The sequence below is a fragment of the Streptomyces sp. NPDC048603 genome, from assembly GCF_043199475.1.
GTDB lineage: Bacteria > Actinomycetota > Actinomycetes > Streptomycetales > Streptomycetaceae > Streptomyces.
Genome location: NZ_JBICVY010000020.1, coordinates 57,672 through 111,158, shown reverse-complemented (window position 1 = coordinate 111,158; position 53,487 = coordinate 57,672). Strand labels below are relative to the sequence as shown.

Genomic DNA, 53,487 nt, shown 5'->3' with positions numbered 1-53,487 from the left:
TCCTGGGTGTTGCCCTTCTGCGGGGTGGCGATCTTCTTGCCCTTGAGGTCGTCCAGGGTCTTGATCTTGTCCGGGTTCACCACCAGCTTGACGCCACCGGAGGCGGATCCGGAGATGATCCGCAGGTTCTTGCCCTTGGACTTGACGTAGGCGTTGATGGACGGCGAGGGGCCGATGAAGCCGATGTCGAGGGAGCCGCCGTTGAGGGCCTCGATCTCGGACGGGCCGGCGTTGAACGCCTGCGGCTTGATCTTGGTGCCGCCGAGCTCCTTCGCGATCAGGCCCTCCTGGAGGCCGACCAGGGCGGTGGCGTGCGTGAGGTTCGGGAAGTAGCCGATCCGGACCTCGGAGGCGGACAGCTTCTTGCCGTCGGCCGCCACGTTGGCCTTGTCCGAGGACTCGTCCTTCTTGGCGTCGGAGCCGTAGCCGCAGGCGGTGAGCAGCAGGGGAAGGGCCGCGGTGACGGCGAGGGCGCGCAGGGGGGTGAGCGGTCTGGCGGGAGACACGGAAGTGTCCTTTCGCGGGATGGTGTTGAGAGAGGTTGAGAGAGGTTGAGAGAGGGTGGGAGAGCGGGGGAGCGGTACGGAGAAGAACGACGCGAGGCCGTCGGCACACTGCCCCCGCTTCCCGTCATCGGCGGCGGGATCGCGGTCGCAGGCCGGGGAAGGGCCGGGTTCCGGCCGCCCGGCGACGGACGTCGAGCCCTGGCACCGGACGGCCACGCCCAGAGGCAGACGCTCGGCGAGGCCGGCCGAAGGGCCGGCCGGCGGAGGCCGGAGTGGACCGGCGCCTGTCACGCACGACGCGTGGCAGCGGGGACCGGCGGAGGTGTGTCAGCCGAGCTGACAGCGACAGATGGCGCTGGACGTACGGACCAGGTCGATGTGGCGGCGGCAGGTCAGAGGCAGCGTCCGGCCCACGTGGTGCGGTGTTCGCACGGCCACCTCCCTGAATCCGAGTTTTCCTACCTGGTTGGTAGGCATCTTGGCAGAGGCGGGCACCGGCCCCAAGAGGGTGACCGTATCGTGGACGTTCATGTCCCGCTATGCGAGAACATGCAGGTGGGAGCCAGGGTCAGGGATTGGTCCAGGCCGCGGGGGTGTCGGCCAGCGCCGATACGTCGGCGGGCAGGTCCGACGACGCGACGTCGGCGAGCGTCACGCGATCGAGGATCTCGCGCACATTGGCGCGCAGCGCGATCCAGACGGGGAGCAGCGACTCGGCGGGGCCGGTGTAGGACAGGTCCGGTGGGCGGACTCCGCGCACCGAGACGAGCGGTCCCTCCACGACACGGATGACATCCGCGATGGTGATGGACCAGGCGGGCTTGGCCAGCCGGTAGCCGCCGTTGCCGCCTCGCTGGCTGAGCACGAGACCGCCCCGGCGCATGTCGTTCAGGATGCCCTCGAGGAACTTGTGCGGGATGCCCTGGGCGTCGGCGATGGCTTCCGCCTTCACCGGCCCGTCATCCTGTGACGCGGCGAGCTGCAGTGCGGCACGTACCGCGTAGTCCGCCCTGGCTGAGATCCGCATACGGACATTATCTTGCACGGCTGCCGCCGGTGTCGGTCACGGGTGGCAGCCGGCGGCCGGGCACGCGCTCGTGCCCGGCCGCCGGCGGGCTCAGGCGCGGATCCGGGTCCCCTGCGTGCGGTGCCCGGCGTCAGCGGAAGGCCGCCGCCACCGCGCGGTGGGAGCCGTTGAGGTAGTGCCGGCCGATGGAGCGCAGGCGGTGCGCGACCGGGTGTTGGGCTGTCAGTACTCGGGCGTTGCGCCAGAAGCGGTCCAGACCGGGGGCGTCGGCGAGCTCCAGAACACGGGCGGTGATGTGCAGGGCGGCCTTCGACGTCACGGCTTCGGCCGTGGCGACCAGGGCGGTGACGTCCGCGGGTTCGTCGTCACCGAGCTGCGCACCCGCGCCGAGGGCCTGCGCCATCACCTCGGTCGCACGGTCGACCACGACGGTGGCCGTCTGTGCGGCAGCGGCGAGTTCCCCGTACGTGAGCAGCAGGTCCGGGTCCTCGCCGGGCAGCCGGTACGCGCGGCCGCCCCTGCTGAGGTCGCGCGCCTCGGTGAGGGCGGCCTCTGCGATGCCGAGGCCTACGTGACACAGGGCCAGCCGCAGCGCCGGATCGGCCAGCGCCGTGAAGGGTGCGGTCGACTCCATGTCGTGCGGCCGGCGCCCCAGCACCTGCCCCGGCGTGACCGTGACCCGGTCGAGGACGACCTCGCCCGCACCGGCGACGCGCTGCCCGAGGCGGTCGTGGGCGGGTTCGACGGTCACGCCCCGCGCACCGGGCGGGATCCGCACGACCAGGACGTCACCGGTCGCGGCGCAGAAGGCGTCCACCACGATCTGGTCGGCCGCGGCCACCGCCGTGTCCACGGACCGGCGCCCGTTCAGCACGTAGCCGGCGGTGCGCGGCCTCAGGGTGAGGCCGGGGCCACCGGTCTCGTCCTCGGCTCCCGGCGCGTGGACCGCGCCGGTCCACAGCCACTGCTCGCGCACCGACTCCTCTTCGAGGGCCGTCGCCTGATGGTGACTCGCGTAGAAGCGTCCGCTCCAGGCGTGTACGTAGTGGCGGGCGAGCAGGTCCCCGACCGAGCTGTCCGCCGTGGCGATCTCCCGTATGACAGCACACCCGGTACGCCAGTCCGCCCCGCGGCCGGGTCCGGGCGGGGTGAGTGCGGCCGGCAGCCCGGCCTCACGGAGCCGGGCCGTCTCGTCGACCGGCGGCTTTCCCGCCTGATCGCGGACGATGGCGTCCGCGGCGAGGTCCTCCGCCACGTCACGGGCGGTACGCAGCAGCGCGCGGTGCCGCTCGTCCGCGGACCGGTGGCCGGCGGGGCTCGATGTCGTCGGCACCGGCGTCACCGACAGGCCCGGGTGCCGCTGTGTGGTGCGGGGGCTGGGCGGACAGCGGTTCCATGGGCGATGGCGGTGGCGATGGCGTTGGCGGTGGTCATGTCAGCTACTCCGGAACGTTGTCGTGTGGTGGCGGAAGGCTTCCGCGAACCGAGCACTCTGCGGGCAACGGCTGCCTTCGGGGCGCAGGGATACCGGTCGTGTCCGCGCCCAGCGAATCCCACTTTTCCTATCGGATTGATAGGAATCCTGCGGGCCGAAGCGGCCTTCCGGCAAGGGCTTGACCGAATGGCGGACAGTGCGATCTTGAAATGGAAGACGGTGGCAGCCGCCTCACCACCTCTCGCGGTCGGCCTCCTGCGCGACGCCCGAGCGGCCCGGCCCCGACGCGTCCTCGCATCACCGCCGGGCCGGCGACGGGCGCACCGCCGTCCTCAGCGGGACGGAACGGTGACGGTCCGGGCGTTCCATCCGGAGACCCGTACGCGCGGGGCGGCCCCGCCCGTCTCTCCCGGCTCGGCCGGCCGGCGGGTGGCGGTCAGCTCCACCGATTCGCCCGGCCACAGCGTGATCTGGTTGTCGCTCCACCGGACCGGCAGCAGGGGCGTCCCGCTCGCGGACACCAGGTCGACGTCGGTGAACAGCGCGGGTGCCCGGGTGGTGCCCGGATGACGGAGGGTCACCGTCGTCGTCGACACCCCGGACCCGCTGACCGTCGTCGTGGCCGTCGCGTCCAGGGAGACCGGGGGCATCGAGTTCAGCCCGGTGAGATCGGCGTAGGCGGTGGTGGGGGTGTGGTACCAGTCGGCGTCGGCGTGTGCGAGGACATCGCTGCGGGCGGAGAGCCAGTAGACGTTGCGGCTCAGTTCCCGGCCGGCACCGTCGGTGAGCAGCAGCCGGGCCAGGTGGGTCGTGTCCCGACCGGCGACCGTGGCGGGGACGGTCAGCGAGGTCGTCGTGACCCCGCCGCCCTCGACGCTCACACCGCTCACCGTGCGGTCGTACGTCTGCGTCCCGTCCGGGTTGAAAAGGGTGAGCCGGGCGTTGAGCCCGGAGACGTCCGTCGTCCGGTTGTTCACGACGCTGACGGCCCGGTTGTCGTAGCCGTACTGCACGTGCAGGGGCTCGTTGGCCTTCTTCGCGCCGAAGTAGGCCCCGTTCTGGTCCAGGTACCGGTCGATGAGCTGCCAGTGCAGCGAGGTCCAGCCGCTGTTGAGCATCCAGTAGATGACACCCGTCGCGGGCGCTTCGGTGTCCTTGGCGTTGCGGGAGTACGCCTCGAACTGCGCCCGTACGTTCTCGTACTGGGCCAGCTGTGCCTTCCGCAGGTAGTCGCCGAGGTCCGCCGGGCTTCCGTAGCGGCCGGCGAGCGCGGCGTTGTACAGGGCGAGCGTCGAGAAGGTCCGTGAGGGTGAGCGGTGGTACTGGGGAGCGGACGGCTCCTTCCAGAGGGTCTCCAGCTCGGCCGGGGTCAGCATCCGGCGCAGCGTGTCCAGGGTGGGGATGCTCGGACCGGCACTGGTCTCGGAGTTGAAGCCGGAGGCCCCGCCGGCACGCTTGTCGTACCAGTAGGCGGGCGGTACCCAGTCGTAGGGACCGGTCATCTTCATCCCGGACCGACCGGTGACGGGTGCCGACGCCCCGGAAGCCGAAGGGACCACGGGCACGTCCCAGTCGGCGGCCTTCAGCGCTGCGAGGTATTCCGACTCGATCTCCGCGTCCGGCGCGGCGTCGCTCCCGATGAGGAACGAGACCACACTGGGGTGGTGGCGCAGCCGGGCCGCTTCCGCGGCCATCGAGGCCCGGGCGACGGCATGGTCGGCATCGTCCCACTCCTCCCCGGATCCATCGGGGTTGAAGTCGCCTTCCCACTTGTTGCAGCACTCCCAGCCGGCAAGCACGAGGATTCCGTAGCGGTCCGTGAGGTCGAAGAACTCGTCGGGCTCCAGGTGCCCTTCCAGGCGCAGCGTGTTCAGCCCCAGGTCGCGTACGTACGCCAGGCGGTCCTCGGTGTACGTGCGGTCCCAGCGCAGGAACGCGTCGGGGGACCAGCCCGCGCCCTTGAGCAGCAGCGGGCGGCCGTTGATCCGGTACTGCCGCGCGCCGTCGGCGTCGATCGGTGCGCGCACCTCACGGATCCCGAAGGCCGAGCGGACGGTGTCGGAGGCGGTCCCGTTCACCGTCACCGTCAGGTCGAGGTCGTACAACGGCTGCCCGCCCATCCCGGCCGGCCACCACACGCGCGGCGACCGCAGGCGGAGCCCGGGGTGGTCGGCGGCCGAGAAGACGACGGTCCTGCTCTCCCCTGGGGCCAGTGTCACCTGCCGGGTGAGGGCGGCGGGTCCTGCCGCGCCCGCGACCACCGCGGTGACGGTGTCCGACGAGTCGTTGCGCAGGAGGGCCTTGACCGTCAGGTCGGCGGTGTCCATCGAGGGCATGGCCAGTGCGGTGACGACGTGGGCGTCGCGCAGGACCACCGGCCCGCTCCGGCGGACGACGACGTCGCGGACGATGCCCATGTTCCGGTCCGGCGGCGGCTGCAGCCAGTCGAGCCAGCCCGTGGTGAGGTGCTTCTTCGGATCGTTGGGCCGGATCCGGAAGGCGACCGTGTTGGTGCCGGGACCGACCAGAGCGGTGACGTCGAGCTCGTGCCGGGTGTAGGCCCCCGCGACGGTGTCCGCCGTGGCGACCCGGCGGCCGTTGACGTAGACGTCCGCGGCGGAGATCACCCCGCTGAAGTCCAGGTACGTACGCGCTTCCGGGCCGGTGACCGAGAAGTCGGCCCGGTACCACCACGGGACCTCGAAGTCGGCGGCGGGGATCAGCTTCTGGTTCGTGGAGTGGAAGGGGTCGGGGTGGACTCCGGCCGACAGCAGGGCGGCAAGGACGGTGGAGCGTGGACCGGCCCGGTACCAGCCCGTTGTCGCGTAACCCGGCCTGGACACCTCTTCCGGCGGGTCCTCGACCAGCGCCGTCGACTGGATCATGAACCCGCCCAGGGCCGTACCGGAGCCGGGACCGCCCGCGGCCACGATCGGCGCCTGCGGGCCGAGCGCCGCCCGCGCGGTGGAACCGGCCGGGGCGAGGGCGGCGGCCAGGACGAACAGCGGTACGAGGAGCAGGGCGAGGCCTGCCGGACGGCCGGATCGGAACGCGAAGCCGCGGTGGCGGGCCGGCGCCGCCACGTCCTGTCGTTGCCGCATGGTGACAGCATGCGGCCCCAGCACCGCCGGGCAGCGCCTCACATACCGGACATCGCCCGATCGCACCAACCAACGGCCTCGCCGGCCGGTGGGCCCGTGGGCCCGCCGAGTGAAGGGCGCTAACGCTCCGTTTCCGCGCATGCGGAAGCAGCGGCCTGCACGAGGTTCTGCTCCAGTCGTTCGAGCGCGAGCAGCGTCGCGGCGCGCTCCTCATCGGTGAGGCCCGCCGTCGAGAGCTCCTCGAGTCGGCTCCAGACCTGTTCGACCTCCCGGCGCAGAGCCTGGCTGGCAGCCGTCGGCTCGATGAGCGAAGCGCGCTTGTCGGTGGGCGAGGGCCGCCGGCGGACGAATCCGGACTGCTCCAGACGCCGTACGGTGCGGGTCATGGTGGCGGCGTCGGAGTCCAGCAGCCGCACCAGGTCGGCCTGCCGCTGGGGGCCGAGCTCCCACAGGTGCATCATCACCAGCTCCTGACCGGGATGCAGGCCGATGCGCCGCAGGAGCTGTCCGGCGAACATGCGGTGCAGACGGGCCAGGCGGAAGATCGCGTGGCTGACCGGCCCGCCTCCGGCCGCGGCGGGCACCGGGACAGAGCCCGTCCGCGCTCTTCCCGTGGGCTCGCTTCCCGCCTCCACCGCGGATTCCGTCATCGCTCCCTCACTCCCTCACTCCCTCGCTCCTTCACTTTCCTGCTCGATCAGCATGATCCTACCGCGCAGACCCCCAGGGCTTCACGGCCCGGGAGGCGGCGCGTACCCAGCAGGGAGGAATCCCAGCTCAGAGGCCCATCCTCAGCTGCATGTCGCCCGCCGGGAATCAATCCGAAGCAGTTACTTGTTCGGGCAGGTGATTTACTTGTTCGGGCAGGTAACTGCTGCGGTGAGTGCAGCGGAGACCGCCGAGCACCCATCACCACCCATCACCACCCATCACCACCCATCCCGAGGAGAAACGATGACCACTGCATTCGATCCGATCGTCCTGGGCGGCACCCGCCTGGCGAACCGCCTGGCGATGGCACCGATGACCCGCAGCCGCGCCTACGGGCCCGGCGCCGAGCCGACCGAACTGATGGCCACCTACTACGCGCAGCGCGCCAGCGCCGGCCTCATCGTCACGGAAGGCATCCAGCCCTCCCCGGTCGGCCAGGGCTACCCCGACACCCCAGGCCTGCACACCTCCGGCCAGGTGCGGGCGTGGCGGACGGTGACCGACGCCGTGCACCGCGAGGGCGGGGTGATCTTCGCGCAGCTCATGCACACCGGGCGGATCGGACACCCCGTCCTGCTGCCCGACGGTCTGGTGCCGGTGGGCCCGTCGCCGGTGGCCGCCGAGGGCCGGGTCTACACGCACGAGGGGCCGAAGGAGTTCGTGACTCCGAAGGAGCTGAGCGAAGCCGGGATCCGGCAGACGATCGCCGACTTCGCCACCGCCGCACGCAACGCGGTCGAGGCCGGGTTCGACGGCGTGGAGATCCACGGCGCCAACGGCTACCTCATCCACCAGTTCCTCGCGCCCAACACCAACCACCGCAGCGACGCCTGGGGCGGTGACACCAAGGGCCGTATCCGCTTCGCCGTCGAGGTCGTCACCGCCGTGGCCGAGGCGATCGGCAGCCACCGCGTGGGCCTGCGGATCTCGCCCGGAAACCGGTACAACGACATCGCCGAGGACGACCCCCGCGACGTCTACCTCGCCCTGCTGGACCGGCTCGCCGGCCTGGACCTGGCGTACCTGCACCTGATGGAAGGCCCGGACGGCAGCCTCACCGCGCAGCTGCGCGCGGCGTGGCCCGGCACGTTCGTCCTCAACCCGTTCACGTACCCCGATGCCACCGGCGCCGACGCGCTCGAGCTCATCGAGGACGGGAGCGCCGACCTGGTGGCCTACGGCGCACTGTTCCTGGCCAACCCCGACCTGCCCCGGCGCCTCGCCGCCGGCGGTCCGTTCAACACCCCGGACCAGGCGACCTTCTACGGCGGCGACCACCGCGGCTACACCGACTACCCCACCCTCACCGCCCGATAGGGAGTTCCCGATGTCCAAGGCGATCACATTCACCGAGTACGGCGCACCGGAGGTGCTCCGGCTGTCGGAGGTCACCACGCCGGACCCCGGTCCGGGCCAGGTCCGCATCCGGGTGCGGGCCGCCTCCGTGAACCCCCTCGACATGAAGATCCGTTCCGGTCTGATGGCCGGCACCGTCCCCGCCCGCTTTCCCGTGATCCCCGGCCTGGACGCGGCCGGGGTGGTCGACGCCGTCGGCGAGGGAGCCGATGCCGCGGTGGGGGACGAGGTCCTCGGCGCCACCGTGGGCGGCAGCTACGGCGAACAGGCCCTGCTCGAGCGGCCGGTGGCCAAGCCGGAGGCCCTGTCCTGGGAGACCGCCACCTCCCTGGTGACCGTCGGCCGGACCGCGTACCGCGTCCTCGGGGAGCTGGGCGTGCCGGCGGGGCGGACCCTGCTCGTCCACGGCGCCGCCGGCAGCGTGGGCGCCCTCGCGGTGCAGCTCGCCGTGGCCCGCGGCATCACCGTCATCGGAACGGTCGGCGAGCGCGACATCGACCGCACCACCGCGCTCGGAGCCACGGCCGTCCGCTACGGCGACGGGTGGACGGAGCGGGTGAAGGCGGCGGCTCCACACCGAGTCGACTTCGTCTTCGACGCCTCCGGCGCCGGCGTGCTCGCCGACTCCGTCGCCCTGACCGGCGACACCGCACACGTGATCACCATCGCCGACATGTCCGCCGCACAGCATGGTGTCCGCTTCAGCACCGGCGCCGGCGACCGGGCCGGGGACGCCCTGCCGGAACTGGTGCGCCTGGCCGCCGCCGGCAAGCTCACGGTACCGATCTGGCGTACGTACCCCCTGGCGGAGGCGGCACGGGCCCACGCCGACCTGGAAGCCCACCGCAACCACGGCAAGGCGGTCCTCGTGCCCTGACCCCCTGCGCCCGGCCGGCGCCGGGGCGGGTCGCGCAGGAACCGGCGGCCCGCCCCGTCGCGGCCGGGAGTCCGTGCCGTCCGCCCCACCTGACGGCACGGCAGAGCCGACCGGCGCGGGCGAGGCCCGGCGAACGCGAGCTGATTGGCCGACGGTTGGATGCCGTGATAGGACGGTCCGGTCCGATGATCAATTCTTCGAGGGCCCGCGTCTGCACGGCGGTTGCGATTCCGGACCAAACTCAGGCGACTTCCTCCCTGGGCGTCATCGTCGTCGCGTGGACGATCAGGCAGCCGTTGGGCCAGTGGAACCAGCAGGTCCGCAAAGCCCGACGGACCGCCGGACCGCCATCCTGCGACGCCGTCCGACCGTCACGGCCTTCGACACATCCGGAAGGAATCCTGCATGACCGACCCGTCACACCCCGCCGACCCGAGCGCCGCGCCGAACCCCCTGCGCAGCGTGTACCTCCGGCTCGTCGCCGAGGAGTCGATACCCGCGGAAGCACGGGGGCACTACACGTACCTCCGCCCGCTGGCCACCGACCTGCTCGCGGGCATCGCCCTCGACACCCCCGAGAACGTGCGCATCCTCACCGACGACGAGGTCCGTCTCGTTGAGTGGGACGTCCTTGTGACGGCCGCGCGCGCCAACCTGCTCGACGAGCCGGCCGACTACGACACCATCGACCTCCCGGGCGGCGCGGTCCTCCACATCCTCGGCCACCCGGAATCGGTGTTCGCGGCCAGCAAGGCGCTGGTCTTCGACGAGGCGGTGCGTGCCGCCGGAGGCCCCGACCTGCCGGCCGATGGAGTGCTGCTCACCGTCCCGAACAGGCACAACCTCGTCTTCTACCCCCTCACCGACAGTCATGTGGGCGAGGCGGTCAACGCCCTCGCACAGTTCGGGCAGGGCGCCTACGAGGACGGCCCGGGGCGCATCTCGCCCCGCGTGTTCTGGTGGCGCGCCGGCACGTTGACCTCGATCACGTCCGTCGACCCGGAGGCCATGGTCATGAGCATCACCCCGCCGGACGAACTGCTGACGATCATGCGCCGCCTGGCCCTCGCCGGCGGTTGAGGAACGGCCCCGGGGCCGGGGCCGGGGTCGGCAGCATCATCCCGCGGCCGCCCCCGCCCTCCGTCCCCGGCTTCACCGCGCCGAGCCGGGGATGGAGGGCGAGGGAGAGAAGTGGATCTTCTGAGGCCCCTTCCCGTCGCCCGCCCAGTCGAGGAACAAGATCACATCCGTGAAGAGGCGGTAGCGGCCGGGCCAGCGCGAGGAGTAGGAAGCGGGAGTAGTGGACCCGTCCTTCGCCTTGTTGAGACGCTGCGCCAGGTCGGTGCGTCTCGTGACGGCCAGACCGCCCCCGACGATCATCGCCGTCACTTCGGCGTTCGTGCCGCCCGGACGGAAGATGAGCCTCCGGCCGGTGGAGGCTTCCGGCAGGTCCCAGGAAACCGTCGCCCAGTGCCGGACGTCCGCACCGGATCCGGTCACGCAGGCCTTGACGGAGAAATCCCAGTTGTCCGGCCAGGGCCCGCTGTAGGCGGGGTTGTCGACGGTCTTGGACGACACCGTGCACCGCTCCACCGCCTGCGCCGGGCCGGTGCCTGCGGCCCCGGCGATGACGCAGGCCGCCACCAGTACCGCCGAAAACCGCAGGGCAGGGGTCGTCCTGAGCATGAGGTATACCTCCATTGGTCGAGTGACCAGGTCAACGAGACGGCACCAAGAAGGAATCGCGCCGACGGCGCCCGATTCCACCGCCCCCCAAGGCAGAGCCCGGGCCACCACGCTCATCGGCCGAGGAAACGTGACTGCTCATCCCCGCCGTGTCACGGCCCACTCCTGCCGGCCCGCGCGGCATGGGCGGTTACCGTGACCCGCATGACGACTGACGCCACGCCACCCGCGAACCTCGCATCGATGCCCAGGGCCGAGTTCGCCTTCCCCGGCCCGCTGCGCGACCAGCTCGTCGCCGCGATCCTCAACGGTTCCAAGACCTCCACCACAGCACTCCTTGCCGACTACGAGCACGAGGGGGAGCCCCTGCCGGAAGTCGGGAGCCGATCGGTGGTCATCGACTCGGATGACCGTCCGGTCGCGGTCATCGAGATCACCGGTGTGCGTGTCGTCCCGCTGGCGCAGGTGGATCTCGCTCACGTGGTGGACGAGGGGGAGGGGGACACCAGCGTGGCCGAGTGGCGGGCGGGCCACGAGCGGTTCTGGCACAGCGAGGAGATGCGCGCTGCGCTGGAGGACCCCGAATTCACCGTGGACGACACGACGCCGGCGGTTCTGGAACGCTTCCGCCTCATCACCGACCTCCGCCTCGCCGATCAATCATCCGCCTATCGCTCACCACGCGGTTAGAGCGTCCTGGAGGCCGCCGCGAAGCTTCCCGGTCCGCGGCAGGGTGAGGTGCCGCCGGGGCGCCCGGCCGAACGTCTCCAGGGGAGGTCGCGGCGAGGGCCCGGCCCGGGGGCCGGCGACGGTCTGTGCACCACTGACCTGGCACGATGCCCCCATGGAAACCGGCTTCCCGTGGGGGTCCACCCCGACCGTCGATCTCCGTCTGTGGCGTTCCGACGCCATCGTGCTGTTCGACTGGCTGATGAGCACCGACCTGAACACCGTACCGATCACACATCCGGCTCAGAAGCAGGCCCTCGCAGACCTGATGGCACGTCTGGAAGAAGTGGATGTCATCGAGTCCACCGAGGAAGAGATCGCCGCGGCCCAGGAGGAGGTGGCCAAGGACATGGGCTGGTAGTGCACCGAGGTCCCTGGCCCGGCCCGGGCCCGTCGTCCTCGGCCGCACTCCGGCGGTGACCGAGGCGCCCGACTCAGGGCCCACCGGCGACGTCGGCTGCCTGATCAGAGCCTGATGACATGATCGGAGCATGATCAGTGAACCCGGCCGGTCCGGCGCAATGAGGTATGTCCTGTTCGACGTCGACGGCACGCTGATCGATGCCGTGGACAATCAGCGCCTGGTCTGGCGAACGTGGGCAGAGCGATACGGGCTGGACGCCGATGAGGTCTACCGAGTGGCGCTGCGCACGAGGCCGATGGAGACCTTCGCGCAGGTCGCTCCGGACCAGGACCCTCGCAAGTGCCTCGCTGCACTGCACGAGCTGGAGGACGAGGACGTCCGCTCCGGCGTCTATACGGCCTTCCCCGGCGCCTCGGAGCTGTTGAGCACCTTGCAGCCCGGGACCTGGGCGCTGGTGACGTCGAACTATGAACACCGGGTACGGGGACGCTTCGCACGGACGGGACTGCCGGTCCCGGAGGTTCTCGTGGATGCGGCGGCCGTGGAGGAGGGCAAGCCGTCGCCGGTCCCGTACCTGCAGGCAGCCGCGCGGCTCGGTGCCCGGCCGGAGGAATGTCTGGTCATCGAGGACGCCCCCTCCGGGGTGCGCTCCGGGCTGCGTGCCGGAATGACGGTGTGGGGCGTCAACGCCCCCGCAGCCGTGGACGGCGTGCATCGCCACTACGGCACCTTGCACGAGGCGGTCCGCGACATTCTCGACTTCTCCGCCGGACCTCACCCGCACACCGGCTGGAGCGACCGGCCACACTGAAATGACCTTGCCGCGGTTGGAGTGATCACGGCGTCGGAGCCGTCTTGAACAAATCCGTCAACGGTGTGCCCTGGGCGTCCCGCGCGCGGGCGGATCCGTTGGCACGGGCCCCGGCTCCCACGTCGTGCCGAGCGCAACCACCGTCCCGAGGCACGTGGCGAGGTGTTCCCGACACCCTTCCGTCCGCCGGGAGGGTGTCCCCGCACGGGCGGCCGTTTCGGCCGGCGGCCGTGTCGCTGCCGGCGGTGCCGTGACCGACCGGGCCCGGTGCCGCCCTACCGCAGAGCCGCCGCCAGCAGATCGGTGCCCAGCGCCGTCAGATCCGACAGGTTGAGGCTGTAGCGGACGTACCGCCCCTCCCGCCGGGCCGTGAGGAGTCCCGCCTGCCGCAGGAGGGCCACGTGCCGGGACACCTCCGGGGGCGTCAGGTCCCATGCGTGGGCCAGTTCGCCGTTGGTGTGCGGGCCGCGGGCCAGGGTGCGGAGCAGACGCAGCCGGGCCGGGTGGGCGAGGGCCTTCAGCCGCAGGGTGACCGTTTCCAGGGAGACGGGCTCCGACGGGCCGGGCCCGTCCACCGGGTACTGGACCACCGGCTGCCAGCCGGGTGCATGGACCATCGCCAGGTGCGGCCGGCCGAAGACGCTCGGGATGAAGGTGACACCGCCGCCATGGGCGGTCGTCGCCTTGTCCAGCAGCTTGTCCACGAGGATGGCTTCGCCGTCCGCCGCCAGGGTGACCGCGCCGGACACCGAGGCCAGGGCCGCCCCAAGGCCCTGGCGCTTGAGCAGGTCGTTCTTCAGCCGCAGGTCCGTGGCGATCCGGACGGCGACTTCGGCCCAGGCCGTGTCGAAGAAGGCGCCGGCGCAGGCCTCCAGGGTGTCGCGGACACGTGCTCGTACTGCCGCCGGATCCGCGAGGAGCCGCTCCGCGAAGGCTTCCTGGCGCGGGCCCCGGGCCTGGGCCAGATCGAGGGCCAGATCGCGCGTGGCGGCATCGGTGAGGGGCGACGGGGAGGCGAAGTGGATCCGGTTGCCGCACGTGGTGATCAGCGCCGCCGACACGTACCGCTCGTCGTCGATCCCGTCCACGTCGTCCAGTTCCTCCCCGAGGGTCCGACGGGGCCGGGCCGGCAGCATGAAGTCGGCCTGGGACGTGCGCCAGAGGAACTCCGCCTCCCGCAGCCGCTCGGCCAGCCCCGGCCGCAGGCCGGCCCACACATCGGCGGCCCACGCGGCGAACTCCGGATGGTGGTCCGGTTCGGCGAGCACGTGCAGCATCGCGGTCAGCTCGGCCAGCGGGGACGCGGCGAACCGCAGCCCCTCGGACGGCACACCGCCGATGTCGATCCTCAACGTCATCCGCACATCATCCCCACCCCGCCGGACGGCGCCGACGACTGTTGACGATCTCCGTCAACCAACGTGCCCGCCCAGGCTCCCGAACGCACCGTTCACCCATGCCCGTCACGAGCACTCCCCCCGCCCCCACGCCCTCCCCGGCTCCGAAGGTCCGGCCGCGCGCCCTGCTGCGCGCCTCCGGCGGCCCGCGCTACGCCGTCGCCCTGGCCGTCGACGCCCTCGGCACCGGTCTGCTGCGGCCCTTCCTCCTCCTCTACGGAGTCACGGTTCTCGGCCTGTCCGCCACTGCCACCGGCCTCGCCATGACAGCCGGCATCGTCATCGGCCTGGTCTGCATGCCCGCCGTCGGGAGGTGGCTGGACCGGGGTGCCCGCAGCACCGTCGTCGCCGCGTCGATGCTGATCCGCGTGCTGGGCGTGGCCGTACTGGTGGCCACCCCGCCCGGACGCGTCTGGCCGTTCACCGTCGCGGCCCTCCTCCTCGGCATCGGCAACCAGGCATGGCCGGCCGCCCACGCGGCCCTCGTCGCCACCATCGCCCACGGGCGGGAACGCGACACCGCCCTCGCGGCAGGACGCGCCCTGCGCAACGCCGGCCTGGGAGCCGGGGCGCTCCTCGCCATGGCCTGCCTGGCGGGCGGAACCTCCGCCCTGCAGGCGCTGGCGGCGGCCACGGGAGCCGCGTACCTGGTTGCCGCCGCACTGGCTTGGTCGGTCCGCGTACGCGCGGCGCGGCCCGGGGACACGGCGGCCCGCTCCCTCCCATCGGCGGGGCAGGAGGGACCCCCGCCCCGCATGCGCGCCCTCCTGGCCGCCAACGTGGTGTACGTCTTCTGCCTCAACGTCCCGGAGATCGCCCTCCCGTTGGTCCTGCTCACACAACTGCACGCCTCGCCGGTGTGGTCGGCGGCGATCTTCGTGGCCAACACCGTGCTGGTGGTCACGCTCCAGGTACCGGTCACCCTCCTGATGTCCCGCTACGCCCGGCGCACCGCGCTGACCATCGCCGGCGTCGTCCTCGCGGCCTCGTACCTCGGCTTCCTCGCGGTCACGTCCCTCGGCGACGGCGACGGCGACGGGCACGGCTGGGCCGCGGCCGGCGTGGCGGCCGTCTCCGTCGTCTGCACCCTCGGCGAGATCGTCTACGCCGGCAGCGCCACCGCCCTCGTGACGGCCCTCGCCCCGCCCGGGGCCCTGGGACGCACCCTCGCCCGCTTCGAGCTCTCCTCCGGCTTCGGCCTCGCCGTCTCCCCGGCCGCCATCACCGCCCTCGCCCCCCACGGCCCGACAGCCCTCTGGGGCACCCTGGCCGCAGCAACCCTCCTGTCCGCCACAGCCGTCGCCACCGAAGCGGACCCCGCAGCACCGAACGGAACGCCCCCGACCGACTCGCCCGGCGCTGCCCGGGGCCGCTCAGCGGCCGGTCCCGGCAGCCACGACAACATCGCCGAGTGCCACGGCGGATGAGCCAAGGGCTCCAAGCTCCGGTCAGCCGCGGTGCCGGCGGCGCCGTGGAGCTCTCCTGGGGACTCGGCCCGCACGGCGATGCCCCCGGGGCAGACTGCGGGGCGGCCGGGGGCGGCCGTTGGCAGCTTCCTCGCCGGAAGGGCGGTCTCACACCTCGGAGGGCGTACCGCTGCCGTGGCGTTGCCGCTGGCGGTGTTTGCGCATGGACACCTGGGAGCCGCAGCCGGTACTGCAGTACAGCCCTGCCCCGTTGCGGGTGCGGTCGAAGAAGCCGAAATGGCAGGGGGGGTTCCGGCATGCTTTGATGCGCCCCCAGTCGCTGCTCTGCGCGAACGTCGTCACCGCGGCCAGTACGGTTCCGAACACGCGCGGCACCCCCGCCTGCGGCGAGGCCAGCTCGGCACCGCCGGCCGTGACCACCGTCGCCAGCGGGTAGAGCGAACCCACACGCCGCAGGTGCCGCTCGGCACGCAGCAGCGGCTCACCCAGGCTTTCCTCATCGCCCGAGTGCGCGAGCAGCACAATCACCAGGGCATCACGCAGCTCGCGCGCGACCGCGGCGTCGGCGTCGGTCACCACGGTTTCGCCACCGAACTCGTCGCGCTCCGCCAGCCACGCCGCGAACGAGTCCCCGTCCCCGAACAACTCCCGGCGACCCGAACCGTCCGCACGCGTGTTCACGAACGCGAGAACGGTCTCCACCGTCGGCGTGACGGTGCGCGGGCTGGGTTTGGGGGATCCGGCTGCCGTAGTGATCACCCTCCCACAGTACATCAGCGTGAGCGGCGCTAATCCATCTAGTAGGCAACGAACTGATCAATCCAGGTTGACTCGTTGCGAGCTAACGACTTACGGTCGCAACATGAACGGGACATCCAACCACCAGACCCACCTCCGGACATGGCTGATCACCGGCGCGACGTCCGGCATCGGCCGCGAACTGACGCGACAGGCACTGGAGAACGGCGAAACCGTCTCGGCCCTCGCCCGCGACACCTCCTCCCTGGACGAACTGGCGCAAGCGCACGGTGAGCGGCTGCTCTGCCTCCAGGCGGACGTACGCGACGAGCGAGCCGTCCGGGACGCAGTGGACGGCACGCTCGCACGGTTCGGCCGTATCGACGTCGTGGCCAACAACGCGGGATACGGACTGTTCGGAGCCGTCGAGGAGGCCTCCGACACACAGGCCCGTGCCGTGTTCGACACCAATGTCTTCGGAGTGCTCAACGTGCTGCGCGCCACGCTGCCGGTGCTCCGCGCCCAGCGGTCCGGGCACATCCTCCAGGGCTCCTCGGTCTACGGGCAGTCCGCCCATCCCGGCGTGGGTCTGCTGGCCGCCACCAAGTACGCGGTCGAGGGGCTGTCGGACGCGCTCGCGGCCGAGGTCGCACCGCTCGGCATCAAGGTCACGATCATCCAGCCCGGGATGACCGCGACCCCCTTCCTCGCCAACCTCGACGTCGCAGCCGGCCTGGACGACTACGACCAGACCGTCCGCGAGGTCCACAAGGGCATCGGAGAGCTGCCGGCATCCGCCTTCTCCTCCGCGGCGCGGATCGCCGCAGGTATCCGGACCGCAGCCGACAGCCCCAACCCTCCGCTGCGCCTGGCCCTCGGCGCCTCCAGCGCGACGGGCATGCGCCCCGCTCTGGAGGCACGGATCGCGGACCTGGACACCTGGCAGCGCGTGACCGACGCCGTCGACAGGTACTGAGCCACGAATCCCGCCCGGCCGTGACCAGTGGGTCCGGGCCGCTTGGGGTGGAGCGCCCGGTCCCGGGGCCTACATGACGCTCAGAGGCGCCCCTTCCCGCCCCGCGACGGGGCGGGAAGGGGCGCCCCTCACGGGGTGTAGCCGATCCAGTTGTGGGCGACGTTGCCGCCCTGGCAGGTCCACTGGGTGGCCACCGCGTTGTTCTCGATGCTGCCGCCGTAGATGGTGATGCACTTGCCGCTGTTGACGTTGCGCAGGGTGGCTCCGCCGGCGGTCCCGGCCACCTTGGTCCAGCTCTGCGCGGTGCTGCCGTTGCAGGTCCACTCGTTCAGCACGGCGCCGTCGGAGGTGCTGCCGCCGTACACGGTCAGGCACTTCTTGCTGTGGAACTGCCGGATCGTGTCGCCGACCCAGTACCAGCTCTCGGCGGTGTTGTCGTCGCAGGTCCACTGGACGACGTTCGTTCCGTTGTTGAGGCTGCCGCCATAGGGGAGCAGGCACTTGCCGCTGTTGACGTTCCGGAACCGGACGGTGGTGATGGGGGACGGGGTCCGGGCGAAATCGAAGACGAGGCGCTGGGGCAGGGCCTCGCTCGACTGCGCCACTTCGTTCACGCCGCGGAAGCGGTCGGAGGGCGGGTCGTAGTCGAAGTTCTGCGTCATGTCCGGGACGGCCGTCACGACGCTCGGGTATCCGCCGGGCGCGGCCTTGTGGATGCACGCGGACTCGCGGTAGCCGGTTTTGATGGCCGCAGGGCAGATGCCGCTGACGTAGAAGGTGCCCTGGACGTTGACGGCGCCCTGCATGCTCCTGATCGGCGAGAGCCACGCGCCCAGGGCGGGCGCGCCGCTCTTCGGCAGGCCGGTGGCGAGGTCGAACGGCCACCGGACGATCCGGCCGGGCGTGGGGATTTCCTTGTCCATCCACTCCGAGGACAGCAGAGCGCCGTTGGCACGGTCCAGGCTGAGGGAGGTCAGGCATGGCTCGTTGCCCGTCGCCGCCGTGCAACTGCTGCTGGTGACGGCCGTGGACCGGTACGTGTAGGCCACCGGGAGGACGAAGTCGAGGCCCTTGGGCCCAGCCCCGGACACGCGCATGAGGTCCGCGAGGCGGAAGACCTCGAGGTTCTTCCCGCTTCCCACGAGAAGATTGTCCTTGTACCAGACGACGCTGTCGCCGTGCGTGCCCCCGGAGGCCGTCACCGCTCCGTTCGGGGCCAGCGTGGCAAGGAACACGTCGAAGTACCGCGGAGTGGAAAGGCTCCGGTCGACGAACCGTACCTTCGCATAGTTGCCGACGGGCTGCAGGGGGTCCGGGATGGGGTTGTTGCTGGCGTCCCTCTTCTCCGGGCCGTGCCACGAGACAACCTCCCAGCGCTTGCCGCGCCACCAGCCGTCCGTGGTCTCGGTGTGGGGCAGGGCGAACCCCTGGGGGGCCTTGCCGTCCGAGCCGCTGTCGTCGGCGGTGTTGTCCCAGCAGTACCCGTTGGGGGCTGCCCCCGGGTGGATGGGCTCGGGGAAGCACAGGCCGTTCTTGGCGTACGCGCCATCGGTGACGGCCGACAGGTCGGTCCTGGTCAGGGTGGGGTTGGCGGCGTAGCCGGAGGCTATGTCACCGGTGGTGTCGACGCGCAGCTCGAGCTTGAACCCGCTCGCGTCGATGGGCTCGAACCAGGACTGGGCCTGAGCGGTCCCCGTGGCGAGCGTGGTGCCGGTCAGCACCAGCGCGCCCACGACGGCGAGGCGCGCCACGCGGCCGACACCCCGGCGCAGACCGGAAGGGAGTATTCCGAATTTCATGGCGCCGAGAATGTCATGTGCCGATCACCTGTAGATCAGCGGGGTGCACAGCCCTCCCGGACCCCAAAGCGGAGCGGCCCGCGTGCGCTCTATGGAGCCCAGCGGCTCCGGGACAGGGCGACGAGCGGCAAGCGCGCAGGCCGGCCTGCTGCCCCGTCGTACCTTCGGGCGTGTCCATCGTGTGACCGCCATCACGACGGCCGGTGTGTGCCAGGTGGTTTGGCCTGGCCCGGGGGCAAGCGGCCATTTCGGTCGACCGAGCCAGATGCCAGAGCGGGCCCCGAAGGGCTCCAAGTCCGGGTCCTTCGATCACTCCGATGGTCCCTCACTGCTACGCCCCCTTCACCCTGGCCTTGGACAGTTGCTCGATCCGTTCCGGCGTCAGTGTGGTGGCCCGGGGGCGCTGGTTGGCGAGGCGGTCCGGTCCGAAGGCTTGGCCGCAAGCGTGATGTTGACGGTGTGGCAGGGTGGTGGGGCATGTGGGCCTTCGGGGCCTGTGGACGCGAGAGAGGTATGTCATGAACGAGGCCGAGCTCAGGGCGCTGTTCGACGAGATCGACACGGACGGCGACGGGCGGATCAGCATCGTCGAACTGGCGGAGGGGTTCAAGGCCGAGGGCGCCCAGGGGAACCTCGCTGAAGAGGTCAAGAAGGCGATGACGGCCGACGCGAACCACGACGGGGTCCTCGACTTCGAAGAGTTCCGCACCCTGCTGAAGTAGCGGCAGGCCTGACAGCTTGAGCGCCTGAGCGCCTGACAGCTTGAGCGCCTGAGCGCCTGACAGTCTGAGCGCCTGGGCAAGCCTCAGGGGAGCCTGGGCAAGCCCTTCCCCAACGGGGCTTGCCCAGCTCCCGCGGCGGGCGCGCGCCCGGCGCTCAGGACGTCGGCGTGGACCGGGCCCGGACCCCTGGCAGCGCCTCGGCGACCTCGGCTGGAGACATCCCGAACCTCAGCGGCCCCACCCCGGTTCCGGACCACAGCTTCCAGCGCTCCCGCTCGACATCCGCACTCATCCATCCACCCCACATCTGACCGGCCCTCATCCATGTCCATTGCTTGATCGCATGCACACGGCCAAGGGCCAAGGTGCCGACTCCGGGATGGCTCGGCGTCCCAACTGCCCACCGGGACCCGGCAGATCACACCACCTCGGCGGCGGATAGCATCACGTGGCCCCATCTCCCCCCATCCCCAGGAGTCCCCCCATGCACCGCACCCCTGGCTTCCCCCTCTCCCGCCGCGGCCTCATACGCACCGGTGCCGGCGCCTCGCTCGCCCTGCTCGGGCTCGGCGCCGGCGCGCAGACCGCCGCGGCCGACGTGGCCACCACCAAGCGGTTCGACCTCACGCAGCCGTCGTACGACCTGTTCCGCTCCAAGGACACGCACGGTCCGCGGGTCCAGCAGAGCTTCGCCTTCGACTGGGTGAACAAGTACCTCTTCATCGCGACCAAGCGCGACGGCAGTCCCGAGTCCGCCGGCGACCTGTGCATCAACAAGATGGACTTCGACGGGAACTACATCTCGTACATGCACCTCAACGGCTTCGGCCACGGCGTCGCCTTCGCCGCCCTGCCGAGCGGTTCCGAAACCGAGCTGTGGATCGAGTGCGCCGCGAACACCAACGGGTACGGCACCGCGCTCGCCCCCATCCGCTACGCCCCCAACACCACCCTGGGCTCGCCGGCCGCCGCGGCCGCCTACCAGCCGATCGCCGGAGCCACCGAGTACACCTGCTCCGTCGACCCGGTCTACCAGCGCATGATCGTGCGCTACCACACCAGCGCCGGCAAGCGCATCGCGGTGTACCCCCTCTCCGCCTTCCAGACGCGCAGCTTCGGCTCCCCGCTGGCCGACTTCAAGCAGCCGTCGATCCCCGGCACTCCGCAGGGCTACACGCTCTACGGCTCGTACATGTACTACCTGACGGGTGACGCGTACCCCGGCGACGGCACCCCCACCGGCGACGGCAACTCCTACGTCACCAGCATCGACATCAACACGGGCACCGTGAAGCAGGGCCCCGTCCTCACCAAGGCCGGCTCCACCCTCCACCACCGCGAGCCCGAGGGCCTGGCGATCTATCGCACCGATGCCGGCGAGGCCCGCCTCTTCATCGGCTTCGCCACCGGCGAGGAAGGCGACCGCCGCTCCAGCATCTTCTACAAGAACGCGCTGATCTGACCCACGCCGGCCCGGCGGCCGACCCGGCGGCCGACCAGCGGCCGTCGGGCCGGCCGGCGACTTCGACTGCTCCGGCGAGGACTCCCGACCGGCGCCGCGCGAAGTCCTCATATCCGGCGGCGCCGGGGCGCCGGGCGGCATTCGCTGTCCGGCACCGCGCGCCCCGCCGGGCCACCGTCACGTGAAGGGCCGGGGGCTACCGGCAGGTGGTCAGGGCGGCGGCGGTCCCCGGAGCGCAGATCCCCGGCAGCAGCGTCTCCTTGACCTCCTGCCAGCGCTCGACGATGTCGGCCCGCTGGTGCAGGGCGTCGGAGATGTGCTGGACGCCGAAGAAGGCGGCGACGACCACCCGCGCCAGGACCTCCGGCCGGCACTCCGGGCGCAGACCTCCCTCGGCCCGCGCGGCTTCGAAGAGTTCGGTCAGCAGCGCGGTCCACCCCACGAAGGGGGTGGGGAGCGGGACCTCGATGACGGAGCGTTCCAGCTGGAGGCGCGCGCTCGCCTGGACGAGAGGATCGTCGCGGAACACCTCGGCGACCCGGTCGAGCAAGGTCACCACCGTCGCCATCGCGGAGCGTCCTTCGGCCCGCGTCTCCTCCACCAGTGCGGGCCACAGGGCGTAGTGCTCCTCCACCACCGAGGCCGCCAGGTTCTCCTTGCTGGAGAAGTGGTGGTAGATCGCCCCCTTGGTGATCTGCGCCCGGCGGGCGACGCTCATCAGCGAGGTGCTGCGGAACCCGTTGGCGGCGAACTCCTCGGCTGCCACTCTGAGGATCGACCGTCTGGTCTGTCTTGCCCGTTCCTGCTGCAGGGGCGGTCCTTCCTGAGCCAGCTTGCCACCCCAGCGAGCCGCTTCGATCCGGTCTCCCATGTGTCCCCCTCGCGCAGACGTTGTCGTTGATCGTTTGAGAATATACCTTCCGGAAGGTAGATTTCTGGTTCGAGGGAGCGTCGGACCGGCAACGAATCCCGGTCCAGCCCTGATCAAGGGCCCGCGCCCCTCCGTTCATGCTGCTTACGGGGGTAATTGACAGTGATGACGATGAGCTCGTCCGCTGCGGCAGTGCTCGGCGACGCCGCATCCCAGGAGTTGTCCGGACGTTCCGCCCTGTCATTCGAGAGGGGCGTTCCGAGGACTCTCGTCCACAAACTCGCCGTGTCCGAGGTGCTCCTGACGGACGCCGTCCGGACCGGCTCCCACCGGTTCACCATCGCCGCCCAATGGCCGCAACACCACGTGCTGTTCGGCAGCGGCGCCCGACCGGCCGATCCACTCCTGCTGCTGGAGACCGTCCGGCAGACCGGGATCTACATCTCGCACGTCCATTACGACGTCCCGCTGAACTACCCCTTCGTACTCACCAGCGTCGACTACGAACTGACGCCTGCGGCGGCCGATCCGGCCGGACCCGTCAACGGCGGCACCGCACCGCGCAACGTGCTGGTGGACGTGGTCACCGCCCCGGAGACCGACGGCACCCAGCGGTTCGGGATGTCACTCGACGCACAGGTCGTCGTCGACGGCCGCCTCCTGGGCCGGGTCGGGCTGTGCTGGCAGGCCCTCAAGCCCGGCCACTACGAGCGGATACGTTTCCCCAACGGTGTCTCGAGTACCCCGGTCACCGGACCCGGCACTCTGCGGCCCGAACTGGCCGCGCCCGTCGCGCCTCCCGGGACCTTCGGCCGCAGCCATCCACGCGACACCATGCTCGCGGCGGGTCCTGTCCCCGGCACCTGGGCCCTGCGCCTCGACACCACACATCCCATCTACTTCGACCACGGCTGCGACCACACTCCCGGCATGGCCCTGATCGAGGCCTTCCACCAGGCCGCCGCGCTCACCTCGGGCCGCTTCGCCGGCCTCGAACCGGCAGATGTCCGATGGACCCTGGAATCCTCCGCCGTGGCCTTCCTCGCCTTCGGAGAGCTCGACCGGCCTGTGACGATCACCACGGAGCACACACCCGAATCCGATGGGCCGGGACTCCAGGCGGTACGGGTCCGGGCTGAGCAGGACGACCGCCTCCTCGCCGTCGCCGCCCTCATCGGCACCGTCACCCCGGCCTCCACCGGAGCCGTCCGATGACCCTCAGCACCGCCCGGGCCGCGACCCTCGCCGCCCTCGGCACAGCCGATGCCGAGTACGCGCGCCGGCTCACCACCGCCACCGCCGACGCCCTCGTCGATGCCGGATTCGCCCGTCACTTCGTGCCCAAGCGCTGGGGCGGCGACGCCGGTTCCTTCACCGAGGCCGCCGAAGCGGCGGCCACCCTCGCCGAGGCCTGCGCCTCCACCGCGTGGTGCGCCGCCCTCTACGCCGCCCACGCGAGGCTGGCCGCCCACCTGCCGGAGGAGGGCCAGGCCGAACTGTGGGCGGCCGGACCCGACGTACGGATAGCCGCCGCCGTCGTCCCGCCCGCCGGGCAGGCCACGGCGGCTCCCGGCGGCTGGGTGCTCCACGGAACCTGGAGGCTCGCCAGCGGCGTCGACCACGCCCACTGGGTACTGCTGGCGTCCCCGGCCGGTACCGGCGAGGACCGCGGCAGCCGGATCTTCGCCGTCCCCCGCGAGGACGTCGAGATCCTCGACACCTGGCGGAGTCTCGGCCTGCGCGGCACCGGCAGCAACGGCGTCCGGGTCGAGCGGGCCTTCGTGCCCGCCCACCGGACCTTCACCGTCGCCGATCTCGACCGGCCCGGATCCGGCCGCGACCGCTGCCACGCCGTGCCCCACCTCATGGTCGCGGGGGCCCAGTTCGTCGCGCCCGCCCTCGGCGCGGCCCGCGCGGCGCTGCGCGACTGGCACGACCTGTTCACCGCCCGGACCGGTACCGACGGTACTTCCGTCAGCGGCACCCCGGGCCGGAGCCTGGCCGCCGCCCGGGCCTCCGCCGATCTCCACGCGGCCGGTCTGGTGCTGCGACACGCCCTGCACCGTGCCGACGCCGGCGATGTGACCCCCCTCGCGGTGAGCGAGAACGTACGCGACTTCGCACGCGTGGCGGAACTCTGCGCCGCGGCCACGGACCTGCTCATGCGCACCGCCGGCAGCCGTGCCCTGGCCGAGGACAGCCCGCTGCAACGGCGCTGGCGGGACGTGCTCGCCGCCACCGGCCATGCGGCTCTCGGCATGGACGCCGCGAGCGTCCACTACGCGGGCGCGCTCGCGGCGCGCGGCCTGGACGCGAACGGAGCGGAGCGATGAGAACGACAGCCCGCGCCGCCTTCTTCGACGTGGACGAGACCCTGGTCGCCGCCAAGACGATGGTGGAGTTCTCCCGGTTCTGGCTCCGCCGCCGGGGCTCCGGGCCGTGCGACCCCACCGCCGCCGACGTCCTGGAGGAACTGCTCGCCCTGCCCCGGGAGGAGGCGAACCGCGCCTACTACGCCCACTACCGGGGCATCCTTCCGGCGGAACTGGCCGAGGCCGGCCTGGCCTGGTACGCCCTCTACCGGCAGGGCCCGCAGGCGATGATCGCCCCCGCCCTCGATGCCCTCCGCGCCCACCGGGAGCGCGGCGACCGGATCGTTCTCGTCTCCGGTTCACTGCGCGCCTGTCTCCAGCCGCTCGCCGACGAACTCGGTGCCTCCCTGCTGTGCACCGGACAGGAGGTGGGCGCCGACGGCCGGTTCACCGGAACCGTGAACCGCTCGATGATCGGCCCCGGCAAGCTGCGGGCCGTCACCGAGGCCCTCGGCGCATGGAGGCTCGATCCGGAGGACTGCTGGGCATACGGGGACCACGCGAGCGACCTCGCGATGCTGGAGGCGGTCGGCAACCCCGTGGTGGTGGGGGACGACCCGCTGTTGCGGCAGGCCGCCGAGCGGCACGGCTGGCCGGTGCTGCCGGTCCGGACCGGTCCCCTGATCGCGCCCGGCTCCGTCCGCCGCAGCGCGTGACCGACGACGGGCGGACGGCACCGGTGAAGCAGGACAGGGCACGGCGTACCCGGCAGCGGATCCTCGACGTGGCGGCCGAGGAATTCTCCACACACGGGTACGCCCTCACGACGATGCACGACATCGCCCGTCGCATCGGCATGACCAAGGGCGCCCTGTACGGGCAGTTCGCCTCCAAGGACGCACTCGCGCAGGCCCTGCTCGACCACGGCCTCTCCCGGATCACCGGGTTGCGCACCCTCGTGGTGCGGGACGGCGACCCGTTCGCCGACCTGGGGCGGTTCACCTCGGGGCTGGCGCGCTGCCTCCACACCGACGTCCGGCTCAGGGCCGCGCTGCGGCTCCTGACGGACGGTACCGGGGCCGTCCTCCCCGTCGATCCGCTGGCCGAGGCCGCCGCCCACATCGGCACCCTGATCCGGCGGGCCCAGTCACGCGGCCAGATCGACCCGGAGGAGGACCCGGCCGACCTCGCGCAGCTGCTGCTGTGCATCGCCTGTGCCGTGTGGACCACCCCCCGCCTCGCCCCGGCACGCCCGCCGGACGCCTGGGCGGAATGGGCGTGGGGACGGGTCGCGGCTTCCCTGCGCAGGCCCTGACCCGGCGTGCCCGGGGCCGTCCGCACCGCTTCCGGATTCCTCCGGGAGCGGTGCGGGCCCTCGCCACGGCATGCCCGCCGCCCGGCGCCGGCCCGGCGTGACGGGAAGCGGCCCGGCGGTCAGCGCCACAGCAGCAGCCGGTCGGGCCGTTCCAGGGCCGCGGCCGTGTCGGCGAGCACCTTGGAGCCCAGCTCCCCGTCGACCAGCCGGTGGTCGAAGGACAGGGAGAGGGTCGCCACGTCGCGCACCGCGAGCCGGCCCCGGTGCACCCAGGGCTTCTTCCGGATCGCGCCGAAGGCCAGGATCGCGGCCTCACCGGGATTGAGCAGGGGAGTGCCGCCGTCGACGCCGAACACCCCGATGTTCGTGATGGTCGTGGTGCCGCCGGTGAGGTCGGCGGGAGTGCAGGCGCCCTCACGGGCCGACCGGACCAGCTCCCGCAGGGCCGCGGAAAGTCCGGCGAGCGTCAGCCGGCCCGCGTCCTTGATGTTCGGGACGACGAGCCCTCGCGCGGTGGCCGCCGCGATGCCGAGGTTCACCCGCTCCTTGAGCACGATCTCCTGATTCGGCTCGTCCCAGGAGGCGTTGACGCCGGGGTTGCGGCGGACGGCCGCCAGGTACGCGGCGGCCACCATCAGCAGCGGGGACGGCGGTGCCTCGCCGGCCTCGCCGGACGACCTCAGACGGCGCACCAGCTTCAGCGTCCGCGTCATGTCGACCTCGATGAACTCCGTGACGTGCGGAGCGGTGAACGCCGAGGCCACCATGGCCCGGGCGGTCGCCTTGCGCACCCCGCGCACCGGAACCCGGGTCTCCCCGGGCCGCCCGGCCGCGGCCGGTGCCGCGGCGGCGGTGCGTACGTCCTCCCTCGTGACGGTCCCGTCCGGACCGGAGCGCGGCACCGAGGCCAGGTCCACCCCGAGCTCCTTGGCCAGCCTGCGCACCGGAGGCTTGGCCAGGGGCCCGGTCGCCCCGGCCCGGGCTTCCGCCGCCTCACCGCCGATTCCCGTCGCCGTCGCCGTCGCCGTCGCCGTCGCCGTCGCCGGGCGCCGGGCAGCCGCCGGTGCCGGTACCGGCGCCGGTGCGGTCCTCCGGCGGCGGCGCACCGGGGGCTGCCCCTCCCGGGGCCCGTACCCGACCAGCACCTCGACGCCCGGCTGACCGTCCGGGGTGCGCGGCGGCGTCCCGTTCGCGACGGTGCCCGGTGCCGCGGGCGTGACGGCCGGCCGGACGGCGATGATCGGAGCACCCACCTGCACGGTGGCGCCGGCCGGCTGGATGAGTTCCGCCACCGTGCCGTCGAACGGGATGGGCAGTTCGACCGCGGCCTTGGCGGTCTCGACCTCGCACACGGGCTGCCCGTCGGACACGGGGTCACCCACCTGGACGTGCCAGGCGAGGATCTCCGCCTCGACGAGTCCCTCGCCCACATCGGGCATCCGGAAGATCAGCGTCGGTGATTCGGGGGTGGCGGTCATGGGCTGGTTCCTTGCTGGTTTCGACAGGGCTTCGCGGGGAAGCGCACGGACGTACGGGGTGTGCGGAGCCGGTGCACCGGCCGCCGGCGCCGTCAGTAGGCCAGCGCACGGTCCACGGCCTCGAGCACCCGGTCCGGATCGGGCAGGTAGGCGTCCTCCACCCGGGACGGCGGATAGGGGGCGTGGAAGCCGCCGACCCGCAGGACCGGGGCCTCCAGGCTGTAGAAGCACCGTTCCTGCAGCCTGGCCGCGAGCTCGGCACCCATCCCGAGGAACACCGGTGCCTCGTGCACCACGACGGCGCGGTGCGTCTTCTCCACGGACCGCTGGATCGTCCCGAAGTCGACGGGGGAGAGGGAACGGAGGTCGACGACCTCCAGCCGGCGGCCCTCCGTCCGGGCGATGGCCGCCGCGTCCAGGCACACCTTCACCATCGGACCGTAGGCCAGCAGGGTCAGGTCCTGGCCGGGCTGCACCACCGCGGCCTCGTGCAGCGCCCGCGAAGCGCCGGACGTGTGCACCTCGCCCTTGTCCCAGTAACGCCGCTTGGGTTCCAGGAAGACGACCGGATCGTCATCGGCCACCGCCTGGCGCAGCATCCAGTACGCGTCGTCGCTGTGCGACGGGGTCACCACGCGCAGACCGGCGGTGTGGGCGAACAGCGCTTCGTGGGACTCGCTGTGGTGCTCGACCGCGCCGATGCCCCCGGCGTACGGGATGCGGATGGTCACCGGCAGCCTGATCCGCCCGAGCGACCGGGCGTGCATCTTCGCCAGCTGGCTGACGATCTGGTCGAACGCCGGGTACACGAACCCGTCGAACTGGATCTCCACGACGGGCCGGTAGCCGCGCAGCGCCAGGCCGATCGCCGTGCCGACGATGCCCGACTCGGCGAGGGGGGTGTCGAAGACCCGGCTCTCGCCGAAGTCCTTCTGGAGCCCCTCGGTGACGCGGAACACCCCGCCCAGGGCTCCGACGTCCTCGCCCATCACGAGGGTCCTGGGGTTCTCGTCCAGGCAGGCCCGCAACGCGGAGTTCAGCGCCTGGACCATGGTCGTCCGGGTCATGCCGGCACCCCTTCCGCCAGGTCCGGCCCGAATCCCGCGGCGTACTCCGCGTACCCGGCCCGCTCCTCCGCGACGAGCGCGTGCGGCCCGGCGTACACGTGGCGGAACATCAGGTCCGGTTCCGGGTCGGGCAGTTCCCGCACCCTGCGGCGGACGTCCCGCGCCAGTGCTTCGCTCTCGCCCTCGACCGCGTCCAGGAACTCCTGGTCGGCCCAGCCCTGCCGGAGCAGGAGGCACCGCACCCGGTCGATGGGGTCCCGCCGTGCCCACTCCTCCCGCTCGGCCGCCGAGCGGTAGCGTCCCGGGTCGTCCGACGTGCTGTGCGCGCCCATCCGGTAGGTGAACGCCTCGATCAGCACGGGGCCGGCGCCCCGCCGGGCCCGGTCGAGCGCCCACCGGGTCACCGCGAGGCAGGCCAGCACGTCGTTGCCGTCCACCCGCAGGCCCGGGAAGCCCCAGCCGTCCGCGCGACGGTGCAGGGGGGCCCGTGACTGCCGCTCGGCAGGCTCGGAGATCGCCCACTGGTTGTTCTGGCAGAAGAACACCACCGGCGCGTCGCAGACCGAGGCGAAGGTGAACGCCTCGGCCACGTCGCCCTGGCTGCTGGCACCGTCCCCGAAATAGGCGATGACGGCATCGTCCGCGCCGTCCCTGGCGATGCCCATGGCGTAGCCGGTGGCGTGCAGCGTCTGGGCGCCGATCACGATCGTGTAGAGGTGGAAGTTCTTCTCCGCCGGGTCCCAGCCACCGTGGCTGACTCCCCGGAACATCCCCATCAGGTCCACCGGGTCCACCCCGCGGCACCAGGCGACACCGTGCTCGCGGAAGGTGGGGAAGGCGTGGTCACCGGCACGGAGCGCCCGTCCGGAGCCGATCTGGGCGGCTTCCTGGCCCAGCGACTGGGTCCACAGGCCCAGTTCACCCTGCCGCTGGAGTGCGGCGGCCTCCCCGTCGAAGCGGCGCACGAGCACCATGTCCCGGTAGAGGCCGCGCACCTCGTCGGGTGTGGTGTGCAGCGGGAACGCGGGGTCCTCGACGAGCTCGCCCGCGGGGGTGAGCAACTGCACCATCGGGATCTGGTCAGGCATGGCGGGTTCCTCGGTCGGATGGGGGCGTACGCAGCGTCGCGCGACCGGTGGCGACCGCGTGGCCCTCGCCGTCGGCGGCGGTCAGGGCGAACCCGCCGGCGGCCGGAAGGCCGCGCACGGTGAGCACGGCACCGGTGGCGGGCACGTGCAGCGGCCGGGAGAAACGCAGCTGGAGCTCGGCGATCTCCGCCTCCCCCACCGCCGCGGCGACGTGCTGGGCGGTGAGGGCGAAGGTGAGCATGCCGTGCGCGATGAGCTCCTCGAACCCGGCGGAGCGGGCGGCCGAAGGCGAGAGGTGGATGGGGTTGCGGTCCCCGGAGACCTCCGCGTACCGGCGGACGGCATCCCGCGTGACGCGGTAGGAGGACCCGGGCGGGGGCACTGCCGGACGGGCGCCCGCAGGAGGGGCCGGACGGGTCGGCACCGCCATCCGCGGCCCGTGCACGAGCAGGGAGGTGGACTCCGCCACACACGCCCCGTCCTCGGCCGTGAACCGGACGGCCACCTCGGTGGCGGTCGAGGAACCCAGCGGCCTGACCGAGCGGATCAGGGCCGTGGACGTGAGCGGCGCGCCCACGGCGGTGGGGCGCAGCACGGCCAGGCGCTGCACGCCGTGCACGGCGACCGCGCCGCGGCTGCCGTCCCGTTCCAGCAGCCGCTCGCACATGCGCAGGGCGACGGCGGCCAGTTGCGCCGGAGGCACGGTGCCGGGCGGCGTGCCCTCAGCCGGTCCGGACCCGTCCGGCGAGGCCTCGGCTGCCGAGGCGGTGAGCGCACGGAAGGCGGCCGCGTCCTCGGCCGTGACCAGGTGCCGGCCCGTCAGCGACGGGCGTTCCACCGCGGATCCGGAGGTGCCGGGCCGGCACCCGGGTGCGGTCTGCCCGGGTGCGGCCTGCCCGCATGCGGAGGCGGGAGAGCGGTCGGCGGCCACGGCTCAGCGCCCCGGACGCCTGCGCAGCAGGCAGGTCAGCCGGGCGGTGGAGACCAGCCGGCCCAGGTGATCGGTGATCGTCACCTGGTAGGTGCCGATCTGGGAGCCCTGGTGCAACGGCACGCACACCCCGGTGACCAGGCCCTCCCGGGCCGCCCGGTGGTGGGTGACGTTCAGCTCCAGCCCCACCAGCATGCCGTCGGGCGCCACATGGGCGCCGGCCGCGAGCGACCCCAGGGTCTCCGCGAGTGCCGCCGTCGCACCGCCGTGGAGCAGGCCGAAGGGCTGGCGGTTGCCGGCGACCGGCATGGTGGCCACCACCTGCTCGGCCGACCATTCGGTGATCTCGATGCCCAGCTTGTGTATCAGCTGCTCCGCCACCAGCTCCGCCGGCATGGAGGCCATGAGTTCCGCCAGGGACTGCATCATCGTTCCTCTTCTCGGGAGTGCCGGACGGTGCCGGCGAGGCCGGCGGTGCCGGCGAGGCTTGCCAGGCCGGCCAGATGGCCCGCCTCCCGGGGCCCGGCGCCGGCCGGCGGCACCCCGGGGCCCGCCGCGCCGCCGCGGCGCAGCAGCAGTGCCACCGCCAGGTCGTCCGCGGGCGGCTCGGTGGCCGAGCCCCGCGCGGCGAGATGCGCGAACGCGGCCTCCGTACGGGGGTTCGCGGCCAGCTCCACGCCGATGACGAGGACCTGGTCGACCGTGGCGTCCCGGAGCAGCAGCGCGGCGGCCTCCAGGGCCGCCTCCCCGGCCCCGCTGTCCGAGGCGATGCAGTTCACCGCGCCGGTCAGCCCGTACTCGATGCACAGGTGGCCCACGATCGAGGTGGTGACCGACTGGAAGAACAGCAGCGGGTTGTGCACCCGGCCGCTCACCAGTTTCTGGCTGGCCAGGTCGGAGGTCGTCGCATCGCCCGCGACGGTGGTCAGGACGACCGCGGTGCTGTCCGGGTGCGGGCCGACGAGCGCGTTGGGTGATTCCGGCGTTCCGGGCTCTCCGAGGCAGCGCCGTACGGTCTCCCGGACCAGCGGGTTGAAAGCGGAGGCCACGAAGCCGGGCACCACCGGGAGTTCGGGCGTCCCGTCCCGGTGCGATACGACGGCGGCGGCGACGACACGGGGCCGGCCGGCGCCGGACGCGGTGGGGACCGCGGGTCCGGCGGCAGGGCGGCCGCCCGCGGCGGGCGGGGTGACGGGTGCGGTGGGGGTCACGTCTGCTCCAGGATGATGGCGGTGTTCAGGCCGCCGAACCCGGCATTCAGCGAGAGCACCCGCCTCAGCCGCGCCGCGCGCGCCTCGTTCGGTACGCAGTCCAGTCCGCACTCCGGGTCGGGTGCGTCGTACCCGGCCGTGGGCGGCACGGCCTGCTCCTCCAGGGCCATCAGGCAGACGGCCAGCTCCACGGCCCCGGTGGCCTCGAGCATGTGGCCGGTGGTGCTCTTGGTGGAGCTCACCAGGAGCCGTTCGGCATGCTCGCCGAACGCCGACCGCAGCGCCGCCGTCTCGGCCGGGTCGTTCAGCCGGGTCCCGGTGCCGTGGGCGTTGACGTACGCCACCTCGCTGCCGGGAACCCCGGCAGCCGCGAGTGCCCGGGTGATGGCCCTGGCCATCCCGATGCCCTGCGGATGCGGCTGTACGACGTGGTGGGCGTCGGCCGCCGCCCCGAAGCCGGGTATCCGGGCCAGCGAGCGCGCCCCGCGCCTGCCGGCGTGCTCCGGGGACTCCAGGACCAGTGCGGCCGCGCCGTCACCGAGCAGCATGCCGCTGCGGCCGGCGGCGAAGGAGCGCAGGGCCCCGTCGCGGGCGAAGGTGCGTCCGGAGTCGAACTTGGCGAACTGCTCCTCGTCCACCAGGTACACACCGCCGACGAGCGCGACGTCCACCAGCCCCGCGTCGATCATGCGGCAGGCGTGGATGACGGCGCTGGCCGAGGCCACACAGGCGTTGATGAACGCCGTCCGGGGGCCGGTCAGGCCCAGACCCTCCGCGATCGCCTCGGGAATGCCACCGGCGAAGCTGCGGTGGACCTCGGAGGGATCGGTCTGCCGTCCCGACGCCCGGTCGGCCCAGAAACCGTGCAGGCCGGTGAAGTCGCCCTGGGTTCCCAGAAGGACGGCGGTACGTGCCGGGTCCAGCGCGGCCGGGTCCAGGCCGGCCGCCCGCAGCGCACCGTCCACACAGGTGCGCATGGTCTCCAGCTGGCGCGGAACGTCATCGGGGCCGCCGTGGGTGGCTCCGTACGCGTTGCGGAACCGGGTGGTGTCGAACCGGGTGACGGGAGCGAACGCCGGCCGGCCCGCGAACACGCGCTCGCGCAGGGCGCCGGCGCCGGCGCCGAACGCGGTGAACGTCTCGTAGCCGGTGACGCGGACGTCAACGGGCATCGGTGACCCCCTCCCCGAGTCCGCTCAGGAACGTGTGGATCCCGCGGACCGAGGTGAAGTACTCCAGGTCCGGACCGTAGGGGTCGATGCTGATCCCGTGCTCCTCGTCCAGCGCGTGCTGGAGCCACACGAGGGCCAGCGAGTCGAGGGTCAGGGGCGTGTCGTCACCCAGTTCCCCGTACCCGACGGGCACGATCCGGTGGTGCGTGAGGAGCCTGCGGATCTCTTCCGGGCCGATCACGCCGTGGCCTCCGCGGACGCCGAGTCCCGGGCCTGGGCGACCGCCGCGACGAACTCGCCGAGGGTGGCGGTGGGCTGGGCGGCCGGGTCCTCGTCGGCGATCTTGGCGTTGAACTCGTGCTCGACCTGGACGAGGAGCTCGACGAGGGCCAGCGACTCCAGCTCCAGACCACCGGGGCCCAGGGGCAGGTCGTCGGAGACGTCGTCGGTGACGTCAGGGCTGATCTCGCTGATGATGCCGATGACGAAGGAACGGATGTCGGACACGGGGTACTCCTTGGACATGAGGGTGTGCTGAGGTGCCCGCGGGGTGCGGGCGGAGAAGGAAGAGCGGGCGCCCGCGCGGGGGAGGTGCCCTCGCGGGTCAGGCGGGTCAGGCGGGGCCGGTCAGGCGGGTCGGGCGGGGGAGCGGTCGGACCGGACACCGGCGTCCGTGACGCGGACGGGGTCGACGAGATCCCGTACCGGATCGGTGTCCGCGCCGTAGTCGACGGACGCCACTCCGAAGCCGTTCAGAGCCAGGGACTCGGCGCGGTGCACGCAGGGAGCCCCGAGCTCGCCGATGGTCCCGGTGGTCGCCAGGGCCAGCCGGCGGTCCACCTCCGCCTGCACGTCCGGACGCAGCTCCAGGTCGTCCAGGCGGAGCCGGCCCAGCCCGTCGGTGGTGGGGTGCCGGTCGCCGGTCGGCAGCCGCTGGTCCGTGCCCGGGTACAGGCGCTTGGTCAGCAGACGGTGCGCCTGTTCGACGGGACCCTCCTGGAGGCCCATCTCCAGCATCACCCGGGTGAGCACCACGGTGTACAGGGTCTGCGCCGGGATCACCGAGCTGGCCTGGGTGACCATGGCCCGCATCACGGCGGTCAGGGCCCGGCCGCCCCGCTGGCGCAGTGCGGCATCCAGGTCCCGGCCGGTGGCTTCCAGGTGCTCCTTCGCCAGACCCAGGGTGCCGCCCCGGTAGGTGGGGGCGAGCCGGGCGTTGCCGACGTAGCTGAAGGCCACCGTGGTCACGTCCGGGGCGAGTACCCCGGCCGCGTCGAGCGCGTCGATCCAGCGCCGCCAGTCGTCGCCGCCCATCACCGAGACGGTGTCCGCCATCTCCTGTTCGGTGGCCGGTTCCACGGTGGCCCACCCGACCTCGCCGCTGGCGGGGTCGTAGGTCTTGGCGGTGAACGGGTCTCCGACGGTCTTCAGCGCCGAGCGGTACGTCCGGCCCGTCACCGGGTCGGTACGGCGCGGTGCGGCCAGGCTGTACACGACCAGGTCCACCTGCCCGAGGTCGTCCCGGACGGTCTGGGCGGTGTGCTCCTTGGCGGCGTCGCCGAACGCGTCCCCCAGCACGGTCCTCCCGTACAGTCCGGCCCGGGCCAGCTCGGCCTCCACGGCGACCGTGTTGTACCAGCCGGCGGTGCCGGTGCGGCGGGCCGTTCCGGGGCTCTCCTGACAGACGTTGAGGGTGGCCGACCCGGAGCCGAACCCCGCGGCGATCCGGGTGGCGAGTCCCAGACCGGCCGAGCCGCCGATCACCAGCACGTTCCGCGGACGGTCGGCACCGGTGAGCGGGGGACGGTCGCGGACGTAGCGGATCTGGGAACGGACCCGCTCCGCGCACCCGTCCGGGTGGGCGTTGGCGCACAGGGAACCGCGCAGCATGGGCGTGATGATCACCGTACGGCTCCCGTCGGTGCGGCGCCGGCCCCGGCGCGCGAGGACGGACTCATGCGGGACACCAGCAGCTCACGGTTGCGCACCAGCTTTCCGTTGCTGGTCCGCGGAATGGCGGGGGCGAGCTCGAACCGGCGCGGGATCTTGAAATGGCTGAGCCGGTCCCGGCACCACGCCTGGAGCTCGCGTGCGGTGGTGGAGCCGGTCACACCGACGAACGCCTCGATCGTGCCGCCGAACAGCACCACCGCCTCGGTGACGTTCGGGTGCTCGGCCAGGGCCAGCTCGATCTCCCGCAGGTCCACCTTCAGGCCGCCGATGACGGCCAGGGCATCGGTGCGGCCGTGCACGGAGAGCGCACCGGACTCCGCGTCGAGCGTGGCCAGGTCGTGCGTGCGCAGCCAGCCGTCCACGTACCGGCTGGTGACGTCGTCGGCGTACAGGTACGGCGAGGAGTCCGTGCGGATCTGGAGCTCGCCGCCCTTGATCCGGACCTCGGCGCCGGGCACCGGGCGGCCCACCGCGGGCGGCGGCAGGGAGCCGGAGAGGTCGGTGGCGACGATGCCGGTCTCGGTCATGCCGTAGGCCTGGCCGATCCGGACGCCGTACCGCTCGTGGAACTGCCGGTAGACCTCGGGACGGATCACCTCGCCGCCGGAGACCGCCAGCCGCAGCTCCGGCAGCGGCTCCGTGTCCGCGATCCGGGTCAGCAACTCGAAGTGGAACGGAACCCCGAACAGCACGTTCGCCCGCGACTCCACCAGGGTGGAGAGCAGCGTCCGCGGCTGGGCGTTGGGGGTGAAGACGAGCGTGGCACCGGCCCGCAGCGCGTGCAGGAACCCTGCGATCAGGCCGAAGGAGTGCGTCAGCGAGTTGCTCAGCAGGACCCGCTCACCGGCTCGCGGCATCTCCGGCAGTGCGGCGAACGCGTCGAGTTCGGCCAGCAGGGAGTCGGCGGAACGGCCGATGACCTTGGGATAGCCGGTCGAGCCCGAGCTGAACTGGAGCAGCACCGGGGCCCCGGCAGCCGCGGTGTGCCCGCTGCGGCGCACCTCGACCTGGACCGCGCACTCGTCCTCGAAGACGACGCGGACCGCGCCGGAGGAACCGGAGCTGATCATGAACCGCGGCTCGCAGAGGTTGAGCAGCCGGCCCACTTCGGTACGGGTGAGCCGCGGATCCATGAGGATCACCTGGGCGCCCCGCGACCACAGGGCCAGCACGGTCCACAGGTAGGTGAAACTGGGCACCATCTGGACGGCGACCGTCGACCCGGGCCTGATGCCCTGGATCTCGAACAGCCGCTCCAGCTCGGTGACCTTGGTGCGCAGGGTGTGCCAGGTCGCCTCGGTCCGGGCCCGCGCCCACACCGTGTCCTCCGGCTGCCGGAGGAGCATCTCCGCGATCCAGCTCCCGAGCCGCGTGTTCTCCATGGGGATCTCCGATTTCAGGCGGACGGGCCGGCGGTGCGCCCCGGGAAGGGGCCGGGGCGCACCACCGGCTCACTTCTCGACGCAGAACTCGCCGACCGGCCAGCCGACGTGGCGCTTGTCCGTGGCCACGTGGCCGAGGACCTTGTCGCCCTTCTTCAGCTCCGTCACGTTGAGGACCGCGGCGCCGGGGCCGAGGACCCGGACGTGCCAGTCGTCCTGCACGATCAGGTTGACCTCGACGCCCTCGGGGGAGGTGGCGTGGATGCTCAGCAGCGGGCGCGACTCGAGCTTGATGCGGCCCACCGTGATCCTGCGGGTGCGGCCGTCCGCGCCGACCGCGAGCACGGCGCTGCCCGCCTTCAGCTCGCTCAGGTAGTTGGTGCGGTTGTCCTGGCCGAAGGCGTACGAGTGCAGAGCACCGGCGTTGATGCGGAACGGGCGCGTCGGCATGTACGGCAGGGGGTGGGTCTCGCTGACACACAGGACGAACCCGTGCGCGTAGGACCCGATGAGCATGCCCTCGTCCTTCTCGAAGTGCGAGGTGGTGTCGATGCACACGCGGTCGCCCAGGCCGAGGTGCTCGATCCGGTCCACGGTCAGGGTCGTCAGGTCCAGGGCGGGGGTCTTCACACGCAGCGCCTCGACCAGCTGGAAGACGTCGTCCGCGGTGCGGGGTGCCATCAGCACGCCCTCGGAGCCCTTCTCCAGGACGTCGATGATGACCTTGGCCTCCTCGAGGTCGGCGGCCTGGCAGACGAGCTGTCCCGGAGCCCGGTCGGCCGCGGCGATGACGATCTCAAGGGGGATCTTGGTCGGGTCCTTGAACTCGACCAGGGTGTACGGCAGTGCGATCGCGGTGTCGCAGGCGAGCGTCAGGGTCGGGTCGTCGACCACGTTGACCCGGCCGGCGATGTGCTTCTCGCCCGCCTGGTGGCGGGAGCGCAACGCGGTCAGGCTCTCCTGCCCCGTGACGTCACGGAGCACGATCAGGTCGTCCAGGCCCTTGTCGGCGGGGACTTCGGCGCCGACGAGCACGCGCTTGACCGTGGCGGGCAGGGTGGCCAGGAGCTCGGCGTCGTCCGAGACGATGGCGTCGACGCGGGCGTGGACGGCGGCGTCGACGACGGCCGCACGCTGGTCGGGGGAGACGGAGCGGATGTCGATCCAGGCGAACTTCACGGGAATCCCTAATGGAGAGGAAGGAGGGGGAACGGGCGCGGCAAGGGCGCCACGGCGCGTCAGACCGCCGCGGACGCCCTGTCGTACAGGTCGGTCACGGTCAGCGGCACGTCCGCCGGCTCCGGCCCCGGACCGTGCACGATCGAGGCGAGCTCGCGGACGAGCGCCTCGGGGTCCGGGCTGCCGAACACCCGCCGTCCGACGGCGAGTCCGGCGCAGCCGGCGCCGACGGCGGACCGGGCGAACCGGGTCAGGCTCTCGCCCGCCGGAGCGCCACCCGCCACGAGCACCGGCACGGGGCAGCTGGCCACGACGTCCGCCATCGCGGTCATCGGCGCGGCCACCGAGGTCTTGACGAGGTCGGCGCCGAGGTCCGCGGCGATGTTGACCACGTGGGCCAGGAGCTCGGGGTCGTGCGAGTCGGAGATCCTGGGCCCGCGGGGGTAGATCATCGCGAGCAGGGGCATCTCCCAGCGGGCGCATTCGGCGGCGACCGCGCCGAGATCCGCCAGCTGGCGGGCTTCGGTGGGGGAGCCCACGTTGACGTGGACGCTCACCGCGTCGGCACCCAGCTGCACGGCCTCCCGCACGCTGCCGACGAGGACCTTCTCGTGCGCGTCGGCGGCGCGGGAGGTCCCCGCGCTCAGGTGCACGATCAGGGCGCACTGCCGCAGATGGCGCGGGTCGATGGTGCGGGCCCGCCCCTTGTGGACGATCAGCGCGTCGGCGCCACCCGCGACGAGCGCCCCCACGAGGCGGTCGAACTCATCGGCGGCGACGACCGGCCCGTCCGAGACGGAATGGTCCAGTGGCACGAACAGGTAGCGCCCGTCGGCCCGGCGGGAAAGCCGGCTCAGGCGTAGCTCCCTTCCGGTGAAAAGGGAATGTGACATGGAATGGCCGCCCTTTCTGGACGATGAATTCGAATCCGCGGAGCACCTGGGTCTGGTGCTCCCCATCGGTGTCACCGAAATTCGGCAGGATCGCTGCCGGTTGGTGCGGTGCAGCGGATGGCCAGGAATTTAGGCCGCCCTTCGGAAACGGGTCAAGGAGTTGCGCCCCCCACCTCCGTGCGGAGAAAAGGGCTGGCTGGACGTGGGTCACCGTCCGGTGTGCCCCACAGGTGCACCCTGAACGGGTACCCGAAAGGAGCTGGTGGCTTTCCTGTCGCAATGAAGGATGGAGGCCATGACTGACAGGAAGGCGGGCGGACCATGACGTCGGCCATCGAGGAACGAATACGTCAGGACCGGACGGAATTCCGTCGGGCCATGGGGCGGTTCTGCACCGGCGTCACCGTCGTCACGTGCGGATCGGGTCCGGACACCGAGGCGATGACGGCGAACTCGCTCACATCGGTTTCGCTCGATCCCTTGCTGCTCCTGGTGAGCGTACGGACGGGCGGCCGGCTGCACCGGCGCCTGTCCACGGGAGACGACTTCGCCGTGAGTGTCCTCGCCGAGGACCAGGGGCCGCTGGCCGCCCTGCTGGCCTCCGGCGACCGGCCCAGCGGCACCGCGGCCTGGAACCGGCTGGGCGCGTGGACCGGCGGCAACGGCGCTTCCCTGGCCGCGGGTTCCCTCGCCGCGTTCGAATGCGCCGTCGAGGCCGCGTACCCCGGCGGCGACCACACCCTGTTCCTGGGCCGGGTCACCGCGGTCCACGAGGGGCGGACCGCGCCGCCGCTGCTGTTCTGGGCCGGCGGTTACCCCCGGCTCGCCGATCAACCGTCAGCGTCTGCCCCGGGCAGAGCGCGCGAGGTGGGGAGCACCCATGTCTGAACCGTCCACCGCAGTACCGGTCCGCCTGCCGCGGCCGGGCACCTCCGACGATCCGGAGGTCGTGATCGTCGGCGCCGGGCCGGCCGGCCTGCTGCTCGGCCTCCTGCTGGGCCGCCGCGGCCACCGTGTGCTGCTCGTCGAACGACAGCCGCGGCCCGAGCCGGGCGGCCCCGGCAACGGCATCTGCCCGATCCTCCAGCCCGCCACCCTCGGTGTGCTGGACGAGCTCGGCCTCCTGCCCGCCCTGGCCGCGAACACCACTCCCGTCACCGGCGGCGAGGTGGCGGTCGGCGGCACGCCCGTGGCCGCCTACTCCTACGGCGAACTGCCGGGCGCCCCGGTCGGATTCGCCCTGCCCACCTCGATCCTCCGGCTGCGGGACGTCCTGACCGAAGCCGTCCTGGCCACGCCCGGAGTGGAGATCGTCCACGACGCCACGGTGCACGAGCTGCCCGCCCGCGACGACGCCGGACCGGGCGTCCGGGGCGTGCGGCTCGAGACCGCCGAGGGGGTCCGTACCCTCCGCCCCGCGCTCGTGGTCGGCAGCGACGGCAAGCGCTCGGCCGTCCGCGAGATGGCCGGAATCCCCGCGACGGTGCGCGAGTACCGCCGCGGCTACACCGAACTGCGGATGCCGCTGCCCGAATGGTGGGGGCCGGTGATGCGCGCCGCCTTCACCCCCGACGGCTACCTGCTGGGCACCCCCATCGCCGACAGCACCCTGCTGTTCGCCTGGATCACCGGCCCGGACACCGCTGCCGAGGCCGTCGACGGCCCGCTGCCCGCCCTCGCCGAACGGTTCGCCACGGGCATGCCGCACGCGGCGGACTGGATCCGCGAGCACACCACCCACCGCGACCAGATCCGCGAGTTCCTCCACCACATCGTGCGCCCGGAGCGCTGGGTCGACGGCAACGTGCTCCTGGTCGGTGACAGCGCCCACGGCGTCCACGTCTACGGAGGGCAGGGGCTCAACCTCTCCCTCCAGGACGCCGCCTGCCTCGCCACCGCGGCCGACGAGGCCCTGACGGCCGGTCACACCGGGGCGCTGCACGCCTTCGAGGCCGTGCGCCGGCCCTTCGTCGAAGGGTTCCAGGACATGCAGGAGGCCCACCTCGACGCCCTCGCCGCCCGGCCGGGCAGCGGGGACGGCGCGGGAGCGGGCCACCTGCCCGAGTTCGCGCCGCTCGCCCTAGGCCAGGCCGAACTGCGGGAGGCGCTCGCCCGGTCGGTGCCGGCGCAGGCCCCGGACGGGGTGCCGGCCTCGTGAGCACGGAGAACCTCACGCCCGGCCGGCGCCGCGCCTACCTGGACCGCATCGGGTACGACGGGCCGCTCACCGCGGACCTCGACGTGCTCCGGGCCCTGTGCCGGGCCCACGTCCGGGCCGTCCCGTTCGAACTGCTCGACGGGCCCGACGGGATCAGGCCGGGCATCGACGTGCCCAGCGTGTTCGACAAGGTCGTGCGGCGCCGCCAGGGCGGCGCCTGCATGGAGGTGAACCGCCTCTTCGCGGCTCTGCTGGCCGACCTCGGCCACGAGGTCACCACCCTGGCCTCACGGCCCTGGCTGCCGCAGGACCGTGCCTTCACCGACACCGGCGACCACATGGTGCTGCTCGTACGGCTGGACGGCACCGACTGGCTCGTCGACGTCGCCTACTCACAGCTGACCGCGGTCGAGCCGCTCGAACTCGACGGCACCGTACGCACCGAGAACGGCTGGGAGTTCCGCGTACTGCGTGAGGACGCCGAATACACCGTCCAGCGGCGCGGAGCCAGCGGCCGGTGGGCGCCGGTCCACCGCTTCACCCTGGAGCCGCGCGGTGACGAGCATTTCGACACCATCTGCGACCTCTATCTCGACCCGTCGAACGCCTCCCCCATCCCGCGCACGCTGATGTGTGCGCGGACGACCGAAGACGGCAAGGTCACGCTGGTCAACGACCTGCTGATCGAGACGCTCGCCGGGGGAGCCGAGCGCAGCGCCCGCGTGTCCACCCCCGAGGACGCCCACGCCGCCCTCGCACGCGTCTTCGACGGCCATCCCGCCCTCGCCGAGCGAGGCGCGCGCATCTGGCAACGGCTGGTGGGAGACCGGCCGGCCACCCCGACCCCCGAGGAGACCCCTGCATGACCAGGCCGCGTATCCGTTTCGGAGCCTTCATCTCGCCCCTGCACCCGCCCGGCGAGAACCCCACCCTGCAACTGTGGCGGGACCTGGAACTCGTCCAGTGGCTGGACGAGCTGGGTCTGGCGGAGGCGTGGATCGGCGAGCACCACTCGGGCGGCTGGGGCACCATATCCTCGCCCGAGGTCTTCCTGGCCGCCGCGGCCGAACGGACCCGACACATCCGGCTGGGTACGGGCGTGACCAGCCTGCCCTACCACCACCCCTTCCACGTGGCCTCGCGGATCGTCCAGCTCGACCACCAGACCCGCGGCCGGGTGCTGCTCGGCGTCGGTGCCGGTTCCGCGCCGGCCGACGCCCACATGCTCGGGATCGCCCCGGGTGAGCAGCGCCGGATGACCGCGGAGTCCCTGGAGGCCGTCCTCGGGCTCCTCGACGGCCGGGCCCCGGTGAACCGCACCACCGACTGGTTCACCCTCCGCGACGCCCGGCTGCAGCACCGCCCCTACAGCCCCGGGGGCATCGAGGTGGCGATCTCCAGCGCCGCCTCCCCGTACAGCATGCAGCTGGCCGGGCGGCACGGACTGAGCCCGCTGTCCTTCGCCTCCCCCCGGCCCGGGGGAACCCCGCCGGACCTGCGGCGCCAGTGGGCCTACGCCGAGGAGGCCGCGGCCGAGGCCGGGCGGACGGCGAACCGCGCCGACTGGCGGCTGGTGGTCAACGTCTACGTGGGAGCGTCCCGCGCCGAGGCCATGGAGGACCTGCGCGAGGGCGCCGCCCAGTGGATGCGCGGCTACTTCGGCGACATCGTGGGTCTGCCCGTCGACGCGCTCGGTATCGCACCGGGGCGTGAGATCGAGGCCCTGGTGGAGTCCGGTGCGGCGATCGTCGGTTCTCCCGACGAGGTGGCCGCGGGCATCGAGGAGCTGTACGAGTCCAGCGGGGGCTTCGGCACCCTGCTGGTCACGGGCGCGGACTGGGCCTCGCGGGAGAACACCAAGCGCAGCTTCGAACGGCTCGCGCGGTTCGTGGCGCCGCGGTTCGACGGCTCCCTGGAGGGCTTCGCCGAGTCGCGCGCATGGGTGCAGGCCAACCGCGGCGAGTTCGTGGCCCAGGCGATCGGCGCCTTCCAGAAGGCGTTCACCGACTCCGGGGTGGAGGCTCCCGCACTGCCGGTACCCATGCCGGCGGGTCCCACCCCACACTGACCCACCCCCTCCCCGGGGCCGTCCGCCGCACGACCAGCGCGGCGGACGGCCCCGCTGTGTTCCCGGACGGTTCCGCGCCCCGCCGCGCGGCGCCGCGCCCTCTTCTCGTGCCGTCCGTGCCGTGTTCCGCGTGCCGTCCGTGCCGTGTTCCGTCCGTGCCGTGTTCCGTCCCGACTTCCGTCCCGGAGGCTTCCATGACGTCCCCCGATCCCGCAGCCGCTCGCCCCGGCCGCCTCGACTCGCTCACCGGACTGCGCTGGTGGGCCGCACTCCTCGTGTTCGGTGAGCACGTGGCCGCCCTCAGACTCGGCACCAGGGTGGGCGAGGAGGACGAGCGCGGACCGGCCGACGATGTCCTGCACTTCCTCTTCGGCACCGGCACCATCGGCGTGAGCTGCTTCTTCATCCTCAGCGGCTTCGTGCTCGCATGGACCTACCGGCCGGAGACCGACACCCTCGGCCGGTTCTGGCAGCGCCGCTTCGCCAAGATCTACCCGGTCTACTTCGTCTCGACCGTGCTGGCGTTCGTGATGTTCGCGGGCATGGGACAGGTCCCGGGCGCCGGGAACGTGGCACTGCACCTCGTGCTCCTCCAGTCCTGGACCCCCGACCAGTCCGTGTACTTCGGGCTCAACCCGGTCACCTGGTCGCTCAGCTGCGAGGCGTTCTTCTACCTGATCCTGCCGTTCCTCTTCCTCGGGCTGCGGCGGCTCCGGCCGGCCGGCCTGTACGCGGTCGCCGCCGGCGCGGTGGTGCTCTCCTTCGTGCTGCCGTACACCGTCGGCGAACTGGTGCGGCTGCCGTACCCGGAGGAGGAGATCATCTCCACCGCTCCGGTCGGCGGCCCCTTCGCCTACTGGTTCACCTATGTCTTCCCGCTGTTCCGGGCGCTGGAGTTCGCAGCCGGTGCCGCGGTGGCCCTGCTGGTGCGCAGCGGCCGGTGGCGCGGTCCGCGCGTCCCCGCGGCGCTGGCGGTCTGCGCGGCCGGCTGGCTGGCCAACCTGGCGCTGCCGCCCCGGCTCCAGCACGAGGCGGGCACCTTCCTGCCCTTCGTGCTGCTGATCGCGGCCCTCGCCGTGGCCGACCTCGACGGCGGGTGGTCCCCGCTGCGCGGGCGCCGCATGCGCTTCCTCGGTGAGATCTCGTACTGCCTCTACGTGTTCCAGCTGCTGTTGCTCGCGGTCGTGGCGGGCGGACTGCGTCCGGCACTGGCCGCTGCCGGGCTGCTGGCCGACGCGGACGCGGCGTTGCCGACCTGGCTGGTGGGACCGGTGGTGCTGGCCTGCCTGCTGCTGTGCACCACGGCGGCCTGGGCGGCGTACCGCTGGATCGAGAAGCCGATGATGCGCAGGCTGCGCCCGCGCACCCCGGCGGCCCCGGAAGCCCCGGTCAGCGCCCGTACGCCCGCATGAACATTCCGATGCCGCGGTCCACGACCGCGTCGATCACGGCATCGTCCAGAGCCACCTGACCGAGCGCCGACTCCAGTTGTGCCTCGCCGACCAGCAGGGCGCGGAGTTGCCTGGCCGCGGCCTCCGGGTCCGGTACGGCCAGTACACCGGCCCGGTCGAGCAGGACGAGCTGCTCGGCGACGGACCGGAGGCCGGCGTCCTGGTCGACGCCCCGCAGGGCTGTCCTCAGGGACTGTTCCAGCGGGGCGTCGGCCAGGATCCGCCAGCGCAGCGAGGCCGTCTCCCCGGCCAGCATCAGGCGCACCCAGCGGCGCCCGAAGTCCCTGAACTGGGCGGGGAGGTCCGTGCCGTTGTGGGCGGCGATGGTCTCCCGGACCAGCGTGTCGAACTGCTGCGCGAGTGGGTCCATGGCGTTCGCGACCACCTCCGCGACCAGGGTGTCGCGGTCCCCGAAGTGGTTGTAGAGCGTCTGCTTCGCGACGTTCGCCTCCGCGGCGATCGCGTCCACGCTGCCGCGGACGAAGCCGTCCCGGATGAACACGGCTGCGGCCGCCTCGAGGATCTGGGCCCGGCGGTCCCGCCCGCCGTGTGTGCGGCGGGGTCGGGGCCGGCCCGTGCCGCTGTCTGTCGCCCGTGTTGCCACTGCTGTTCCCTCCGGTCGGATGCCGACTTGATTTCTGGACGCCTCAGTCTACTATTCAAATCTAGACGGTGCAGTCCAAGTTTCTGCACGCCGCACACGGAGGGGACCCCTGTCATGAACCGATCCACGCCTGCGCCCGCGACGGCGGAGCAGGACGCCCGCATCGACGGCCAGTTGTGGTGGCTGTGCGGTGTGCTGGTGCTGGGAGCCGTCACCACCCTGCTCGACGGGACGATCGTCAACGTCGCGATCGAGGCCCTGACCCAGGAGTTCGAGGCTCCGCTCGACACGATCCAGTGGTCCGTCACCGGATACCTGCTCGCGCTCTCGCTCGTCGTGCCGCTGTCCGGCTGGGCCATGGAACGTTTCGGGGCCAAGCGGGTCTGGCTCGCCGCCCAGCTCCTCTTCCTGCTCGGCTCGGTCCTCTCCGGCCTCGCCTGGTCCGTGGAGACCCTCGTCCTCTTCCGGGTGGTCCAGGGGCTCGGCGGTGGCATGGTGATGCCCATGGCCCAGGCCATGCTCGCCCGCGCCGCCGGCCCGGCCAGGCTGGGCCGCGTGATGGCCGTCGTCTCCGTACCCGCCATGCTCGCGCCCATCATCGGCCCGGTCATCGGCGGCGTCTTCGTCGACGAACTGAGCTGGCGCTGGATCTTCTTCGTGAACATCCCCATCGGCATCGCCGCCCTCGTGCTCGCCTGGGTCAAACTGCCCGCCGACCGGCCCTCCGCCGACAAGCGCCTGGACGTCCTCGGCCTCCTGCTGCTGTCCCCCGGACTCGCCCTGCTCCTCTACGGCATGGCCGAGAGCGGCACCCACGGCATCACCGACAGCGGAGCCCTGCCCTGGACCGTCGCCGGCCTGGTGCTGCTCGCCGGGTTCACCGCGCACTCCCTGCGCACCCGGCACACCCCGCTGGTCGACCTGCGGCTGCTGAAGGACCGTGCCTACGCCGCCGCCCTCGCCACCCAGTTCGCCGTGAACGCGGGCGTGTTCGGCGCCATGTTCCTGCTGCCGCTGTACTTCCAGCTCGACCGCGGAGCCGACGTCCTGGAGGCCGGCCTGATGCTCGCCCCCCAGGGCATCGGCTACATCATCGCCATGGCCGTCGTCGGCAAGGCCACCGACCGGATGGGCCCCGCCCTGCCGGTCCTGGCCGGCGTGCTCATCACCCTGGCCGCCACCCTGCCCTTCGCCCTGATCGACAGCCAGACGAGCGGAGCGCTCCTGGTGGTCGCCATGATCGGACGCGGCATCGGCGTGGGCGTGGCCACGCTGCCCAGCCTGGCGGCCGCCTACCGGTCGCTGGCTCCGGCCGCCATGCCGCGCGCTTCCAGCGCCATGAACATCTTCCAGAGGCTCGGCGGTTCGGTGGGAACCGCGGTCGTGGCCATCGTCCTGCAGAACGGCCTCACCGACGGCCGCAGCGCCGGCACGCCCGTCGTCGACGCGTTCGGCAGCTCCTTCTGGTGGGTGTTCGGCCTCACCGCGGCCACCCTGCTGCCCGCGCTGTTCCTGCCGCGCACCGTGCCCGTGACGGCGGCTCCCGCAGCGGGGGACCGGGCGCAGGCGCCCGCCAACGCCTGAGAACCCCGGCCGTGGGGGGGGGGGGGGGGGGCCCCCCCCCCGGGGGGGGGGGCGGCCCCCCCCCCGGGCCCGGGGGGGGGGGCGCCCCCCACCCCCGGCCCCCCCCGGCGGGGCGGGGTCCGCGCCGGCCCCCGGGGGGGGGGCGCGCCCGCCCCCGCCCACGGCCGGGGCCGGAAGCGCACACACCGCCGGCGGGCAGCCGCCGGCGGTGTGTGCGCTTCCGGCCGGGACGGGGCCCGGCCGGAAGCCTCACGGCAGCAGAACCACCTTGCCGAACAGCTCGCCCGCGTCCATCGCGGCCAGCCCGGCACGGGCCTGCGCCAGCGGGAGCGTCCGGTCCACCACCGGACGCACCCCGGTCCGTACGCAGAACGCCGCCAGCCGGGCCAACTGGCCGGCCGTCCCCATCGTCGACCCCACCACCGAGAGCTGATTGGCGAAGACACGGCCCAGGTCCGCCGGGGGCATGCCCCCCGTCGTGGCCCCCGACAGCACCAGCCGCCCCCCGGGCCGCAGGGCCTTCAGCGACCGGTCGTACGTCGCCTCCCCGACGGTGTCGAGGACGGCATCGACCCGGTGCGGCAAGCGTTCCCCGGGCGCGAGCACCAGCTCGGCACCCAGCTCCGCCAGCCTCCGCCGCTTGTCCGCGGAGCGGCTGACCGCCCACACCCGGTACCCGGCCGCCTGCCCCAGCGAGACCGCTGCCGTGCCGACCCCACCGCCCGCGCCCTGCACCAGGACCACCGCACCCGGTTCGGCCCCCGACTTCTCGAACAGCATCCGGTACGCGGTCAGCCATGCTCCGGGCAGGCACGCCGCGTGCTCGAAGCTCAGCTCCGCCGGCTTGGGCACCAGACACCGGCGGGGCACCGACACCTGCTCGGCGAGGGTCCCCGGATGGTGCACCGACAGGAACCGGACCGCCGGGTCGAGGGTCTCGTCGCCCCCGCCGGCCAGCGGGTCACCGATCACGGGGTAGACGATCACCTCCCGCCCGTCCTCGTCGACGCCCGCCGCGTCACTGCCGAGCACCACCGGCAGCTGCCCGGGCAGCACGGCCACCCCGCGCAGCGTCCACAGGTCATGGTGGTTCAGGGCGGCGGCCCGCACCTCCACCCGCACCCAGCCCGGCCGCGGCTCCGGCTCGGGCCAGGCGCCGGTGCGCAGCCCGGCCAGCGGGTCTCCGGGCACGCTCCGCTCGGCCACGACGGCGTACACCCGCGCTCACCCCGCCCGCAGGCACAGGGTGCCCCAGATGAAGCCGGCCCCGATGCCCGACACGACCACCAGTTCCCCGGGCGCGATCCGGCCGCGCTCCACCGCCTGGTGCAGCACGGTGAACACGGTTGCCGCGCCGGTGTTGCCGTACCGGTCCACGGTGATCTGCGCGCGGTCGCGGTCCACCCCGAGGCTGTCCATCGCCTCGTTCACGATGTTCAGGTTGGCCTGGTGCAGCATGTAGTGATCGACGTCCCGGGGCGCGAGCCCGACCTGGTCCAGCGTGGCCAGGATGCTCTGCGGCAGCCGCTTCGTGGCCTCCGTCCACACGGTCCGGCCGTCCATCTTCAGGTACTGGCCGCGGGCGGCGACGGTCTCGGCCGAGGTGGGCAGGCTGGCCCCGCCCGCCGGGATCTCCACCGCGTACGACAGGGCGGCGTCCAGGTCCCAGGCGAGCAGCCCGAACCCGGGCTCCGTACGGCTCATGACGACCGCGCCGGCCGCGTCGCCGAAGAAGACACGGGTGGAACGGTCCTCGGGGTCCGTCACCCGCGACAGGCACTCCGCACCGATCACCAGCACGTTGCGGATCCGGTCGTTCTGCAGCAGGTGGGCGGCGGTCAGCATGCCGTACACCCCACCCGCGCAGGCGGCCTGGCTCAGGTCGAGGGGGAACGCCCGGCCGGCCCCGAGGGCCTCCTTGACGATCAGCGCGGTGGACGGCAGCGGCTGGTCGTAGGTGAACGTCGCCACGATCACCGCGTCGAGGTCCGCCGCCGTACGGCCGCTGTTCTCCAGGGCCTGCCGCGCGGCCGCCACACACATGTCGGAGGTGGTGCGTCCCTCCTCCAGCCAGCGTCGCTCCCCGATCCCGGTGCGGCTGCGGATCCACGCGTCGGTGGTGTCCAGGGTCTCCACCAGATCGGCGTTGGTGACGACCCGTGAGGGCACATGGGAGCCGGTGCCGACGATTCCCACCGGGATCCGCAGACCTCCTTGGGAACGGGTGGCGGTATCCACGGCAGTCGCAACGGTCATGGGCATGTCTGCTCTCTTCCCGGGATGAAAGGACCGCCGGTACGCGGCGGTTCCTCGGTCCGCGGCACTGTAGGCAGCGGCCCCGAGTCTGAAACAGGCGCAAAAGTCCAGGCAGGCAGGTGAATTCACCCCGGACATCCGTCGCGCACACCTGCCCTGCCCGTTCGGGCAGGGCAGCCACGGGCCCTTCCGTGGATGGCGATGGGCCACCCGGAACGTGCCTTCCGGAACAACCGGACCCGCGGAAAGACTCGACGCCATGGAACCCATCGCATATGACAGGCCCCGCGGCGTCGGAATCCGGGCGATCGGCGGCCGACTGCCCGAGCGCGTGGTCACCAACGCGGAGCTGGAGCAGCGGCTCGACACGACCGACGCCTGGATCAGCGAGTTCATCGGAGTGAAGACCCGCCGCTGGTCCGCCCCCGACGAGTGGTCCTCCGACCTCGGCGCCGCCGCCCTGCTCGACGCCTGCGAGCGGGCCGGGGTCAGCCCCCACTCGGTCGACCTCGTCATCTGCGGCACCTACACCCCCGACAACCTCATCCCCGCCACCGCCGTGGCGATCATGGGCAAGGCAGGCATCCGTGACGTGCCCGGATTCGACGTCAACACGGGAGGCTGCCCCGGCGGCACCTGGGCCCTGGACGTCGGCGCCAAGTACGTCGCCTCCGGTGCCTACCGCCGCGTGGCCGTCGTCCTCGCCGACGTCAGCACCAAGACTTTCGACCCCGAGGACCGCACCGTCGGCGTGATCTTCGGCGACGGCGCGGCCTGCTACCTCCTCGAACCCGTCGCGCCGGGCAAGGGAGTGTCCTCCGCGCTGCTGCGCAGCGACCCGACGACCTACACCACCGCATACGTCAAGCGGGAGAAGCGCACCTGGGACGACGGCAGCCCCAAGCAGTCCGCCTTCGGGGACAACTTCGCCCACATGCACGGGCGCGGGGTCCGGGACTTCGCCCTCGAACGCATCCCCGGTTTCGTCGCGGAACTCGCCAAGACGAACGGCATCACCGTCGACGACATCGACCTCATCGTCTTCCACCAGGCCAACTACCACCTGATCCACCTGCTGATGGAGAAGCTCGGCCTGCCCGCGGACCGGACGATGACCAACGTGCAGAAGTACGGCAACACCTCCGGCGCGGGCGTGCCGCTCGTCCTCCGCGAGGCCATGGACACCGGCCGTCTGGAAAGCGGCGACAACGTGGTCATCGTCTCCTTCGGAGCCGGCATGAGCCACGGCGGCACCCTGATCCGCTGGACCGGCGCCGACGACTTCGGCCTCGCCCCGTGACGGCCGGCATCCGGCCCGGAGCGCCGCGGCCACCGGTCCCGGACGGCCCCGTCGCCATCGTCGGTGCCGGCACCATGGGCGCCGGACTGGCCCAGATCGCCGCCTCCGCCGGCCGCCGGGTGGTGCTCCACAGCCGCACCGGCACCCGCCTCGACCAGGCCCGTACCGGCATCGAGGACTCCTTGCGCCGCCTCGCCCGCCGCGCGGCGGCCGACGGGACGAAGGCCCCCGACCCGGCCGTCGTACTCGGCCGCATCCACACCACCACCCGCCTCGAGGACTGCGCGGGCGCCGCCGTGGTCATCGAATCGATCGCCGAGGACCGCACCGCCAAGCAGGAACTGTTCGCCCGCCTCGACCGGCTCTGCGCGGACGCCGCCTTCCTCGCCAGCAACACCTCCGGCATTCCCATCGGGGACATCGCCGCGGCCACCGCACGCCCCGAACGGGTCGTCGGCACCCACTTCTTCTCGCCCGTACCGGTCATGCGGCTGTGCGAGATCGTGCGCGGCCCCCGGACCGGCGACGACACCGTGGCAGCCGCCCGCACCTTCGCCGCCGAGATCGGCAAGGAGAGCGTGCTCGTCGAACGGGACACCCCGGGCTTCATCACCACCCGGCTGCTCACGGTGCTGATCCTCGAGGCCGTCCGCATGGTCGAGGAAGGCACCTGCACGGCAGCCGACCTCGACCGTGCCTGCCGGCTCGGTTTCGGCCACCCGATGGGACCCCTCGCATCCGTCGACCTCAGCGGTCTCGACGTGTTCCAGGACGTCGCGGCCGCCCTCCACCGGGCCACTGCCAACCCGGTCTTCCGGGCACCGGCGCTGCTCGCGGAACTCGTCGCCGCCGGACACCACGGCCGCAAGACGGGACGGGGCTTCCACGACTACACGGCCACGACAGGAGCACCATGACCCAGGATCCCCCCGAGGACTTCAGCCGCATCGAGGTCAGCCGGGTGAACGGCGTCACCCGGCTGCACCTCACCCGCCCGGAACGGCGCAACGCCATCGACCTGCCCCTGGCCCGGGAACTCCTGCGCGCCGTCCATCTGGAACGCACCGCCACCAGTGGCTGCGTCCTGCTCACCGGAGCCGGCGACCACTTCTGCGTCGGCGGCGACCTCACCTCCTTCGGGCAGGCCGCGGACCTGCCCGGGCACCTGATGCAGGTCACCGGATACCTGCACGCCGCCCTGAGCAGGCTCGCCGCCATGCCGGCCCCGCTGGTCGTCGCGGCCCAGGGCCACGTGGCGGGCGCCGGCCTGGGACTGGCATGCCTCGCCGACGTCCTGCTCACCGACGAGAACGCCACCTACCGCTCGGCCTACGGAGCGATCGGGCTGACCCCCGACGCCTCCACCAGCCACTTCCTGCCCCGGCTCGTGGGACTGCGGCGCGCGCAGGACATGACGCTGCTCGGCCGGGTCATCGGCGCCGAGGAGGCCCTGTCCTGGGGCCTGTCCACCGAGACCGTACCCGCCGGCAGCCTGCACGAGCGGGCCGTCGAGGTCGCCGAGAAACTCGCGGCCGGTCCCACCACCGCCTTCGGGCAGACCAAACGGCTGCTGCGGTCCTCCTTCGCCCGTACCCTCGCCGACCACCTGGAGGACGAGTCGCACACGCTCAGCGCCTCCGCCGCCACTGCCGACGCACGCGAAGGGATCGCCGCGTTCGCAGCCCGCCGCACCCCACGGTTCGGTACCGCCGGGCCTGCGGCGCACGCCTGGACCGGAGGCCGCCCGTGACCGCCCCCGCCGTACGCTTCGAACGCCGCGGAAGCATCGCCGTCCTCACCCTCGACCGCCCCGCGGCCCGCAACGCCGTGAACTCCGCCGTGGCTGCCGCACTCGGGGCCGCTCTCACCCGGCTCGATGAGGACGACGACCTCCACGTGGGCGTGATCACCGGCGCCGGGCCGGTGTTCTGCGCCGGAGCCGACCTCAAGGCACTCGCCGCCGGAGAGCCCGTGCACGACCCGGCCCACGAGGAGTGGGGCTTCGCCGGCATCGCCCACCACCCGGTGCGCAAGCCGCTGATCGCCGCCGTCGAGGGCGCCGCGCTGGGCGGCGGCACCGAGATCGCCCTCGCCTGCGACCTGGTCGTGGCAGCCGAGGACGCCCGGTTCGGACTGCCCGAGGTCACCCGGGGGCTGCTGGCCGGCGCCGGCGGACTCGTCCGGCTGCCCCGCCTGGTGCCCCCGCGGGCAGCCATGGAGGCCGCGCTCACCGGGGAGCCGTTCAGCGCGGCCACCGCCCGTGAGTGGCACCTCGTCAACCGGCTGGCCCCCAACGGCCGGGCGCTCGACACCGCCCTGGAGCTCGCCACCCGGATCGCCGCCAACGCCCCCCTGTCGGTACGGGCCGCCACCGCCATGGTGCGCGCCGCTGCCGAGGGGACCGCGGCGGACCGGCTCTGGCGGCTGAACGCCGAGCACTGCGCCCGGCTGCTGTCGAGCCGGGACGCCGCGGAGGGCATGGCCGCGTTCGCCGGGCGCCGCGCCCCGGTCTGGCACGGACGCTGAAGGAGCGGGCATGGACATCCAGGACAACGTGGTACTGGTCACCGGAGGAACCTCCGGCCTCGGGCTCGCCGCGGCCCGCAGGCTCGCCTCCGACGGGGCGCTGGTGGTCTTCCTGGGCCGCCCGTCCGAGCGGGCCGAGAAGGCCGCCGCCGACCTCGGCAGCCGGGGCGTCTTCGTCCCCGGCGACGTCACCCGCACCGAGGACCTGGCGCGGGCCGTCGACACCGCCGCCTCGCTCGGCCGGCTCGGAGCGCTGGTCAGCTGCGCCGGCATCGCGGTGCCCGGACGCACCCTGGGCCGGCAGGGCCCGTTGCCGCTCGAGCAGTTCGAGGAGGTGGTCCGGGTCAACCTGCTGGGCACCTTCGACGCGGTCCGCCTCGCGGCCGGCGCGATGGCGGCCAACGATCCGGTGGACGGCGACCGCGGTGTGATCGTGTGCACCTCGTCCATCGCCGCGTACGAGGGGCAGGAGGGGCAGACCGCGTACGCCGCGTCCAAGGCGGCGGTCGCCGGGATGACCCTTCCGCTGGCCCGTGACCTGGCCCGGCACGGCATCCGTGTGGTCACCGTGGCTCCGGGCCTCTTCGACACTCCGATGGTCGCCGGTCTCGCCGACGAGGCCCGCGCCTCGCTCACCGCGCAGACCCCGCACCCCGTACGCCTCGGCCGCGGCGAGGAGTTCGCCTCGCTGGTCGCCCACGTGATCGAGAATCCCATGCTCAACGGCGAGGTCATCCGGCTCGACGGGGCGGTGCGCCTTGGCCCGATCTGAGACCGCCCGATCTGAGACCGCGGCCCGATCTGAGACCGCGGCCCGGTCCGGGACCGCGGCCCGGTCCGGCGCCGGGGCCCGGGTGTGGCTCGCCCGTACCGGCCGCGGCGCGGCGGAGGAAGCCGCCCTGCTCGGACTGCTGTCCGCCGCCGAGCGCGCCCGCCACGGGGCACTGCCCGGCCCGCTCCGCTCCCCGTACCTGACCGCCCACGCGCTGTTGCGCCTGGGCGTGGGCCGGATGCTGGGGCAGCCTCCGGAACGGGTGACCCTCGGCCGGGACGCCGTCGGCCGTCCCCTGGCCGTGGACGCGCCGTGGCTGCGCCTGAGTCTCTCGCACACCCGTGGTGCGGTCGCCGCCGGCTGCTCCGCCACAGGTCCGCTGGGCCTCGACATCGAGTGCGTACGGCCGCTGAGGATGCCCCGCGAGCTCGCCGAGCGGGTGCTCGATCCGGCTGATCTGGAACGCTGGGCCGCCCTGCCGGGCCGGGCCGGCGGCCGTGCCCTCCTGGCGCGTTGGACGTGCAAGGAAGCGGTGCTCAAGGCACTGGGCACCGGTCTGGCCGGAGGCGTCGGCCGGGTGGTCGCCGACCCGGCGGACCCACACCGCTGGACCGCGCCGGCCGGCCCGGCCCGGGCAGGGGGCCCGTCGGCCCGGCGCGCGCACTGGCGGACCCTGCCGCTCGCGGCCGGCCCCCGGCACGTGGCGGCGCTGGCCGTGCCCGACCGGGACCGGTCAGACCAGTCCTTCCTGCAGGGCGAGGGCGACGGCCAGGGTGCGGTTGGGCGAGTTGA

Annotated in this window: 54 protein-coding genes and 1 pseudogene (1 of these 55 cut by a window edge); 26 read left to right on the top strand and 29 right to left on the bottom strand. The window is 72.6% G+C overall.

Annotation, left to right across the window (positions count from 1 at the left end; genetic code table 11):
- The 6 genes from ACGFQ9_RS35620 to ACGFQ9_RS35595 all read right to left on the bottom strand — a co-directional run.
- The coding region (locus tag ACGFQ9_RS35620) for an ABC transporter substrate-binding protein (RefSeq protein ID WP_393579756.1) at window positions 1–506 on the bottom strand (506 nt) is incomplete at its 3' end.
- A 327-nt stretch (window positions 507–833) separates the two neighbouring features.
- Window positions 834–983, bottom strand: coding sequence for a putative leader peptide (locus ACGFQ9_RS35615; RefSeq protein ID WP_393579760.1), 150 nt, complete (start codon window positions 981–983; stop codon window positions 834–836).
- A 91-nt stretch (window positions 984–1,074) separates the two neighbouring features.
- Window positions 1,075–1,533, bottom strand: coding sequence for an RrF2 family transcriptional regulator (locus ACGFQ9_RS35610; protein WP_393579755.1), 459 nt, complete (start codon window positions 1,531–1,533; stop codon window positions 1,075–1,077).
- 130 nt (window positions 1,534–1,663) lie between these two features.
- Window positions 1,664–2,866 (bottom strand): acyl-CoA dehydrogenase, encoded by a 1,203-nt coding sequence (locus ACGFQ9_RS35605; RefSeq protein WP_393579753.1) that lies wholly within the window; start codon window positions 2,864–2,866, stop codon window positions 1,664–1,666.
- 434 nt (window positions 2,867–3,300) lie between these two features.
- On the bottom strand, window positions 3,301–6,069 hold the full coding sequence (locus ACGFQ9_RS35600; RefSeq protein WP_393579751.1) for an exo-beta-D-glucosaminidase: 2,769 nt from the start codon (window positions 6,067–6,069) through the stop codon (window positions 3,301–3,303).
- 119 nt (window positions 6,070–6,188) lie between these two features.
- A complete protein-coding gene (locus tag ACGFQ9_RS35595) occupies window positions 6,189–6,719 on the bottom strand; it encodes a MarR family winged helix-turn-helix transcriptional regulator (protein ID WP_393579749.1) in 531 nt (176 codons plus the stop codon).
- A 304-nt stretch (window positions 6,720–7,023) separates the two neighbouring features.
- Between ACGFQ9_RS35595 and ACGFQ9_RS35590 the strand changes: the two genes are divergently transcribed.
- From ACGFQ9_RS35590 to ACGFQ9_RS35580, 3 genes are all read left to right on the top strand, one after another.
- A complete protein-coding gene (locus tag ACGFQ9_RS35590) occupies window positions 7,024–8,097 on the top strand; it encodes an alkene reductase (RefSeq protein ID WP_393579748.1) in 1,074 nt (357 codons plus the stop codon).
- 10 nt (window positions 8,098–8,107) lie between these two features.
- The gene (locus ACGFQ9_RS35585) at window positions 8,108–9,013 is read left to right on the top strand and encodes an NADP-dependent oxidoreductase (protein ID WP_393579746.1); all 906 of its coding nucleotides are present in this window, start codon (window positions 8,108–8,110) and stop codon (window positions 9,011–9,013) included.
- Between the two features lie 405 nt (window positions 9,014–9,418).
- Window positions 9,419–10,093 (top strand): hypothetical protein, encoded by a 675-nt coding sequence (locus ACGFQ9_RS35580; protein ID WP_393579745.1) that lies wholly within the window; start codon window positions 9,419–9,421, stop codon window positions 10,091–10,093.
- A gap of 72 nt (window positions 10,094–10,165) precedes the next feature.
- Here the strand turns inward: ACGFQ9_RS35580 and ACGFQ9_RS35575 are convergent, their stop codons facing one another.
- Window positions 10,166–10,699 carry a hypothetical protein gene (locus ACGFQ9_RS35575; RefSeq protein WP_393579743.1) on the bottom strand — a complete coding sequence of 178 codons (534 nt, stop codon included), beginning with the start codon at window positions 10,697–10,699 and terminating at the stop codon, window positions 10,166–10,168.
- Window positions 10,700–10,903: 204 nt separating this feature from the next.
- Here ACGFQ9_RS35575 and ACGFQ9_RS35570 point away from each other — a divergent pair, with 204 nt between their 5' ends.
- The 3 genes from ACGFQ9_RS35570 to ACGFQ9_RS35560 all read left to right on the top strand — a co-directional run bounded on the left by ACGFQ9_RS35570 (window position 10,904) and on the right by ACGFQ9_RS35560 (window position 12,603).
- Window positions 10,904–11,389: an ASCH domain-containing protein gene (locus ACGFQ9_RS35570; protein ID WP_393579741.1), complete on the top strand. Its 486-nt coding sequence runs from the start codon at window positions 10,904–10,906 to the stop codon at window positions 11,387–11,389.
- Window positions 11,390–11,543: 154 nt separating this feature from the next.
- Window positions 11,544–11,789: a hypothetical protein gene (locus ACGFQ9_RS35565; RefSeq protein ID WP_393579739.1), complete on the top strand. Its 246-nt coding sequence runs from the start codon at window positions 11,544–11,546 to the stop codon at window positions 11,787–11,789.
- Between the two features lie 130 nt (window positions 11,790–11,919).
- Entirely contained in the window at window positions 11,920–12,603 is a 684-nt protein-coding gene (locus ACGFQ9_RS35560; protein ID WP_393579738.1) for an HAD-IA family hydrolase, read from the top strand.
- Between the two features lie 275 nt (window positions 12,604–12,878).
- Here ACGFQ9_RS35560 and ACGFQ9_RS35555 read toward each other — a convergent pair whose 3' ends face one another.
- On the bottom strand, window positions 12,879–13,961 hold the full coding sequence (locus ACGFQ9_RS35555; protein ID WP_393579737.1) for a DUF5937 family protein: 1,083 nt from the start codon (window positions 13,959–13,961) through the stop codon (window positions 12,879–12,881).
- 98 nt (window positions 13,962–14,059) lie between these two features.
- Between ACGFQ9_RS35555 and ACGFQ9_RS35550 the strand changes: the two genes are divergently transcribed.
- Window positions 14,060–15,427 (top strand): MFS transporter, encoded by a 1,368-nt coding sequence (locus ACGFQ9_RS35550; protein WP_393579735.1) that lies wholly within the window; start codon window positions 14,060–14,062, stop codon window positions 15,425–15,427.
- A gap of 147 nt (window positions 15,428–15,574) precedes the next feature.
- Here the strand turns inward: ACGFQ9_RS35550 and ACGFQ9_RS35545 are convergent, their stop codons facing one another.
- Entirely contained in the window at window positions 15,575–16,186 is a 612-nt protein-coding gene (locus ACGFQ9_RS35545; protein ID WP_393579734.1) for a CGNR zinc finger domain-containing protein, read from the bottom strand.
- A gap of 103 nt (window positions 16,187–16,289) precedes the next feature.
- On the opposite strand from ACGFQ9_RS35545, the gene ACGFQ9_RS35540 reads away from it, so the two are divergent.
- Window positions 16,290–17,141, top strand: coding sequence for an SDR family NAD(P)-dependent oxidoreductase (locus ACGFQ9_RS35540; protein WP_393579732.1), 852 nt, complete (start codon window positions 16,290–16,292; stop codon window positions 17,139–17,141).
- Between the two features lie 128 nt (window positions 17,142–17,269).
- On the opposite strand, the gene ACGFQ9_RS35535 is transcribed toward ACGFQ9_RS35540, so the two are convergent.
- A complete protein-coding gene (locus tag ACGFQ9_RS35535) occupies window positions 17,270–18,940 on the bottom strand; it encodes an RICIN domain-containing protein (RefSeq protein WP_393579731.1) in 1,671 nt (556 codons plus the stop codon).
- A 467-nt stretch (window positions 18,941–19,407) separates the two neighbouring features.
- Here ACGFQ9_RS35535 and ACGFQ9_RS35530 point away from each other — a divergent pair, with 467 nt between their 5' ends.
- Complete coding sequence (locus ACGFQ9_RS35530; RefSeq protein ID WP_393579730.1) at window positions 19,408–19,662, top strand: EF-hand domain-containing protein; 255 nt, start codon at window positions 19,408–19,410, stop codon at window positions 19,660–19,662.
- A gap of 154 nt (window positions 19,663–19,816) precedes the next feature.
- On the opposite strand, the gene ACGFQ9_RS35525 is transcribed toward ACGFQ9_RS35530, so the two are convergent.
- Complete coding sequence (locus ACGFQ9_RS35525) at window positions 19,817–19,954, bottom strand: hypothetical protein (protein ID WP_393579728.1); 138 nt, start codon at window positions 19,952–19,954, stop codon at window positions 19,817–19,819.
- Between the two features lie 192 nt (window positions 19,955–20,146).
- Between ACGFQ9_RS35525 and ACGFQ9_RS35520 the strand changes: the two genes are divergently transcribed.
- Window positions 20,147–21,124, top strand: coding sequence for a teichoic acid biosynthesis protein C (locus ACGFQ9_RS35520; RefSeq protein WP_393579727.1), 978 nt, complete (start codon window positions 20,147–20,149; stop codon window positions 21,122–21,124).
- A 196-nt stretch (window positions 21,125–21,320) separates the two neighbouring features.
- Here ACGFQ9_RS35520 and ACGFQ9_RS35515 read toward each other — a convergent pair whose 3' ends face one another.
- The gene (locus tag ACGFQ9_RS35515) at window positions 21,321–21,995 is read right to left on the bottom strand and encodes a ScbR family autoregulator-binding transcription factor (RefSeq protein ID WP_393579725.1); all 675 of its coding nucleotides are present in this window, start codon (window positions 21,993–21,995) and stop codon (window positions 21,321–21,323) included.
- A gap of 165 nt (window positions 21,996–22,160) precedes the next feature.
- Here ACGFQ9_RS35515 and ACGFQ9_RS35510 point away from each other — a divergent pair, with 165 nt between their 5' ends.
- Genes ACGFQ9_RS35510 through ACGFQ9_RS35495 form a run of 4 tightly spaced genes read left to right on the top strand, consistent with a single transcriptional unit; the run spans window position 22,161 to window position 25,622 of the window.
- On the top strand, window positions 22,161–23,210 hold the full coding sequence (locus ACGFQ9_RS35510) for a ScbA/BarX family gamma-butyrolactone biosynthesis protein (protein WP_393579724.1): 1,050 nt from the start codon (window positions 22,161–22,163) through the stop codon (window positions 23,208–23,210).
- Window positions 23,207–24,328: an acyl-CoA dehydrogenase family protein gene (locus ACGFQ9_RS35505; protein ID WP_393579722.1), complete on the top strand. Its 1,122-nt coding sequence runs from the start codon at window positions 23,207–23,209 to the stop codon at window positions 24,326–24,328. Before ACGFQ9_RS35510 ends, ACGFQ9_RS35505 begins: the two co-directional genes overlap by 4 nt.
- On the top strand, window positions 24,325–25,023 hold the full coding sequence (locus ACGFQ9_RS35500; protein WP_393579721.1) for an HAD family hydrolase: 699 nt from the start codon (window positions 24,325–24,327) through the stop codon (window positions 25,021–25,023). The genes ACGFQ9_RS35505 and ACGFQ9_RS35500 overlap by 4 nt, the downstream gene beginning before the upstream one ends.
- A gap of 23 nt (window positions 25,024–25,046) precedes the next feature.
- A complete protein-coding gene (locus tag ACGFQ9_RS35495; protein ID WP_393579720.1) occupies window positions 25,047–25,622 on the top strand; it encodes a TetR family transcriptional regulator in 576 nt (191 codons plus the stop codon).
- Window positions 25,623–25,741: 119 nt separating this feature from the next.
- Here the strand turns inward: ACGFQ9_RS35495 and ACGFQ9_RS35490 are convergent, their stop codons facing one another.
- The 13 genes from ACGFQ9_RS35490 to ACGFQ9_RS35430 all read right to left on the bottom strand — a co-directional run bounded on the left by ACGFQ9_RS35490 (window position 25,742) and on the right by ACGFQ9_RS35430 (window position 37,976).
- On the bottom strand, window positions 25,742–27,100 hold the full coding sequence (locus ACGFQ9_RS35490) for a dihydrolipoamide acetyltransferase family protein (protein WP_393579719.1): 1,359 nt from the start codon (window positions 27,098–27,100) through the stop codon (window positions 25,742–25,744).
- Between the two features lie 92 nt (window positions 27,101–27,192).
- Window positions 27,193–28,167, bottom strand: a complete 975-nt coding sequence (locus tag ACGFQ9_RS35485) for an alpha-ketoacid dehydrogenase subunit beta (RefSeq protein ID WP_393579718.1) — start codon at window positions 28,165–28,167, stop codon at window positions 27,193–27,195.
- Window positions 28,164–29,255 carry a pyruvate dehydrogenase (acetyl-transferring) E1 component subunit alpha gene (gene pdhA / locus ACGFQ9_RS35480; protein ID WP_393579716.1) on the bottom strand — a complete coding sequence of 364 codons (1,092 nt, stop codon included), beginning with the start codon at window positions 29,253–29,255 and terminating at the stop codon, window positions 28,164–28,166. Before pdhA ends, ACGFQ9_RS35485 begins: the two co-directional genes overlap by 4 nt.
- Window positions 29,248–30,093, bottom strand: a complete 846-nt coding sequence (locus ACGFQ9_RS35475; protein WP_393579714.1) for a MaoC/PaaZ C-terminal domain-containing protein — start codon at window positions 30,091–30,093, stop codon at window positions 29,248–29,250. The genes pdhA and ACGFQ9_RS35475 overlap by 8 nt, the downstream gene beginning before the upstream one ends.
- Window positions 30,094–30,189: 96 nt before the next feature.
- Complete coding sequence (locus tag ACGFQ9_RS35470; protein ID WP_393579713.1) at window positions 30,190–30,615, bottom strand: PaaI family thioesterase; 426 nt, start codon at window positions 30,613–30,615, stop codon at window positions 30,190–30,192.
- Window positions 30,612–31,397, bottom strand: coding sequence for a beta-ketoacyl synthase N-terminal-like domain-containing protein (locus ACGFQ9_RS35465; protein WP_393579712.1), 786 nt, complete (start codon window positions 31,395–31,397; stop codon window positions 30,612–30,614). The genes ACGFQ9_RS35470 and ACGFQ9_RS35465 overlap by 4 nt, the downstream gene beginning before the upstream one ends.
- The gene (locus tag ACGFQ9_RS35460; protein WP_393579710.1) at window positions 31,394–32,569 is read right to left on the bottom strand and encodes a beta-ketoacyl-[acyl-carrier-protein] synthase family protein; all 1,176 of its coding nucleotides are present in this window, start codon (window positions 32,567–32,569) and stop codon (window positions 31,394–31,396) included. Before ACGFQ9_RS35460 ends, ACGFQ9_RS35465 begins: the two co-directional genes overlap by 4 nt.
- Complete coding sequence (locus ACGFQ9_RS35455) at window positions 32,559–32,810, bottom strand: hypothetical protein (RefSeq protein ID WP_393579709.1); 252 nt, start codon at window positions 32,808–32,810, stop codon at window positions 32,559–32,561. The genes ACGFQ9_RS35460 and ACGFQ9_RS35455 overlap by 11 nt, the downstream gene beginning before the upstream one ends.
- Window positions 32,807–33,076, bottom strand: a complete 270-nt coding sequence (locus ACGFQ9_RS35450; protein ID WP_393579708.1) for an acyl carrier protein — start codon at window positions 33,074–33,076, stop codon at window positions 32,807–32,809. The genes ACGFQ9_RS35455 and ACGFQ9_RS35450 overlap by 4 nt, the downstream gene beginning before the upstream one ends.
- A gap of 120 nt (window positions 33,077–33,196) precedes the next feature.
- Window positions 33,197–34,474 carry an enoyl-ACP reductase FabV gene (gene fabV, locus ACGFQ9_RS35445; RefSeq protein ID WP_393579707.1) on the bottom strand — a complete coding sequence of 426 codons (1,278 nt, stop codon included), beginning with the start codon at window positions 34,472–34,474 and terminating at the stop codon, window positions 33,197–33,199.
- Complete coding sequence (locus ACGFQ9_RS35440; protein WP_393579706.1) at window positions 34,471–35,904, bottom strand: class I adenylate-forming enzyme family protein; 1,434 nt, start codon at window positions 35,902–35,904, stop codon at window positions 34,471–34,473. Before ACGFQ9_RS35440 ends, fabV begins: the two co-directional genes overlap by 4 nt.
- A 69-nt stretch (window positions 35,905–35,973) precedes the next feature.
- A complete protein-coding gene (locus ACGFQ9_RS35435) occupies window positions 35,974–37,083 on the bottom strand; it encodes a 3-dehydroquinate synthase II family protein (RefSeq protein WP_393579705.1) in 1,110 nt (369 codons plus the stop codon).
- Window positions 37,084–37,142: 59 nt separating this feature from the next.
- Entirely contained in the window at window positions 37,143–37,976 is an 834-nt protein-coding gene (locus ACGFQ9_RS35430) for a 2-amino-3,7-dideoxy-D-threo-hept-6-ulosonate synthase (RefSeq protein ID WP_393579703.1), read from the bottom strand.
- A gap of 321 nt (window positions 37,977–38,297) precedes the next feature.
- Between ACGFQ9_RS35430 and ACGFQ9_RS35425 the strand changes: the two genes are divergently transcribed.
- The 5 genes from ACGFQ9_RS35425 (at window position 38,298) to ACGFQ9_RS35405 (ending at window position 43,614) form a co-directional block, all read left to right on the top strand.
- A complete protein-coding gene (locus ACGFQ9_RS35425) occupies window positions 38,298–38,864 on the top strand; it encodes a flavin reductase family protein (protein ID WP_393579702.1) in 567 nt (188 codons plus the stop codon).
- A complete protein-coding gene (locus ACGFQ9_RS35420) occupies window positions 38,857–40,134 on the top strand; it encodes an FAD-dependent oxidoreductase (protein ID WP_393579701.1) in 1,278 nt (425 codons plus the stop codon). The genes ACGFQ9_RS35425 and ACGFQ9_RS35420 overlap by 8 nt, the downstream gene beginning before the upstream one ends.
- A complete protein-coding gene (locus ACGFQ9_RS35415; protein WP_393579699.1) occupies window positions 40,131–41,000 on the top strand; it encodes an arylamine N-acetyltransferase in 870 nt (289 codons plus the stop codon). The genes ACGFQ9_RS35420 and ACGFQ9_RS35415 overlap by 4 nt, the downstream gene beginning before the upstream one ends.
- Entirely contained in the window at window positions 40,997–42,202 is a 1,206-nt protein-coding gene (locus ACGFQ9_RS35410) for an LLM class flavin-dependent oxidoreductase (RefSeq protein WP_393579697.1), read from the top strand. Before ACGFQ9_RS35415 ends, ACGFQ9_RS35410 begins: the two co-directional genes overlap by 4 nt.
- 194 nt (window positions 42,203–42,396) lie before the next feature.
- The gene (locus ACGFQ9_RS35405; protein WP_393579695.1) at window positions 42,397–43,614 is read left to right on the top strand and encodes an acyltransferase family protein; all 1,218 of its coding nucleotides are present in this window, start codon (window positions 42,397–42,399) and stop codon (window positions 43,612–43,614) included.
- Here ACGFQ9_RS35405 and ACGFQ9_RS35400 read toward each other — a convergent pair.
- Window positions 43,592–44,257, bottom strand: a complete 666-nt coding sequence (locus ACGFQ9_RS35400) for a TetR/AcrR family transcriptional regulator (RefSeq protein WP_393579694.1) — start codon at window positions 44,255–44,257, stop codon at window positions 43,592–43,594. The genes ACGFQ9_RS35405 and ACGFQ9_RS35400 overlap by 23 nt on opposite strands.
- 114 nt (window positions 44,258–44,371) lie before the next feature.
- Here ACGFQ9_RS35400 and ACGFQ9_RS35395 point away from each other — a divergent pair, with 114 nt between their 5' ends.
- On the top strand, window positions 44,372–45,841 hold the full coding sequence (locus tag ACGFQ9_RS35395) for an MDR family MFS transporter (protein WP_393579693.1): 1,470 nt from the start codon (window positions 44,372–44,374) through the stop codon (window positions 45,839–45,841).
- Between the two features lie 249 nt (window positions 45,842–46,090).
- Here the strand turns inward: ACGFQ9_RS35395 and ACGFQ9_RS35390 are convergent, their stop codons facing one another.
- Window positions 46,091–47,059, bottom strand: a complete 969-nt coding sequence (locus tag ACGFQ9_RS35390) for a zinc-binding dehydrogenase (protein ID WP_393579692.1) — start codon at window positions 47,057–47,059, stop codon at window positions 46,091–46,093.
- A gap of 6 nt (window positions 47,060–47,065) precedes the next feature.
- Window positions 47,066–48,097, bottom strand: a complete 1,032-nt coding sequence (locus ACGFQ9_RS35385; protein WP_393579691.1) for a 3-oxoacyl-ACP synthase III family protein — start codon at window positions 48,095–48,097, stop codon at window positions 47,066–47,068.
- A 259-nt stretch (window positions 48,098–48,356) separates the two neighbouring features.
- Between ACGFQ9_RS35385 and ACGFQ9_RS35380 the strand changes: the two genes are divergently transcribed.
- The 6 genes and pseudogenes from ACGFQ9_RS35380 to ACGFQ9_RS35355 form a co-directional block, all read left to right on the top strand.
- On the top strand, window positions 48,357–49,397 hold the full coding sequence (locus ACGFQ9_RS35380) for a 3-oxoacyl-ACP synthase III family protein (protein ID WP_393579689.1): 1,041 nt from the start codon (window positions 48,357–48,359) through the stop codon (window positions 49,395–49,397).
- Window positions 49,394–50,314: a 3-hydroxyacyl-CoA dehydrogenase family protein gene (locus ACGFQ9_RS35375; RefSeq protein WP_393579688.1), complete on the top strand. Its 921-nt coding sequence runs from the start codon at window positions 49,394–49,396 to the stop codon at window positions 50,312–50,314. The genes ACGFQ9_RS35380 and ACGFQ9_RS35375 overlap by 4 nt, the downstream gene beginning before the upstream one ends.
- Window positions 50,311–51,147, top strand: coding sequence for an enoyl-CoA hydratase/isomerase family protein (locus ACGFQ9_RS35370; RefSeq protein WP_393579687.1), 837 nt, complete (start codon window positions 50,311–50,313; stop codon window positions 51,145–51,147). Before ACGFQ9_RS35375 ends, ACGFQ9_RS35370 begins: the two co-directional genes overlap by 4 nt.
- Window positions 51,144–51,923: a crotonase/enoyl-CoA hydratase family protein gene (locus tag ACGFQ9_RS35365; protein WP_393579686.1), complete on the top strand. Its 780-nt coding sequence runs from the start codon at window positions 51,144–51,146 to the stop codon at window positions 51,921–51,923. The genes ACGFQ9_RS35370 and ACGFQ9_RS35365 overlap by 4 nt, the downstream gene beginning before the upstream one ends.
- Window positions 51,924–51,933: 10 nt before the next feature.
- Window positions 51,934–52,695: an SDR family NAD(P)-dependent oxidoreductase gene (locus ACGFQ9_RS35360; protein WP_393579685.1), complete on the top strand. Its 762-nt coding sequence runs from the start codon at window positions 51,934–51,936 to the stop codon at window positions 52,693–52,695.
- Window positions 52,696–52,933: 238 nt separating this feature from the next.
- Window positions 52,934–53,251 (top strand): annotated as a pseudogene (locus tag ACGFQ9_RS35355) (4'-phosphopantetheinyl transferase family protein); the annotation flags it as partial.
- Window positions 53,252–53,428: 177 nt separating this feature from the next.
- On the opposite strand, the gene ACGFQ9_RS35350 reads toward ACGFQ9_RS35355, so the two are convergent.
- Window positions 53,429–53,487, bottom strand: the final stretch of a protein-coding gene (locus ACGFQ9_RS35350) for a response regulator transcription factor (RefSeq protein ID WP_393579683.1). 622 nt of this gene lie beyond the right edge of the window; 59 of the gene's 681 nt are visible here — the last part of the coding sequence; the start codon falls outside the window, past its right edge — the gene reads right to left on this strand; the stop codon is at window positions 53,429–53,431.

Bases quoted from the DNA above. Each gene is read 5' to 3' on its own strand.
- ACGFQ9_RS35615 (WP_393579760.1), bottom strand. From the start codon at position 983: ATGCCTACCAACCAGGTAGGAAAACTCGGATTCAGGGAGGTGGCCGTG.
- ACGFQ9_RS35610 (WP_393579755.1), bottom strand. From the start codon at position 1,533: ATGCGGATCTCAGCCAGGGCGGACTACGCGGTACGTGCCGCACTGCAG.
- ACGFQ9_RS35600 (WP_393579751.1), bottom strand. From the start codon at position 6,069: ATGCGGCAACGACAGGACGTGGCGGCGCCGGCCCGCCACCGCGGCTTC.
- ACGFQ9_RS35595 (WP_393579749.1), bottom strand. From the start codon at position 6,719: ATGACGGAATCCGCGGTGGAGGCGGGAAGCGAGCCCACGGGAAGAGCG.
- ACGFQ9_RS35590 (WP_393579748.1), top strand. From the start codon at position 7,024: ATGACCACTGCATTCGATCCGATCGTCCTGGGCGGCACCCGCCTGGCG.
- ACGFQ9_RS35585 (WP_393579746.1), top strand. From the start codon at position 8,108: ATGTCCAAGGCGATCACATTCACCGAGTACGGCGCACCGGAGGTGCTC.
- ACGFQ9_RS35580 (WP_393579745.1), top strand. From the start codon at position 9,419: ATGACCGACCCGTCACACCCCGCCGACCCGAGCGCCGCGCCGAACCCC.
- ACGFQ9_RS35575 (WP_393579743.1), bottom strand. From the start codon at position 10,699: ATGCTCAGGACGACCCCTGCCCTGCGGTTTTCGGCGGTACTGGTGGCG.
- ACGFQ9_RS35570 (WP_393579741.1), top strand. From the start codon at position 10,904: ATGACGACTGACGCCACGCCACCCGCGAACCTCGCATCGATGCCCAGG.
- ACGFQ9_RS35565 (WP_393579739.1), top strand. From the start codon at position 11,544: ATGGAAACCGGCTTCCCGTGGGGGTCCACCCCGACCGTCGATCTCCGT.
- ACGFQ9_RS35560 (WP_393579738.1), top strand. From the start codon at position 11,920: ATGATCAGTGAACCCGGCCGGTCCGGCGCAATGAGGTATGTCCTGTTC.
- ACGFQ9_RS35555 (WP_393579737.1), bottom strand. From the start codon at position 13,961: ATGACGTTGAGGATCGACATCGGCGGTGTGCCGTCCGAGGGGCTGCGG.
- ACGFQ9_RS35550 (WP_393579735.1), top strand. From the start codon at position 14,060: ATGCCCGTCACGAGCACTCCCCCCGCCCCCACGCCCTCCCCGGCTCCG.
- ACGFQ9_RS35540 (WP_393579732.1), top strand. From the start codon at position 16,290: ATGAACGGGACATCCAACCACCAGACCCACCTCCGGACATGGCTGATC.
- ACGFQ9_RS35535 (WP_393579731.1), bottom strand. From the start codon at position 18,940: ATGAAATTCGGAATACTCCCTTCCGGTCTGCGCCGGGGTGTCGGCCGC.
- ACGFQ9_RS35525 (WP_393579728.1), bottom strand. From the start codon at position 19,954: ATGAGTGCGGATGTCGAGCGGGAGCGCTGGAAGCTGTGGTCCGGAACC.
- ACGFQ9_RS35520 (WP_393579727.1), top strand. From the start codon at position 20,147: ATGCACCGCACCCCTGGCTTCCCCCTCTCCCGCCGCGGCCTCATACGC.
- ACGFQ9_RS35515 (WP_393579725.1), bottom strand. From the start codon at position 21,995: ATGGGAGACCGGATCGAAGCGGCTCGCTGGGGTGGCAAGCTGGCTCAG.
- ACGFQ9_RS35510 (WP_393579724.1), top strand. From the start codon at position 22,161: ATGACGATGAGCTCGTCCGCTGCGGCAGTGCTCGGCGACGCCGCATCC.
- ACGFQ9_RS35505 (WP_393579722.1), top strand. From the start codon at position 23,207: ATGACCCTCAGCACCGCCCGGGCCGCGACCCTCGCCGCCCTCGGCACA.
- ACGFQ9_RS35500 (WP_393579721.1), top strand. From the start codon at position 24,325: ATGAGAACGACAGCCCGCGCCGCCTTCTTCGACGTGGACGAGACCCTG.
- ACGFQ9_RS35490 (WP_393579719.1), bottom strand. From the start codon at position 27,100: ATGACCGCCACCCCCGAATCACCGACGCTGATCTTCCGGATGCCCGAT.
- ACGFQ9_RS35485 (WP_393579718.1), bottom strand. From the start codon at position 28,167: ATGACCCGGACGACCATGGTCCAGGCGCTGAACTCCGCGTTGCGGGCC.
- pdhA (WP_393579716.1), bottom strand. From the start codon at position 29,255: ATGCCTGACCAGATCCCGATGGTGCAGTTGCTCACCCCCGCGGGCGAG.
- ACGFQ9_RS35470 (WP_393579713.1), bottom strand. From the start codon at position 30,615: ATGATGCAGTCCCTGGCGGAACTCATGGCCTCCATGCCGGCGGAGCTG.
- ACGFQ9_RS35460 (WP_393579710.1), bottom strand. From the start codon at position 32,569: ATGCCCGTTGACGTCCGCGTCACCGGCTACGAGACGTTCACCGCGTTC.
- ACGFQ9_RS35440 (WP_393579706.1), bottom strand. From the start codon at position 35,904: ATGGAGAACACGCGGCTCGGGAGCTGGATCGCGGAGATGCTCCTCCGG.
- ACGFQ9_RS35430 (WP_393579703.1), bottom strand. From the start codon at position 37,976: ATGTCACATTCCCTTTTCACCGGAAGGGAGCTACGCCTGAGCCGGCTT.
- ACGFQ9_RS35425 (WP_393579702.1), top strand. From the start codon at position 38,298: ATGACGTCGGCCATCGAGGAACGAATACGTCAGGACCGGACGGAATTC.
- ACGFQ9_RS35420 (WP_393579701.1), top strand. From the start codon at position 38,857: ATGTCTGAACCGTCCACCGCAGTACCGGTCCGCCTGCCGCGGCCGGGC.
- ACGFQ9_RS35410 (WP_393579697.1), top strand. From the start codon at position 40,997: ATGACCAGGCCGCGTATCCGTTTCGGAGCCTTCATCTCGCCCCTGCAC.
- ACGFQ9_RS35405 (WP_393579695.1), top strand. From the start codon at position 42,397: ATGACGTCCCCCGATCCCGCAGCCGCTCGCCCCGGCCGCCTCGACTCG.
- ACGFQ9_RS35395 (WP_393579693.1), top strand. From the start codon at position 44,372: ATGAACCGATCCACGCCTGCGCCCGCGACGGCGGAGCAGGACGCCCGC.
- ACGFQ9_RS35385 (WP_393579691.1), bottom strand. From the start codon at position 48,097: ATGACCGTTGCGACTGCCGTGGATACCGCCACCCGTTCCCAAGGAGGT.
- ACGFQ9_RS35380 (WP_393579689.1), top strand. From the start codon at position 48,357: ATGGAACCCATCGCATATGACAGGCCCCGCGGCGTCGGAATCCGGGCG.
- ACGFQ9_RS35370 (WP_393579687.1), top strand. From the start codon at position 50,311: ATGACCCAGGATCCCCCCGAGGACTTCAGCCGCATCGAGGTCAGCCGG.
- ACGFQ9_RS35360 (WP_393579685.1), top strand. From the start codon at position 51,934: ATGGACATCCAGGACAACGTGGTACTGGTCACCGGAGGAACCTCCGGC.